56 protein-coding genes and 1 other RNA gene (2 of these 57 only partly in view) are annotated in these 55,636 nt (G+C 57.5%); 32 read left to right on the top strand and 25 right to left on the bottom strand.

Features of this window, described 5'->3' with window-relative positions:
• A protein-coding gene (gene coaD / locus ACR3EM_RS06155) for a pantetheine-phosphate adenylyltransferase (protein ID WP_480469920.1) crosses the window boundary here: on the top strand, positions 1-342 show its 3' portion. 150 nt of this gene lie to the left of the window's left edge; only the last 342 of its 492 coding nucleotides appear in the window; the start codon falls outside the window, past its left edge; the stop codon is at positions 340-342.
• On the opposite strand, the gene gap (ACR3EM_RS06150) is transcribed toward coaD, so the two are convergent.
• From gap (ACR3EM_RS06150) to gap (ACR3EM_RS06140), 3 genes are all read right to left on the bottom strand, one after another.
• Entirely contained in the window at positions 334-1,338 is a 1,005-nt protein-coding gene (gap, locus tag ACR3EM_RS06150; RefSeq protein WP_480469919.1) for a type I glyceraldehyde-3-phosphate dehydrogenase, read from the bottom strand. The genes coaD and gap (ACR3EM_RS06150) overlap by 9 nt on opposite strands.
• An 81-nt stretch (positions 1,339-1,419) precedes the next feature.
• On the bottom strand, positions 1,420-1,563 hold the full coding sequence (locus ACR3EM_RS06145; protein WP_480469918.1) for a hypothetical protein: 144 nt from the start codon (positions 1,561-1,563) through the stop codon (positions 1,420-1,422).
• Positions 1,564-1,636: 73 nt separating this feature from the next.
• The gene (gene gap / locus ACR3EM_RS06140) at positions 1,637-2,638 is read right to left on the bottom strand and encodes a type I glyceraldehyde-3-phosphate dehydrogenase (protein WP_480469917.1); all 1,002 of its coding nucleotides are present in this window, start codon (positions 2,636-2,638) and stop codon (positions 1,637-1,639) included.
• A 182-nt stretch (positions 2,639-2,820) separates the two neighbouring features.
• Here gap (ACR3EM_RS06140) and ACR3EM_RS06135 point away from each other — a divergent pair, with 182 nt between their 5' ends.
• Both ACR3EM_RS06135 and ACR3EM_RS06130 read left to right on the top strand, forming a co-directional pair.
• Entirely contained in the window at positions 2,821-3,792 is a 972-nt protein-coding gene (locus ACR3EM_RS06135) for a DUF808 domain-containing protein (RefSeq protein ID WP_480469916.1), read from the top strand.
• Positions 3,793-3,879: 87 nt separating this feature from the next.
• Positions 3,880-4,680 carry a thioesterase family protein gene (locus ACR3EM_RS06130; protein WP_480469915.1) on the top strand — a complete coding sequence of 267 codons (801 nt, stop codon included), beginning with the start codon at positions 3,880-3,882 and terminating at the stop codon, positions 4,678-4,680.
• A gap of 50 nt (positions 4,681-4,730) precedes the next feature.
• Here the strand turns inward: ACR3EM_RS06130 and tkt are convergent, their stop codons facing one another.
• Positions 4,731-6,752, bottom strand: a complete 2,022-nt coding sequence (gene tkt, locus ACR3EM_RS06125; protein WP_480469914.1) for a transketolase — start codon at positions 6,750-6,752, stop codon at positions 4,731-4,733.
• A 235-nt stretch (positions 6,753-6,987) separates the two neighbouring features.
• Here tkt and ACR3EM_RS06120 point away from each other — a divergent pair, with 235 nt between their 5' ends.
• The 3 genes from ACR3EM_RS06120 to ACR3EM_RS06110 are packed head-to-tail and all read left to right on the top strand — an operon-like array spanning position 6,988 to position 8,563.
• Positions 6,988-7,821, top strand: coding sequence for a hypothetical protein (locus tag ACR3EM_RS06120; RefSeq protein ID WP_480469913.1), 834 nt, complete (start codon positions 6,988-6,990; stop codon positions 7,819-7,821).
• The gene (locus tag ACR3EM_RS06115) at positions 7,821-8,213 is read left to right on the top strand and encodes a cell division protein ZapA (RefSeq protein WP_480469912.1); all 393 of its coding nucleotides are present in this window, start codon (positions 7,821-7,823) and stop codon (positions 8,211-8,213) included. The genes ACR3EM_RS06120 and ACR3EM_RS06115 overlap by 1 nt, the downstream gene beginning before the upstream one ends.
• On the top strand, positions 8,210-8,563 hold the full coding sequence (locus ACR3EM_RS06110) for an MliC family protein (protein WP_480469911.1): 354 nt from the start codon (positions 8,210-8,212) through the stop codon (positions 8,561-8,563). Before ACR3EM_RS06115 ends, ACR3EM_RS06110 begins: the two co-directional genes overlap by 4 nt.
• 1 nt (position 8,564) lies before the next feature.
• Here ACR3EM_RS06110 and grxD read toward each other — a convergent pair whose 3' ends face one another.
• The 5 genes from grxD to ACR3EM_RS06085 all read right to left on the bottom strand — a co-directional run bounded on the left by grxD (position 8,565) and on the right by ACR3EM_RS06085 (position 15,264).
• Positions 8,565-8,927 carry a Grx4 family monothiol glutaredoxin gene (gene grxD / locus ACR3EM_RS06105; protein ID WP_480469910.1) on the bottom strand — a complete coding sequence of 121 codons (363 nt, stop codon included), beginning with the start codon at positions 8,925-8,927 and terminating at the stop codon, positions 8,565-8,567.
• Between the two features lie 182 nt (positions 8,928-9,109).
• Positions 9,110-9,346, bottom strand: coding sequence for a BolA/IbaG family iron-sulfur metabolism protein (locus ACR3EM_RS06100; RefSeq protein ID WP_039530494.1), 237 nt, complete (start codon positions 9,344-9,346; stop codon positions 9,110-9,112).
• 146 nt (positions 9,347-9,492) lie between these two features.
• A complete protein-coding gene (purL, locus tag ACR3EM_RS06095; RefSeq protein WP_480469909.1) occupies positions 9,493-11,652 on the bottom strand; it encodes a phosphoribosylformylglycinamidine synthase subunit PurL in 2,160 nt (719 codons plus the stop codon).
• Between the two features lie 188 nt (positions 11,653-11,840).
• Positions 11,841-14,087 carry a mechanosensitive ion channel family protein gene (locus ACR3EM_RS06090; protein ID WP_480469908.1) on the bottom strand — a complete coding sequence of 749 codons (2,247 nt, stop codon included), beginning with the start codon at positions 14,085-14,087 and terminating at the stop codon, positions 11,841-11,843.
• A gap of 268 nt (positions 14,088-14,355) precedes the next feature.
• A complete protein-coding gene (locus ACR3EM_RS06085; protein ID WP_480469907.1) occupies positions 14,356-15,264 on the bottom strand; it encodes a LysR family transcriptional regulator in 909 nt (302 codons plus the stop codon).
• 169 nt (positions 15,265-15,433) lie between these two features.
• Between ACR3EM_RS06085 and ACR3EM_RS06080 the strand changes: the two genes are divergently transcribed.
• The 10 genes from ACR3EM_RS06080 (at position 15,434) to ACR3EM_RS06035 (ending at position 26,870) form a co-directional block, all read left to right on the top strand.
• The gene (locus ACR3EM_RS06080; RefSeq protein ID WP_480469906.1) at positions 15,434-18,853 is read left to right on the top strand and encodes an indolepyruvate ferredoxin oxidoreductase family protein; all 3,420 of its coding nucleotides are present in this window, start codon (positions 15,434-15,436) and stop codon (positions 18,851-18,853) included.
• A gap of 78 nt (positions 18,854-18,931) precedes the next feature.
• A complete protein-coding gene (locus ACR3EM_RS06075; protein WP_480469905.1) occupies positions 18,932-19,810 on the top strand; it encodes a lysophospholipid acyltransferase family protein in 879 nt (292 codons plus the stop codon).
• A gap of 8 nt (positions 19,811-19,818) precedes the next feature.
• A complete protein-coding gene (locus ACR3EM_RS06070; RefSeq protein ID WP_480469904.1) occupies positions 19,819-20,628 on the top strand; it encodes a glutamate racemase in 810 nt (269 codons plus the stop codon).
• Positions 20,629-20,721: 93 nt separating this feature from the next.
• On the top strand, positions 20,722-21,750 hold the full coding sequence (gene argC / locus ACR3EM_RS06065) for an N-acetyl-gamma-glutamyl-phosphate reductase (protein ID WP_480469903.1): 1,029 nt from the start codon (positions 20,722-20,724) through the stop codon (positions 21,748-21,750).
• A 7-nt stretch (positions 21,751-21,757) separates the two neighbouring features.
• Positions 21,758-22,204: a cytochrome c maturation protein CcmE gene (gene ccmE, locus ACR3EM_RS06060; RefSeq protein ID WP_480469902.1), complete on the top strand. Its 447-nt coding sequence runs from the start codon at positions 21,758-21,760 to the stop codon at positions 22,202-22,204.
• Between the two features lie 150 nt (positions 22,205-22,354).
• Positions 22,355-22,966, top strand: a complete 612-nt coding sequence (locus tag ACR3EM_RS06055; RefSeq protein WP_480469901.1) for a holin-associated N-acetylmuramidase — start codon at positions 22,355-22,357, stop codon at positions 22,964-22,966.
• Complete coding sequence (locus tag ACR3EM_RS06050) at positions 22,957-23,523, top strand: holin family protein (RefSeq protein WP_480469900.1); 567 nt, start codon at positions 22,957-22,959, stop codon at positions 23,521-23,523. Before ACR3EM_RS06055 ends, ACR3EM_RS06050 begins: the two co-directional genes overlap by 10 nt.
• 74 nt (positions 23,524-23,597) lie before the next feature.
• Positions 23,598-25,562 carry a heme lyase CcmF/NrfE family subunit gene (locus tag ACR3EM_RS06045; protein WP_480469899.1) on the top strand — a complete coding sequence of 655 codons (1,965 nt, stop codon included), beginning with the start codon at positions 23,598-23,600 and terminating at the stop codon, positions 25,560-25,562.
• Positions 25,559-26,020: a cytochrome c-type biogenesis protein gene (locus ACR3EM_RS06040; RefSeq protein WP_480469898.1), complete on the top strand. Its 462-nt coding sequence runs from the start codon at positions 25,559-25,561 to the stop codon at positions 26,018-26,020. The genes ACR3EM_RS06045 and ACR3EM_RS06040 overlap by 4 nt, the downstream gene beginning before the upstream one ends.
• A 73-nt stretch (positions 26,021-26,093) precedes the next feature.
• Positions 26,094-26,870, top strand: a complete 777-nt coding sequence (locus ACR3EM_RS06035) for an enoyl-CoA hydratase-related protein (protein WP_480469897.1) — start codon at positions 26,094-26,096, stop codon at positions 26,868-26,870.
• Between the two features lie 8 nt (positions 26,871-26,878).
• Here the strand turns inward: ACR3EM_RS06035 and bmt are convergent, their stop codons facing one another.
• Positions 26,879-27,892: a betaine--homocysteine S-methyltransferase gene (bmt, locus tag ACR3EM_RS06030; protein WP_480469896.1), complete on the bottom strand. Its 1,014-nt coding sequence runs from the start codon at positions 27,890-27,892 to the stop codon at positions 26,879-26,881.
• Positions 27,893-28,016: 124 nt separating this feature from the next.
• Complete coding sequence (locus ACR3EM_RS06025; protein WP_480469895.1) at positions 28,017-28,337, bottom strand: DUF1476 domain-containing protein; 321 nt, start codon at positions 28,335-28,337, stop codon at positions 28,017-28,019.
• Positions 28,338-28,523: 186 nt separating this feature from the next.
• On the opposite strand from ACR3EM_RS06025, the gene purC reads away from it, so the two are divergent.
• The 7 genes from purC to ACR3EM_RS05990 all read left to right on the top strand — a co-directional run bounded on the left by purC (position 28,524) and on the right by ACR3EM_RS05990 (position 37,786).
• The gene (purC, locus tag ACR3EM_RS06020) at positions 28,524-29,279 is read left to right on the top strand and encodes a phosphoribosylaminoimidazolesuccinocarboxamide synthase (RefSeq protein WP_480469894.1); all 756 of its coding nucleotides are present in this window, start codon (positions 28,524-28,526) and stop codon (positions 29,277-29,279) included.
• 99 nt (positions 29,280-29,378) lie between these two features.
• Positions 29,379-29,609 carry a phosphoribosylformylglycinamidine synthase subunit PurS gene (purS, locus tag ACR3EM_RS06015; RefSeq protein WP_170374301.1) on the top strand — a complete coding sequence of 77 codons (231 nt, stop codon included), beginning with the start codon at positions 29,379-29,381 and terminating at the stop codon, positions 29,607-29,609.
• Between the two features lie 4 nt (positions 29,610-29,613).
• Positions 29,614-30,657, top strand: a complete 1,044-nt coding sequence (locus tag ACR3EM_RS06010) for a zinc-dependent alcohol dehydrogenase family protein (RefSeq protein WP_480469893.1) — start codon at positions 29,614-29,616, stop codon at positions 30,655-30,657.
• Positions 30,658-30,668: 11 nt separating this feature from the next.
• Positions 30,669-31,337 (top strand): phosphoribosylformylglycinamidine synthase subunit PurQ, encoded by a 669-nt coding sequence (gene purQ / locus ACR3EM_RS06005; RefSeq protein ID WP_480469892.1) that lies wholly within the window; start codon positions 30,669-30,671, stop codon positions 31,335-31,337.
• A gap of 36 nt (positions 31,338-31,373) precedes the next feature.
• On the top strand, positions 31,374-33,152 hold the full coding sequence (locus ACR3EM_RS06000; RefSeq protein WP_480469891.1) for a sensor histidine kinase: 1,779 nt from the start codon (positions 31,374-31,376) through the stop codon (positions 33,150-33,152).
• An 11-nt stretch (positions 33,153-33,163) separates the two neighbouring features.
• Positions 33,164-34,498, top strand: coding sequence for a sigma-54-dependent transcriptional regulator (locus tag ACR3EM_RS05995; protein ID WP_480469890.1), 1,335 nt, complete (start codon positions 33,164-33,166; stop codon positions 34,496-34,498).
• Positions 34,499-35,005: 507 nt separating this feature from the next.
• Positions 35,006-37,786, top strand: coding sequence for an Rne/Rng family ribonuclease (locus ACR3EM_RS05990; protein ID WP_480471898.1), 2,781 nt, complete (start codon positions 35,006-35,008; stop codon positions 37,784-37,786).
• Positions 37,787-37,826: 40 nt separating this feature from the next.
• On the opposite strand, the gene ACR3EM_RS05985 is transcribed toward ACR3EM_RS05990, so the two are convergent.
• Positions 37,827-38,060, bottom strand: coding sequence for a sulfurtransferase TusA family protein (locus tag ACR3EM_RS05985; RefSeq protein ID WP_480469889.1), 234 nt, complete (start codon positions 38,058-38,060; stop codon positions 37,827-37,829).
• Between the two features lie 105 nt (positions 38,061-38,165).
• On the opposite strand from ACR3EM_RS05985, the gene ACR3EM_RS05980 reads away from it, so the two are divergent.
• The 4 genes from ACR3EM_RS05980 (at position 38,166) to ACR3EM_RS05965 (ending at position 42,521) form a co-directional block, all read left to right on the top strand.
• Positions 38,166-38,918 carry a cytochrome c biogenesis CcdA family protein gene (locus tag ACR3EM_RS05980; protein ID WP_480469888.1) on the top strand — a complete coding sequence of 251 codons (753 nt, stop codon included), beginning with the start codon at positions 38,166-38,168 and terminating at the stop codon, positions 38,916-38,918.
• A gap of 88 nt (positions 38,919-39,006) precedes the next feature.
• Positions 39,007-40,221 carry a hypothetical protein gene (locus ACR3EM_RS05975; RefSeq protein WP_480469887.1) on the top strand — a complete coding sequence of 405 codons (1,215 nt, stop codon included), beginning with the start codon at positions 39,007-39,009 and terminating at the stop codon, positions 40,219-40,221.
• Positions 40,218-41,567 (top strand): cytochrome P450, encoded by a 1,350-nt coding sequence (locus ACR3EM_RS05970; protein WP_480469886.1) that lies wholly within the window; start codon positions 40,218-40,220, stop codon positions 41,565-41,567. Before ACR3EM_RS05975 ends, ACR3EM_RS05970 begins: the two co-directional genes overlap by 4 nt.
• A gap of 72 nt (positions 41,568-41,639) precedes the next feature.
• Positions 41,640-42,521: a fructose bisphosphate aldolase gene (locus ACR3EM_RS05965; protein WP_480469885.1), complete on the top strand. Its 882-nt coding sequence runs from the start codon at positions 41,640-41,642 to the stop codon at positions 42,519-42,521.
• Between the two features lie 3 nt (positions 42,522-42,524).
• Here ACR3EM_RS05965 and ACR3EM_RS05960 read toward each other — a convergent pair whose 3' ends face one another.
• From ACR3EM_RS05960 to fumC, 4 genes are read right to left on the bottom strand one after another with little or no spacing between them, the layout of a single operon-like run.
• On the bottom strand, positions 42,525-43,127 hold the full coding sequence (locus ACR3EM_RS05960; protein WP_480469884.1) for a DNA-3-methyladenine glycosylase I: 603 nt from the start codon (positions 43,125-43,127) through the stop codon (positions 42,525-42,527).
• Between the two features lie 60 nt (positions 43,128-43,187).
• On the bottom strand, positions 43,188-43,409 hold the full coding sequence (locus ACR3EM_RS05955) for a ribbon-helix-helix domain-containing protein (protein WP_480469883.1): 222 nt from the start codon (positions 43,407-43,409) through the stop codon (positions 43,188-43,190).
• Positions 43,406-43,582 carry a DUF4169 family protein gene (locus ACR3EM_RS05950; protein WP_480469882.1) on the bottom strand — a complete coding sequence of 59 codons (177 nt, stop codon included), beginning with the start codon at positions 43,580-43,582 and terminating at the stop codon, positions 43,406-43,408. The genes ACR3EM_RS05955 and ACR3EM_RS05950 overlap by 4 nt, the downstream gene beginning before the upstream one ends.
• Positions 43,582-44,976: a class II fumarate hydratase gene (fumC, locus tag ACR3EM_RS05945; protein WP_480469881.1), complete on the bottom strand. Its 1,395-nt coding sequence runs from the start codon at positions 44,974-44,976 to the stop codon at positions 43,582-43,584. The genes ACR3EM_RS05950 and fumC overlap by 1 nt, the downstream gene beginning before the upstream one ends.
• A 207-nt stretch (positions 44,977-45,183) precedes the next feature.
• Here fumC and ACR3EM_RS05940 point away from each other — a divergent pair, with 207 nt between their 5' ends.
• The gene (locus tag ACR3EM_RS05940) at positions 45,184-45,747 is read left to right on the top strand and encodes a hypothetical protein (RefSeq protein ID WP_480469880.1); all 564 of its coding nucleotides are present in this window, start codon (positions 45,184-45,186) and stop codon (positions 45,745-45,747) included.
• Positions 45,748-45,776: 29 nt separating this feature from the next.
• Here the strand turns inward: ACR3EM_RS05940 and ACR3EM_RS05935 are convergent, their stop codons facing one another.
• From ACR3EM_RS05935 to ACR3EM_RS05895, 9 genes are all read right to left on the bottom strand, one after another.
• Positions 45,777-46,244 (bottom strand): SspB family protein, encoded by a 468-nt coding sequence (locus ACR3EM_RS05935; protein ID WP_480469879.1) that lies wholly within the window; start codon positions 46,242-46,244, stop codon positions 45,777-45,779.
• Between the two features lie 77 nt (positions 46,245-46,321).
• Complete coding sequence (gene chrA, locus ACR3EM_RS05930) at positions 46,322-47,596, bottom strand: chromate efflux transporter (protein WP_480469878.1); 1,275 nt, start codon at positions 47,594-47,596, stop codon at positions 46,322-46,324.
• A 128-nt stretch (positions 47,597-47,724) separates the two neighbouring features.
• Positions 47,725-48,156: an ester cyclase gene (locus tag ACR3EM_RS05925; RefSeq protein WP_480469877.1), complete on the bottom strand. Its 432-nt coding sequence runs from the start codon at positions 48,154-48,156 to the stop codon at positions 47,725-47,727.
• Positions 48,157-48,254: 98 nt separating this feature from the next.
• Positions 48,255-48,602, bottom strand: a transfer-messenger RNA (tmRNA) gene (gene ssrA, locus ACR3EM_RS05920).
• 36 nt (positions 48,603-48,638) lie between these two features.
• A complete protein-coding gene (locus ACR3EM_RS05915; RefSeq protein ID WP_480469876.1) occupies positions 48,639-49,001 on the bottom strand; it encodes a DUF4345 family protein in 363 nt (120 codons plus the stop codon).
• Between the two features lie 14 nt (positions 49,002-49,015).
• Positions 49,016-49,666 carry a TenA family protein gene (locus tag ACR3EM_RS05910; protein ID WP_480469875.1) on the bottom strand — a complete coding sequence of 217 codons (651 nt, stop codon included), beginning with the start codon at positions 49,664-49,666 and terminating at the stop codon, positions 49,016-49,018.
• Positions 49,667-49,747: 81 nt separating this feature from the next.
• Entirely contained in the window at positions 49,748-50,398 is a 651-nt protein-coding gene (locus ACR3EM_RS05905; protein ID WP_480469874.1) for a hypothetical protein, read from the bottom strand.
• A 13-nt stretch (positions 50,399-50,411) separates the two neighbouring features.
• The gene (locus ACR3EM_RS05900) at positions 50,412-51,812 is read right to left on the bottom strand and encodes a selenium-binding protein SBP56-related protein (RefSeq protein ID WP_480469873.1); all 1,401 of its coding nucleotides are present in this window, start codon (positions 51,810-51,812) and stop codon (positions 50,412-50,414) included.
• Between the two features lie 101 nt (positions 51,813-51,913).
• A complete protein-coding gene (locus ACR3EM_RS05895; RefSeq protein WP_480469872.1) occupies positions 51,914-52,645 on the bottom strand; it encodes a FadR/GntR family transcriptional regulator in 732 nt (243 codons plus the stop codon).
• 89 nt (positions 52,646-52,734) lie between these two features.
• On the opposite strand from ACR3EM_RS05895, the gene ACR3EM_RS05890 reads away from it, so the two are divergent.
• The 4 genes from ACR3EM_RS05890 to acuI all read left to right on the top strand — a co-directional run.
• Positions 52,735-53,526, top strand: coding sequence for a DUF2182 domain-containing protein (locus tag ACR3EM_RS05890; protein ID WP_480469871.1), 792 nt, complete (start codon positions 52,735-52,737; stop codon positions 53,524-53,526).
• Between the two features lie 4 nt (positions 53,527-53,530).
• A complete protein-coding gene (locus tag ACR3EM_RS05885) occupies positions 53,531-54,235 on the top strand; it encodes a DUF1326 domain-containing protein (protein WP_480469870.1) in 705 nt (234 codons plus the stop codon).
• A 64-nt stretch (positions 54,236-54,299) separates the two neighbouring features.
• Complete coding sequence (locus tag ACR3EM_RS05880; RefSeq protein ID WP_480469869.1) at positions 54,300-55,403, top strand: dimethylsulfoniopropionate demethylase; 1,104 nt, start codon at positions 54,300-54,302, stop codon at positions 55,401-55,403.
• Positions 55,404-55,505: 102 nt separating this feature from the next.
• Positions 55,506-55,636, top strand: the start of a protein-coding gene (acuI, locus tag ACR3EM_RS05875) for an acryloyl-CoA reductase (protein ID WP_480469868.1). Its footprint extends 865 nt past the window's final position; only the first 131 of its 996 coding nucleotides appear in the window; the start codon lies at positions 55,506-55,508; the stop codon falls past the right edge of the window.

The following is a 55,636-nucleotide window of genomic DNA, read 5'->3' as shown; positions in this document are numbered from 1 at the left end:
GTGGCGATGATTGAGGCTGAATGCGCGCATCTCACCGAACAGACCGGCACCGAGATCGTGGCGCATCCTTTCGAAAACCTGCTGATTGACTGTGCCCGCGATGTAGGGGCACAGATCATTGTGCGTGGTCTGCGGGCGGTTGCGGATTTTGAGTATGAATTCCAGATGGTTGGAATGAACCGTGCGCTGGACAACTCGATTGAGACGGTCTTTTTGATGGCCGAAGCGCGGCATCAGGCGATTGCCTCGAAACTGGTGAAGGAAATCGCCCGGCTGGACGGAGACGTGTCGAAATTCGTCACGCCCCGTGTAAATGCTGCTCTGCGAGAGCGCTTAGGATAAAGCGCCCATCGCTGTGGCGGTGTCCAGCATCCGGTTCGAGAAACCCCATTCATTGTCATACCAGGCGAGTACGCGAACCAAAGTTCCGTCGGTTACTTTTGTTTCCGCCAGGGATACAGTTGAGCTGTGAGAGTCGTGATTGAAGTCGATTGAGATCAGTGGGCGTGTCTCGGCGGCCAATACACCAGGAATCTTCGCCGCGGCTTCGACGAACAGGGCGTTGACCTCATCCTCGGTGGTTGGCCGGGAAACCTCGGCCACGAGATCGACGACCGAGACATTTGGCGTCGGCACACGGATGGCTTGCCCGGTCAGCTTTCCGGCCAATTGAGGCAGGACCAACCCGACGGCCGATGCTGCACCGGTCGTGGTTGGGATCATCGACAGAGCTGCCGCGCGAGACAGGTAGGGATCCTTGCCTGCAGTATCATGCACCGGCTGGCTGGCCGTATAGGCATGGACGGTGGTCATGTTGCCATGCTTGATGCCCAGTCCCGCATCCAAAGCCGCTGCGACGGGTGACAGGCAGTTGGTGGTGCAAGAAGCGTTGGAGACAACAATGTCGTCGGCAGTCAGCTCGTGATCGTTGACGCCGAACACCACGGTCTTCACCCCGCCATCGCCACGGGCAGGGGCCGAGATCAGAACTTTCTTCGATCCGTTTTTTAGGTGCCGCTCAGCCGCCTCGCGGGTGCGGAAGACGCCTGTGCACTCCAAAACGACATCCACATCCGACCAGTCCAGTGCTTCGGGGTCGCGTTCACTGGTCAGCCGGATGGGGCCAGCGCCCACGTCCAGACCAGCGTCGCTGAGAGTGACCGGGTTGGGATAGCGGCCATGAACGCTGTCGAATTCAAACAGATGCGCGTTCATTTCCGGTTTTGCCAGATCGTTGATCGCGACGATTTCGACATCAGTACGGCCCGATTCCATCACCGCGCGCAGAACTCCGCGTCCGATCCGTCCAAATCCGTTGATTGCCAGCTTGAGTGTCATGATGCGCTCCGTCCGAATGTCGTCCAAGAATGGTTAGCGCTAACAATGACAGATTGCGCCGAAAGTCAAGCAAAACCTCTGTCAGCGCCAAAAGGCGAGCCAATCGAGGAAGTCATAAAGCTTCTTGCCGAGAAAGAGCATGTGCTCGGTTCCGAACAAAGCCACATCCAACATCAGGCCGCCAAGAATGAGAACTCCGAGCCAGATGGCGATTTGATTGGTCATGGGTTTGCCCCGAACGAAAATGCCCGCCCAGATAACCTGAGCGGGCATAAGGGTACAAGCGATGTGCGAAGGGTCAGTTAAGGCGGCCCATCGCAACGGCAACGTCTGCCATACGAACCGAGAAGCCCCATTCGTTGTCATACCACGCCAACACACGCACCATGCGGTTGTCGACCACGCGGGTCTGATCCGGTGCAAAGATCGAGCTTTCTTCGGTGTGGTTGAAATCGGTCGAGACCAGCGGCGCGGGCTCATAGCCCAGAACGCGCTGCATCGGGCCTTTGGCGGCTTCTTCGACGATGGCGTTCACCTCTTCAACGGTGACGTCGCGCGACGCGCGGAACGACAGGTCAACGGCCGAAACATTCGGGGTGGGCACGCGGATGGCCGAGCCATCCAGACGACCTTTCAGATTGGGCAGAACCTCACCAAGTGCTGCCGCAGCACCGGTCGAGGTCGGGATCATCGACATGGCTGCCGCGCGAGCACGATAGAGGTCACTGTGGCGACGGTCGAGTGTCGGCTGGTCGCCGGTATAGGCGTGGATGGTGGTCATGATGCCATGCTCGATGCCAACGCCTTCGTCCAGAACCTTGGCAAGCGGAGCAAGGCAGTTCGTGGTGCAGGAGCCGTTCGAGACCATGTTGTCATTCGCGGTCAGCGTGTTGTGGTTCACACCGAACACGATGGTTTTGTCGACATTCTTGCCAGGGGCCGACAGCAGAACTTTGCCCGCGCCACGATCGAGGTGGGTCTTGGCCTTTACGCCGTCGTTGAATTTGCCGGTGCATTCCAAGACGACATCACAGCCTTCCCAATCCAGCTCATTCATGTCGTAGGTGGAAAACATCTCCATCGGGCCGCGGCCCAGATCCATGGTGTTGCCTTCGATCGAGACCTCACGCGGAAAACGTCCGTGGACGCTGTCGTATTTCAGCAGATGCGCCGAGGTTTCCAGCGGGCCGGTGGCGTTGACTTTGATCACTTCGATGTCGTTGCGCGCCGATGCGGCGATGTGCGACAGGGTACAGCGGCCAATGCGGCCAAAACCATTGATACCGACCTTGATGGTCATTCGACGTCTCCAAAATGCGCTTGTGTTGCTGCGCATATAGCCGCGAATGTGGAATCCCAAAAGGGCAAAATTGGCATATTTTTAAGGTGTTAGCGCAAACCTGACCCGGTTGCGCTAACGCTTGCGCTAGCCGTTGGATCAGGTAGGGTCCAATCCGAGCGGACGATTGGAAAGGAAGCGCGATGAGTGGTCTTTTGGCCCTGTTGGATGACGTGGCAGGCATTGCAAAGGTCGCGGCAACCTCGGTTGACGATGTGGTTGCTGCTGCCGGCAAGGCGGGGGCCAAGACCGCTGGTGTAATCATCGACGACGCCGCAGTGACGCCCAAATACGTTCAGGGTTTTGCTCCGGCGCGGGAACTTCCGATCATCTGGCGGATCGCGCGGGGTTCGATCTTCAACAAGATCATTCTGTTGCTGCCCGTTGCGCTGCTGCTGGCAAACTTTGCCCCATGGCTGATAACGCCGCTGCTCATGATAGGGGGGTCTTATCTGTGCTTTGAGGGGGCTGAGAAGATTTTTCATGTCCTGTTCCCGCATGGGAGCAAGGTGATCGAAGAGGACATGAAAAACCCCGATCCCGGTCATCTGGAAGAGCAAAAGGTGAAGGGTGCGATCAAGACCGACTTCATCCTGTCTGCTGAAATCATGACCATCGCTTTGGCGGCCATTGAGGCTCCGAACGTCTGGATGCAAGCCGCGACGCTGGCCGTTGTGGGTATAGGCGTGACCGTCGCGGTCTACGGCTCGGTCGCACTGATCGTGAAGATGGATGATGTCGGTTTGTATCTGGCGCAAAACGCACCGACGCCGATTGGGCGCGGAACGGGCAGGGGTCTGGTCAAGGCGATGCCCGTTGTCATGAAGGTTTTGTCAATCGTCGGAACCGCTGCGATGCTGTGGGTCGGCGGGTCGATCATGATCCACGGCATGGAGGTTTTGGGCTTTGGCTGGCTGGGTCATCTCATTTACGACTGGGCCTATGCAGCGAGTCATATTGTGTCTGAGCAATGGGCCGGCGCGGTAAAGTGGATCGCCAAGGCGACAATGGATGGTGTGTTCGGTCTGGCCTATGGGCTGGCTCTGATACCCCTGGCAACCAAGTTTCTGTCCCCGGCGATCAGCGCGTTTTCGGGCTCGGCGAAAAGACATTGAAACCAAGATCATGTGACGTGAGGTTTCGTCTGGCGTGCCCGCAAGGGCAGAGTATGGTCCAGCCGTAACTCATCAAATGTGAAATCCATGACAAAACTCAGCCTCTCCCAGGTTCTTGGCAGTTCAGAACGCATTGACGGGGATTTGCAGTTTCCTGTTCCGCCAAATTGGATGCAGGGTCGCACGACATATGGCGGGTTCTCTTCTGCCTTGTTGCTGGCTGCAGCGAGACATGCGGTCGACGATCTGCCACCTTTGCGCTCGGCCCTGATCAATTTCACCGCGCCCATAGGATCACCTCCGCTGATCGAAACCGAGGTGCTTCGCAAAGGGCGGAATGTCACGACGATCAGTGCACGGGCGAGGATTGAGGGTAAAACAGCCGCGTTGGGGACATTCACTTTCGGGCAGGCGCAGGACAGCCATGTGGCGTTTGCGCTTCCGGCGAAAGCAGAGACGCTACCAGAGGCGACCGATCACTATTTTCCACCGAATCTGCCAAGGCTTCCCATCGCGTTTCTAGAAAATTTTGATGTTCGATTGATCGAAGGCGCACGGCCATTCGCTGGGGCTGAACATGGCTATGTAAAAGTCTGGGCGCGCCATAGTGATGCCGAGATGCGGAGCCGGATCGAGGGTTTGATCGCGATCGCTGACCTGCTGCCACCCGCCATTTTTCCGACGTTGAAAAAACCGGGCAACAACTCGTCAATGAACTGGATATTCAATGTGTTGTCCGAAGACATTCAAACCCGTGATGGCTGGTGGCTGATGGAACATAAGCTGACAGCCGGACATGACGGCTACAGCTCTCAGGTCATGCGGATGTGGAACACCGAGGGCGATCTGGTCGTTGATGGCATGCAGTCGGTGATCATCTTCGTTTAACAAAAAAGGCCCCGGTGTTGACCAGGGCCTTGTGCTTACGCTCTGTAGAACTAGCCCAGCAATTCTTTGACCTTGGCAACTGCGGCCTCGGCGGTGATGCCGAAATGCTTGTACAACTCGCCGGCAGGGGCTGATGCACCAAAGCTGGACATGCCGATGAAACCGGCCTTGGCCTCACGTCCGCGCTCGCCTAGCAGCCAGCGGTCCCAGCCTCCGGCACGGACGGCGGCCTCGATGCCCACGCGCACTGCGCCCGCAGGCAGAACGCGTTTGCGATAGGCTTCGTCCTGCTCAGCGAACAATTCCATGCAGGGCATGGATACAACGCGGGTACCGATGCCTTCGGCTTCGAGCGTCGCTTTGGCTTCCATCGCCAGCGATACCTCCGAGCCAGTGGCGATCAGTATGGCCTGACGTTTGCTTTCGGCCTCGGCCAGAACATAGGCGCCTTGTGCGGTCAGGTTCTTGCCTTTGTGCTGTGTCCGCACGGTCGGCACGCCTTGACGGGTCAGCGACAGGACCGAAGGGCTGTCCTTGAAGGTCAGCGCCAGTTCCCAGGCCTCAGCCGTTTCCACCGTATCAGCGGGGCGGAACACATAGGTGTTTGGCGTCGCGCGCGAGATGGCAAGATGCTCGACCGGCTGGTGAGTCGGGCCATCTTCGCCAAGACCGATCGAGTCATGGGTCATCACGAAGACCGACGGGACTTTCATCAACGCTGCTAGGCGCATCGAGGGACGGGCATAGTCGGTGAAGGCCATGAACGTGCCGCCATAGGGACGAATGCCGCCATGTAGTGCCATGCCGTTCATCGCCGCGGCCATGCCGTGTTCACGAATACCATAGTGGATGTAGCGACCCTTGCGGTTTTCCGGCAGGAACACACCCATATCCGCAGACTTGGTGTTGTTCGAGCCAGTCAGGTCAGCCGAGCCGCCAATGGTTTCGGTCATGATCGGGTTAACGACGTTCAGAACCTTTTCCGACGAGGCACGGGTCGCCAGTTTAGGCTGGTCTTCCGACATCTGTTTCTTGAACGCGCGAATTGCGCCCGCCAGCTTCTTGGGGGCTTCGAACAAGTAGGCGCGGTTGAACTCGGCTTGCTTGCGCTCGGAGATCTGAGCAAAACGCTCTTCCCAGGCTGCTCGCTCAGCAGCACCGCGTGCGCCGATGGCTTCCCATGCAGATTTGACATTTGCCGGAACCTCAAACGCGTCGTGCGGCCAGCCGTAGCCGTCTTTCGCGGCTTGCAACTGATCCTGATCCGTCAGCGCACCGTGGCCTTTCGAAGTGTCCTGCGCTGCGTGACCCAGAGCGATATGGCTTTCGCACGCAATCATGGTCGGTTTGTTCGACTTCTTGGCCTGAACGATAGCGGCGTCGATGGCCTTTGGGTCATGGCCGTCGATCTCGATGACATGCCAGCCCGAGGCCGCAAAGCGGCGCACCTGATCGGTGCGGTCGGCCATATCGACGGTGCCGTCGATGGTGATGTTGTTGTTGTCCCAGAACACGATCAGTTTGCTGAGTTCGTGACGACCGGCCAGAGTGATGGCCTCTTGGCTGACGCCCTCCATCAGGCAGCCATCGCCAGCGATGACATAGGTATAGTGATCGACGACTTTCTTGCCATAATGCGCGCGCTGAATCTCTTCTGCCATCGCGAAGCCAACAGCATTCGAAATACCCTGACCCAGCGGGCCCGTTGTGGTCTCGATCCCGTCGATCAGGAAGTTTTCGGGGTGGCCGGCGGTTTTTGCACCCAGCTGGCGGAAGTTCTTGATCTCGTCCAGCGTCACATCGGCATGGCCGGTGAGATAGAGCAGCGAATAAACCAGCATCGAGCCGTGACCTGCAGACAGGATAAAGCGGTCGCGGTCAGGCCAGTTCGGGGCGGATGCGTCGAATTTCAGGTGCTTTTCAAACAGCACCGTTGCGACGTCGGCCATGCCCATCGGCATGCCGGAATGGCCGGAATTGGCGGCGGCGACGGCGTCAAGGGTCAGGGTGCGGATGGCCGCAGCTTTGTCCCAGTGTTCGGGGTTTGCAGTGCGCAGCGCAGTCAGGTCCACGGGCGTTATTCCTTTGGGTTACGGGCAGATGGGGCGCTGAATATCATCCGCCTGTCAAAGTGCAAGCAGAACCCGATATTACCTTTGTGTGGCGCTTCAAGTGTGCTGCGCAAGTGCTTGAAACCAAACAGTGGGTATTTTCTGTCACATTCCGTTAGACTAGGGGTTAGAGCCGCCACCCTTGATTCGGGCAGGCGCGCGACAGAGAGAACCTTGGTAAAGAGGTGACAGGGGCATGAGCCAGATCGAAGAACTACAACGCCGTATCATAACTGCGATGGAGCGGATCGGCAGCGGTGTCGAGTCGTTGCAAAATATTACTCCGACAGGGGGTGATGACGCAGCGATACGCGCCGCACTAGAAGAAGAGCGTTTGGCGAATGCGCAATTGGAAGAGCGGATCAAAACGCTCAAGGAACGCCATGCGCAGGAAATCGACGCAATGCGCGCTCAACCGCCCCAGAGCGACGAAACGGAAACGCTGCGCGTACAATTGGCCGAAGCCACATCCAAGCTGGCCACGGTTGAGGCCGCACGGGCCGAGTTGGCAGATGCAAAGGCTGCGCTTGAGAACAGCGACGAGGTTGCAACTCTGAAGGCAGAAATTGAAACGCTGAGTAGCTATCAAGGAGCGGCTGAAGAGGCCGAGTCTCTGCGCGCGGAAGTGGAGCAACTGACGCCGATTGCGGATCGTGCTGAAGAGATGGAAGCGGAACTCAGCCAGTTGCGTGCTGAGCTTGTTGACAGCGAACGCCTGACCGAACTCAACGCTGAGCTTGAGATGCTACGCGCGGAACGCGCCAGTCATGGTGCGGCAATGTCCCGGTTGGATGATGACCTTCAACGACTGCGCGGCGCGAACGAGCAATTGCGTACAGTTGTCGATGAACTCCGGGCCGCCGCCGAAGAAGGTGTGGCTGATGCGGAAATGCTGAACCGCGCGACGGCGGCAGAGCTTGAAGCAACCCGCGCTGCCCGGGCGTCTGACGCTGCTGAAGCGCATGCGGTGCTCGCACGACTTGAGCCGTTGTTATCCCACGCCAAACTGGCTGAAGGAGAGGTGGAATAATGCCCGAAGTAACCATTCATATCGGTGGCCGCGGCTTTGACGTTTCTTGCCAGGACGGGGAAGAAGCGTTTCTGCAGGCCGCAGCCAAGTTGTTGGACGATGAGGCGCAGGTGCTGTCGGATCAGATCGGGCGCATGCCTGAATCGCGTATGTTGCTGATGGCTGGCCTGATGTTGGCTGACAAGGCCGCAGCTCAGGACGATCGCGTGAAACTGGCCGAAGCGAAACTGGCCGAGGTTGAGGCAGAGCTCAACCGCCTGCGCAATATGCCTCAGCCTCAACCAGAGCGGATCGAAGTTGCGGTGGTACCGCCTTCGGTGACGGATACTCTGGCGGAAATGGCCGCGCGGGCGGAAGCTTTGGCGGCTGTTATTGAAGAGAAAACAGTATGATACGCCTGAAGTGCGTTTCTCTTTGCGCCTGTGCGCTATCGCTTTGGGCTCCAGCGGCGTTGGCAGAGATCGACATACTCACGGTGACGTTCTCATGTGAGAACGCCACGCAGGTACCAGTGGCCTACTTCAACGCTGCGGACGGAACAGGTGCCGCCGCAATGGTCATCGATGGCCAGTTGATAGCGATGCAGCAAACCGAAAGTGGGTCAGGCATACGCTATGAATCTGCCGGTGCGGACGGAACTTACACGTTGCGGTCCAAAGGGTGGGAAGCCACGATCAGCCATCAGGCCGAAGGCAGCACAGCCCCCGAACTGGTCTTGTTCAGGGACTGTAGCAGCCGATAAATCAGGCGTTTGCTTCGCGGATCTTGTCGGCGGCATCTTTGTTGTAGCCGACACCGTTTTCATCGAACAAAGTGTCCAGCTCGCCCGATAGCGTCATCTCGGTGATGATGTCGCAACCGCCGACAAATTCGCCTTTGACGTAGAGTTGAGGCACGGTCGGCCAGTCCGAATAGTCCTTGATGCCCTGACGTACCGCTTCATCTGCCAGAACGTTCACATCGGCATATTCGACGCCCATATAGTTCAGCACGCCCGCCACACGCGAGGAAAACCCGCACTGGGGCATTTCTTTGGTGCCTTTCATGTACAGCACCACGTCGTTGGCTTTGACAGTTTCGTCGATTTGGGATTTCACGTCGGTCATTTCGCGTTTCCTTGTCAATGGCGCCTAGTCGCGCCCATTCATACGTTCTAATCGTTCGTTCTCGGCCTGTACCTTGTTCACAAGGTCAACATTCGTTGCTTCCATGCCTAACGGAGGCTTACCTTCGGTCTTCGGTACTCTCCAACGAACTATGGCCGACAGAAGATCCCAAAACGTGGTTTTCATTCCGGTACTTTAGTGGTCAGCGCCAATGCGTGCAGCTCTCCATCTGGGCCGTCCATCTTGCCTTTCAAGGCCGCATAGACCGCGCGCTGCTGCTGGACGCGGTTCTTACCTCGAAAGCTTTCGTCCACGACCATGGCGGACATGTGTACGCCATCGCTGCCACCAACCTGGATTTCCGCATTGGGAAAGCTTTCGCGTAGCAGAGTTTCAATCTCGTGGGCGCTCATCGGCATGTAGGTTCACTCCTGAAGGTCTTTCCCAAGATGTAGAGCGATGCACCGGAGCGTGCAAGATGGGAGCGGTGCGGTAAAACAGCAAATCCTGCACGTAGGGCTACGTACAGGATTTGCTGATATGAACCTGTCGAAGGGTGCGCCGATCAGGCGACGGCCTCGGCAAAGCTGCTGCGGAAGGTATCGGTCAGCTCGGCCAGCGAAGCTTCGGAATTGCCGATCTTCACGCAGTCACCGGTGAAACGACCGACCGAAACCAGTGGAACACCGGCCTGACCGGCCGCAATCATCAGGGCCTCGGCCTGATCGAAGTTGCAAGCCACCAGATAGCGCGCCTGGTCTTCGCCAAACAGGAATTCGGTCGCGGCATCGTCGAGGCAGACGCCAACACCTGCAGCTTCGGCCAGTTCAAAGGCCGCCAAGGCAAGGCCGCCATCGCCCAAGTCGGTGCAAGCCTTGATCATCTGACGATTGGCTCGGATGAAGTCTCCGTTACGCTTTTCCGCGTCCAGATCAACCTGCGGTGCGTCACCGTCTTCGCGATTGAACACTTCGGCCAGCAGTGCGGATTGACCCAGATGACCTTTGGTTTCGCCGATCACCAGCGCCACATGACCCTCGCGGACTTCATTGCCGATGATGTCGTCTGAATGTGCCAGCAAGCCAACTGCGCCGATGGTCGGTGTAGGCAGGATCGCCTGACCGTCGGTTTCGTTATAAAGCGAGACATTGCCAGACACGATGGGCATGTCCAGCGCACCAACGGCAGCACCGATACCTTGAATCGCGCCGACGAACTGCCCCATGATCTCGGGCTTTTCGGGATTGCCGAAGTTCAGGTTGTCTGTGGTAGCCAGCGGTTTGGCACCAACAGCGGTCAGGTTGCGATAGGCCTCAGCCACCGCCTGCTTGCCGCCCTCAACCGGGTTGGCGCGGACATAGCGCGGAGTCACGTCGCTGGTGAAAGCCAGCACCTTGTCTGTGCCATGCACGCGGACCATTCCCGCGCCCAGACCCGGAGTGCGGGTGCTGTCGGCCATGACCATGGTGTCATATTGCTCATAGACCCATTGCTTGCCCGCGTAGTTGGGCGAAGCGAGCAGGGCGCGCAGGCCATCAATCGGGTCAATCTGAGGAACCTCGGCCAGCTCCTCAGCTGCGGGTGTGGGCTCCCATGGACGGTCATATTCTGGTGCGGTCGAGGACAGTTTGGACAGCACGAGATCGGCTTTGACTTCGCCATTGTGCATGATCAAGAAACGGTCCTCGGCGATCGTTTCGCCGACGATTGCAAAATCAAGGTCCCATTTCTCGAATACAGCGCGGGCCTCGGCCTCGAGCTCGGGCTTCAGCACCATCAGCATGCGTTCCTGAGATTCCGACAGCATCATCTCATATGCTGTCATGTTCTCTTCGCGCTGGGGTACGTTTTCCAGATCGAGACGCACGCCAAGGCCACCTTTGTCACCCATCTCAACGGCCGAACAGGTCAGGCCCGCAGCACCCATGTCCTGGATCGAGATCACGGCGCCGGTCTGCATCAGTTCCAGCGTGGCCTCCATCAGACGTTTTTCGGTGAAGGGGTCGCCGACCTGAACCGTGGGGCGTTTTTCCTCGATGGTATCGTCAAACTCGGCCGAGGCCATGGTCGCACCGCCCACGCCGTCACGGCCGGTTTTAGCGCCCAGATACACCACGGGCATGCCGACGCCGGATGCGGCCGAGTAGAAGATCTTATCGCTGTCGGCCAAACCAGCGGCAAACGCGTTCACCAGGCAGTTGCCATTGTATGCGGGGTGGAAGCGAACCTCGCCACCGACACAAGGTACGCCAAAGCAGTTGCCATAACCGCCGATACCTTCAACCACGCCATTCACCAATTGACGGGTCTTGTGGTGGGCGGGTTCGCCAAAGGACAGCGCATTCATCGATGCAATCGGGCGCGCGCCCATGGTGAAGACATCACGCAGGATACCACCCACGCCAGTCGCCGCGCCTTGATACGGTTCGATGTAGGAGGGGTGGTTGTGGCTTTCCATCTTGAACACCACGGCTTGGCCATCGCCGATATCGACCACGCCCGCATTCTCACCCGGGCCGCAGATCACCTGAGGGCCAGAGGTCGGCAGGGTGCGCAGCCACTTCTTGGACGATTTGTAGGAGCAGTGCTCGTTCCACATGGCCGAGAAAATGCCAAGCTCGGTGAAGGTCGGCTCGCGCCCGATGATCTCGAGGATCATGTCATATTCCTCGGGCTTGAGCCCGTGTGCGGCGATCAGATCGGGTGTGATTGCGGGCTCTTGCATCTTCTGTCCTGTGTCCAAGTGGGCCGAGATTGCGCGCCTTTTAGGGCAATGGGCCGCTTGAGGAAAGGGCCAAACCCGCGCAGGGGCATCAGAGAATGAAAAACGGAACCGACCATAAGACCGGTTCCGCGGTGAGTGTCCAAGTCATTTGCTTCAGCCAATGCCTGAGATTGGATGAAGCAAAGACATCAGGCCGGGTTTTGTCCTTTGTTGACCGTATCGGCCGCCGCAGCACCTACCGCTGCCTTTTGTTCTTCGCTCAGGTTCTCGGCCTCTTCCAGTCCGGGAATGGCGACGCGCACCTCGCGGCGGGCAAAGTCGATGCCGTTGGCGTTGAATTCAGCCTTCACGCGGTTGAAGATTTCCTTACGAAGCGTGAACTGCTTGCCCGGCTTGGCCATGAACTTGCCGCGGATGATCATGCCAACATCATCGAAGTCGAACACACCCTGAGATTTGAACGGCTGCAGAAAGCCATCCTTGTGAACCTCGTCTTGCATCATCTCGGCACCGATCTTCTTGAAGATTTTCTTTACCTTGTTGGGATCAGTGTCGAAGGGCACGGTGAATTTCAGCTTCATGATCACCCAGTCACGGCTGAAATTGGTCAGCTTCTGAATCTCGCCATAAGGGATCGTATGAACCGGGCCGCGATGGTGACGCAGTTGCATCGAACGGATTGAGATTTTCTCAACCGTACCCATAGTACCACCCACATCGACATATTCGCCGACCCGGAAGGCATCGTCGATCAGGAAGAAGATGCCGCCGACGATATCGGCAACCAGTTTCTGCGCACCAAAGCCGATGGCCAGACCCAGAACACCTGCGCCGGCCAGAAGCGGAGTAATGTTGATACCCAGCGCACCAAGGGCCAAAAGCCCGAAGATAACAGCAATCGTAACCTGCGCAGTGATCCGCAGCAGCGGCAGAACTGTGGCCAAGCGTGACCCGCCCGCACCGCCGCCTTCACCGCCGGCTTCTTCGTCTAGGGCTTCGGCTGCGGTCTGTTCCTTGGCCAGACGGCGATTGATCCACAACGAGACGACCTCGTTCATGATGTAGCCTATGGCGATGATCAGCAGGAACTCGATGATAGTTCCGCCCACCTCAGCGCTGACCCCGGCCGAGGCGACATGGCGCAGGTCCAATTGCCATGCGTTTGCAATCATGAAGACCACAAATAGCCCTGCAACCACGCGACCGATGCGGATATAGCTGCGCTTGGCCGACCGATACGCACGCTCGGCCAGCGGCCCTTCACCGGACATTGGCGGCTGCAGGTGACGGACCAATCCGCGTATCAGGGTATCAAGCGCCGGTGCGATCAGCAGCCAGAACATGGTGTTGAAATGCGCCCCGTTGACCAGCACGCGCATCACCGCAGGATCGCGTTGGGCAATCAGAAACTCAACCAGCAGCCAGATCACCACCGAGACGCCAATGGCGAAATAGGGGTAATAACGCGCGACCTCCTCGTCGAACCTGGTGTGGTCCGGGTCGGTGCCCAACATCATTTGGGACAACCCCTCGCGTGCAGTCCAGGCGATGACGCCGATATAGATATGGATCGCAGCGTTCAGCCAGAAGCCGATGCGGGTATCGTCACCGGTGACGCCATTAAGCGCGTTGAACCGGATGACGAACAGAGTGAAGCCGATCAGGATCAGCAGGCCGATTAGGTTGCGATGCAGGTATTTGGCCCAATGATCGTCAATATTGACCAGCCGGAATTGCGGTTTCTCAGGGGCCAGCACAAAGCGCGACGCGGCAGCCCCAAGGCGTGGCACCCAGATCAGATAGAACACAAACGGCGCGGCATAGGTGATCTGTTCAGTGGTCAACAGACCACGCCCGATGGCACGAATGACCACGTAGAACACGATCAGCCCGGCGATCTCGCGGCAGAAGCGGCGGAACAGGTATCGCACAGCGCCCCATAGGTCGGCTTCATCGGCGACCTCGGTCGCCTCGTGCCAGCGCCGGGTCAGGAAGATGAACAGTTTCTCGGCTATGAACCCTGCAATCAGCACCGATAGGACCAGCCCCATAAGCACAAAGACCCCAGTTGTCCCGAACGTATCCGAGAAATTGCTGAACGCGGTAATCTGTGCGGTCACGATATTGGGTAGCGTGGTCAGAACATGTGTCCAGGATGAAACCATTTCAGCCCAGATTTCGCTAATTTCCGTCAGCGGGTCGTCGACACTCGCTTTCTCTGCGGCCTGTTTTTCAGCAACCGCATCAAGGCGTTCCAATAGAATCGCGCGCACCTGATCGTCGGACATGCGTGCGACCAGGTCGTCTACCTGTTCGGGGGTAAGATCTTCAGGGATGGTGACCGTTGCCGTGGCGCCGGTATCTTGTGCATAAAGCGGAACCGCAAGAAACAATGCGGATACAATCGCCAGCACCAGGCGGAATGGATGGAACATAGATTTGCCCTCGAACACGAAATTTCTATCGTTTTCGGGATCATATGCTTATGCGTGCATTTTTCCCAGAAGTTTCGCAGACTTGATGCCGGGTATGACCAAAAAAAAGGCCGAGCACTAAGCTCGGCCGTAGTCCAACAGGGAGGTATGAAGATGATGAGCGTTACAGCATCACCGCCTTCGATTGCTCATTTAGGGATCACTTTATGAACGATCAAGGATTATTGGGGTCTTTAGACGTCATGCCCGCTATGCTTTTGGTGCATAGCTAAAGTTTGCCCAACTGCCGAAGCTGCTTGCGATGGGCGATGATCTCATCCTGAACGAAGTCACGAAATGCCGCTATCCGTTTGGAATGACGCAATTCTTCGGGGTAGGCGAGGTAAACGGGCACGTCCGCGCTTTCGATATCGGACAGGACCGGTACCAGATCAGGAAAGTCATCGGTCACATAATCGGGAAGTACGCCGATCCCGAGATCGTGTATCACCCCCTGAAGAACTCCGAAGTAGTTGTTTACCGTCATCAGCGAGGCAGGGTTGTAAGTCATCAGATGACGTACCATCGCCGCACTTGCTCCGACTTGGGGGGCCGAGGGTGTTTGGCAGATCAGCCGATGCTTTGAGATCTCCTCAAGCGTTCCGGGCGCGCCACCGTGGGTCTCAAGATAGGTCGGAGTTGCATAAAGCAGCATCTGAACGGTCATCAGCCGCTTTCTGACCAGATCGGCCTGGCTGGGCTCTTTCATGCGGATGGCGACATCCGCCTCGCGCATGGGCAGGTCCAGCACGCGTTCTTCCAGCATCAGGTCAATGTTCAGATCAGGATATTGCTCGTAGAGCTTCGGCAGGCGCGGGGCCAGCCAAAGAGTCCCGAAGCCAAAGGTGGTGGTCACACGCAGGACGCCGAAAACCTCATCCTCGCTGTCGCGAATGCGCGCCGCAGCCGCATCAAGGCGCTTGGACATGGTCGAGGTTGCATCAAAAAGCAGCTCACCCTGTTCCGTTAGAATCAGTCCGCGTGCGTGGCGGTGAAAAAGGGTCGCATCCAGCGATTCTTCGAGCGCCCGAATCTGACGGCTCACTGCAGATTGAGACAAATTAAGCTTGTCTCCTGCATGCGTGAGGCTGCCTGCATCCGCAACCGCATGAAATATTCTGAGCTTATCCCAATCCATCGCCGCAACTTTCGTTATCTTTGGGAAGCCCTATATGAAACACGTAACAAATTCCACAATCAAACCCGGAAATCGTTATGGAATAGGGTAAAATTACTATACAGGTCAGTAATTGTGACCTAAAATACACAAGAATGAAGCACACTAATCCGACGAGGGGAGACGTCTGATGAGTCAGCCAAAGATTTCGCTCAACGACCGCTTTGATCTGTCCAAAAGCCCGGTCCTACTGAACGGTACACAGGCGCTTGTGCGGCTTATGCTGATGCAAAAGGCGCGTGATACGCAGGCGGGATTGAACACGGCGGGTCTGGTCACCGGCTATCGGGGGTCACCTCTTGGCGCGGTTGATCTACAGATGTCCCGCGCAGAGAAGCAGCTGGCCGAAAGCGATGTCACATTTCAGTTCGGTTTGAACGAGGATCTGGCAGCAACTGCGTTGTGGGGTAGCCAGCAGGCGGGATTGCGTGGCGACGGGAAATTCGATGGTGTTTTTGGCCTCTGGTACGGGAAGGGCCCCGGCGTCGACCGATCCGGTGACGTGATGCGCCATGCCAATATGGCGGGCACGGCCAAGCATGGCGGTGTTTTGATGGCGATGGGCGATGACCACACGGGCGAAAGTTCGACCGTGTTGCATCAATCGGAATGGTCGCTGGTGGATATGTATATGCCCGTGGTCAGTCCCGCAGGTGTGCAAGAGATACTGGATTACGGCATCTACGGCTTCGCGCTCAGCCGGTTCGCAGGGGTTTGGGTCGGGCTGAAGACCATGAAGGACACGATTGAGGTGACCTCGGTCGTCGATGGCCGCCCGGATCGGATGCAACTGGTTACTCCTCAGTTCGATATGCCCGAAGGTGGTTTGAACATTCGGCTAGGCGACACGCCGCATCTTCAGGAAACGCGTGTGATCGACCACAAGCGCTTTGCGGCTGAGGTGTTCTCGCATGCCAACAAGCTGGACAAGCGTGTCTGGGGTAAGCCCGGCGCCAAGATCGGGTTTGTGGCGGCAGGCAAGAACTGGCTGGACTTGGCTCATGCGATGTCGCTGCTGAACATCAACGCGGAAGAAGCCGAGCGTCTGGGCATTACCACCTATAAGATCGGCCAGACATTCCCCTTGGATATGAAGGGTTTCCACGATTGGGCTGAAGGGCTGGACCTGATCGTGATCGTCGAGGAGAAACGCAAGCTGATCGAGGTGCAGGTCAAAGAGGCGATCTTCGATGACCGGCGCGGACGCCGTGTTTACGGCTGGTACAAGGGCGGGGCCGGCACGCTACATCGTGAAGAGCTTTTCCCGACACGTGGGGCGCTTGACCCGATCATGATCGCCGAGAAACTTGGCGAGATCCTGATCGAAGAAGGGCGCGACACGGATGGCGTGCGCGCCGGTCTGGAAGCACTTTCCGAGGCACGACGGGCTGATAACGCTCAGGAGATTGCTGCGCGTTTGCCATACTTCTGTTCAGGATGTCCGCATAACAGTTCGACCAAACTGCCAGAGGGTAGCCGGGCTTATGCAGGGATCGGTTGTCACTACATGGTGCAGTGGATGGATCGCGAAACCACCGGTTTCACGCAGATGGGCGGAGAAGGGGCGAATTGGATCGGCGAAGCTCCGTTTTCGACCACCGAACACGTGTTCCAGAACCTCGGAGACGGGACCTATAACCACTCGGGCGTGCAGGCGATCCGTGCGGCGCTGGCGGCTGGTACGAACATCACCTTCAAGATTCTCTATAACGACGCGGTTGCAATGACCGGTGGGCAAGAGAACGAAGGCGGGCTGAGCGCCGAACGTATCGTGGCCGAGGTCAAGGCGATGGGCGTCAGCAATGTGGCCGTTGTCTATGACGAAAAGGAAGATGTGAATTTCACCGCCTTACCCTCAGGCGTTGAGACCTTCGAGCGTGCCAAGTTGATGCAGGTTCAGGAAAAGTTCCGTGAAATAGAGGGGGTATCGGTTATTGTTTATGTCCAAACCTGCGCTGCCGAAAAGCGCAGGCGGCGTAAACGCGGCACGTTCCCGGATCCCGATAAGCGGGTGTTTATCAACACTGACATTTGTGAAGGTTGCGGAGACTGTGGTGTTCAGTCGAATTGCGTATCCATTGTTCCCAAAGAGACTGAACTTGGCCGCAAACGGGCGATTGATCAGTCAAGCTGCAACAAAGATTTCTCATGCCTGAACGGATTCTGCCCGTCGTTCGTGACCGTTGAAGGTGCGAAAATCCGGAAGGAAGCAACAACAGAGCTAGACCTGCCGGACCTGCCGGACCCTGTACTACCGCAGATCGATGGCACCCATAACGTGGTGATCACGGGTGTTGGCGGAACCGGCGTCGTCACGATTGGTGCGATTCTTGCACAGGCAGCGCAGATTGACGGTAAAGGCGCCGGAATGATGGAGATGGCAGGCCTCGCGCAGAAGGGCGGTGCCGTTCATATCCACTGTCGCCTGGCCAACCGACCCGAGGACATCAGCGCCATTCGTGTCGCCACGGGTGAAGCGGATGCGCTAATTGGTGGTGATCTGGTGGTTTCTGCAGGGGCTAAAACGCTGGGTCTTACGCAGACCGGTCGAACCGGGGCAGTGGTGAACAGTCATGAGATCATCACCGGCGACTTTACCCGTGATACCGAATTCACGATCCCCAGCGATCAGCTGCAGCTTGCCCTTCAGGCGCGACTGAAGGACGGAGTGGCCCTGTTTGATGCCACAGATCTGGCGCGCGCCGTGATGGGGGATTCGATTTATTCCAACATGATGATCTTCGGCGCGGCTTGGCAGCGTGGTTTGTTGCCGATCAGCCATCAGGCGATCGTCGAGGCGATTGAGCTGAATGGCGCAGCGGTTGAACGCAATAAACGGGCGTTTGAGGTCGGTCGCTGGGCGGTGACCCATCCCGAAGAGGCAGCCGGTATTTTGCGCCCGAATGTGGCGGAGCTGCCAAAGACACTCGATCAGGTGATTGATTTCCGCGCTGCGCATCTGACCGACTATCAGAGCAAGCGATTGGCGAAGCGCTATCGCAAACTGGTTGAAAGCGTCAATGATCAAAAAGTCCGTGAGGCAATAGCCAAGGGTTACCATAAACTCTTGTCGTACAAGGATGAATACGAGGTCGCACGGTTGCTGCTCGACAGTCGCCAGAAGGCGGAAGCCGAGTTTGACGGTGACTTCAAGATGACCTTCCACCTTGCGCCTCCGACTTTGGGAACGAAGGGTGAGAACGGGCGTCCGGCCAAGAAGGCGTTCGGTGAGTGGTTTCTGGGGCCGTTTAAGATACTCGCAAAGCTGAAAGGCCTGCGTGGCACGCCTCTGGATATCTTTGGGTACACGGCAGAGCGCAAAATGGAGCGCGCTTTGATCCGCCAGTATGAAAAAGACATGAAAGAGGTTCTGCCCAAACTGACGCCTGAGACCAATGATGCGATCGCTGCGCTTGCCGCTCTGCCGCTGGACATTCGTGGCTTTGGCCCGGTGCTGGTGGCAAACGAAGCCAAGGCCGCAAAACGACGCGAGGAATTGCTGGCTGTCATCCGCGATGGTGGGCCAGAACTGCAGGCTGCGGCAGAGTAAAGCTTCACAAGCCTGTCACGTAAGCTATGCAAAATGGCGATCCGGCCTTATCTAGGCGGCAGCAATCCGGAGTAGCCAATGCCTTCGCGCCATCACGTCGCCCGTGACATATCCTACGCCCACTCCGCAGAAACGCGGGGCGGGCGGATGATGATCAAGCTGATGGAGAACACAACCGGCCGCATGCGCCTGATCCGGCGCGCCGATGGGTACGAGCAAGAGGTCGCACAGGGGCGTGATTTCTGGTCCGTAATGGTGGATCGCTATGGTCTGACATTGGACGTGGTCGGTGGCGCGCTGTCGAACATTCCTCAGGATGGGCCGCTGATTCTAATTGCCAACCATCCCTATGGCATTTTGGATGGGCTGATGATGGGACATATCCTGTCCCAGGCGCGCGGAGATTTTCGCATTCTGGCAAATCGTGTTTTCCGTAAAGCCGAGGATATCAATCGCATCATCCTTCCGATCTCGTTCGATGAGACGAAAGAGGCGATGAAGCTGAACCTTGAGACCAGAAAGACCGCTTTGAACTATCTGAGCGAAGGTGGTGCCATTGGGATTTTCCCGGGTGGTACAGTCAGCACTGCGGTCAAGCCATTTGCCCATCCGATGGATCCTGGCTGGCGCGGATTTACCGCGCGGATGGTTGCCAAATCCAACGCGACTGTGGTGCCTCTGTTTTTTGACGGCCACACCTCGCGCCTGTTCCAGATCGCCAGTCATTTGCACAACACGTTGCGGATGGGTTTGCTGATCAAAGAGTTTAAGAAGCGCGTCGATACCCCGGTTCGTGTTGTTGTTGGTGAGCCTATCGGGCGCGACATTCTGGACCCACTGGGCAAGGATACGCGCAAGATGATGGATTTCCTGCGCAAAGCCACGTATGAGCTGTCTCCAGAGCCGCTGAAGTCTTATGACTATGGCTATGAATTCGAGGAACGGCATCGCGCCTGAAGGGGCAAATGGCAGTAGGTATCTTTGATTCCGGGTTGGGCGGTCTGACTGTCCTGAACGCCGCGCAGAAACGTCTGCCCGACGTGGATTTTCTGTATTATGCGGACAGCGCGCACGCGCCCTACGGTGTGCGCGATGCCGAGGATATCTATAACCTGACGCGAGACGCTGTGCAGAACCTGTGGGATAGCGGCTGCAATCTGGTGATTCTGGCCTGCAACACCGCGAGCGCTGCCGCTCTGCGTCGGATGCAAGAGGCGGGTGTCCCCGAGGGAAAGCGCGTGCTGGGTGTCTTCGTGCCTCTGATCGAGGCGCTGACGGAACGGCAATGGGGCGATAACTCTCCACCACGCGAGGTGCAGGTGCAGCATGTCGCGCTGTTTGCGACACCCGCGACCGTGTCCAGCCGCGCATTTCAGCGGGAACTGGCGTTCCGGGCGATTGGCGTGGACGTAGAGGCACAAGCCTGCGGCGGTGTCGTCGACGCCATTGAAGACGGTGACATGATCTTGGCCGAGGCTTTGGTGCGCAGCCATGTTGATGCCCTGAAGCGCAAGATGCCGGAACCGCAAGCAGCGATTCTGGGCTGTACACATTATCCGCTGATGGCAGAGACGTTTCAGCAGGCGCTTGGTCCGGATGTGAAGGTTTACAGTCAGGGTGACTTGGTTGCTGAGAGCCTGGCAGATTACCTGAAACGCCATCCAAATATGCTGGGTGAAGGTAAGTCTGGCTTCCTCACAACGGGCAAGCCGGGGGTGGTGACGGATCGTGCGACCCAGTTCCTCCGACGACAAATCACCTTTGCGGCCGCCTGACCAAGGTCAAGGACGGCACCTTTTCCATCTCGTATTTCGTTGACCGTCACAGCGGCGGTCACCCATGTGACACATGAATGAAAGAGGTCTGACATGACCCACAAAATCGCAATCCTGGGTGCTTCCGGCTATACCGGCGCAGAACTCGTACGGCTGATTGCCGGGCATCCGAATATGGAAATCAAAGCTCTGGCCGCCGAGCGCAAGGCAGGGCAGACCATGGCACAGGTGTTTCCACATTTACGCCATATGGATTTGCCGGTGCTCTGCAAAATTTCTGAGATCGATTTTTCGCAGATCGATCTGTGTTTCTGTGCCTTGCCGCATAAAACCAGTCAGGAAGTCATTCGGGACTTGCCCAATACTCTGAAAATCGTCGACCTTTCGGCGGATTTCCGGCTGCGGGATGGCGATGAATACCAGAAATGGTACGGCAACCCGCACGCCGCGCTGGGGCATCAAGAAGAAGCCGTCTATGGTCTCACCGAGTTTTACCGGGATGACATTCGCGCCGCGCGGCTGGTCGCCGGGACCGGATGCAACGCCGCGACCGGGCAATATGTGCTGCGGCCGCTGATCTCGGCGGGCGTGATTGATCTGGATGACATCATTCTGGACCTGAAATGCGCTGTCTCGGGTGCGGGTCGCGCTTTGAAAGAGAACCTGCTGCACGCAGAGCTAAGCGAAGGCGCGAACGCCTATGCGGTAGGTGGGACGCACCGGCATCTGGGTGAGTTCGATCAGGAGTTCTCGGAACTGGCGGGTCGTACCGTACATGTGCAGTTCACACCGCATCTGATCCCGGCCAACCGGGGCATTCTGGCCACCACATATGTGAAGGGCGATCCGCAGAGCGTTTATGAGACGCTTCAATCGGCCTATGAAGGCGAACCCTTCATTGAGATGTTGCCCTTCGGAGAAACACCTTCGACCCATCATGTTCGCGGTTCGAACTTCTGTCACATCGGGGTGGTCGGTGATCGGATCGAACGCCGCGCCATCGTGATTGCGGCACTGGATAACCTGACAAAAGGTAGCAGCGGGCAAGCCTTGCAGAACGCTAACCTGATGTTAGGTGAGGATGAAACCCTGGGGCTGATGATGGCCCCTCTGTTCCCGTGAGGACGGTATGAAAACGCTCAAGAAACGTCGTCGAATTCAGATCATTGTGCTAGCCGCGGTGGCCTTGGCCCTATCGACGGCGTTGATTGGCGTTGCCATGAAAGATGGCATTAACTTCTTCCGCTCTCCTAGTCAGGTGATCGCCGAGCCTCCACAACCGAACGAAGTGTTTCGCATCGGCGGTCTGGTCGAGGAAGGCTCGATCATTCGCGGGCAGGGTGAGACGGTGCGTTTCGTTGTGACCGATGGGGGCGAGAGCGTGCCCGTGGCTTTCACCGGTGTGCTGCCTGACTTGTTCTCTGAAAACCAAGGGATGGTGGGCACTGGAAGTTACGTCGATGGCGTCTTCGAAGCGACTGAAATTCTTGCGAAACATGATGAAACCTACATGCCGAAAGAGGTCGTAGACGCGCTGAAAGAGCAGGGTGTTTACAAAGAGAGCGGCGACAGCTGAACAGGCCATGGCGGCCTTCCTCCGACAGAGGTTTTTTAGAACAGAAGAAACAGGGTGTTGCGCGCAGAAAGCGGGCAACGCCCTTTGATTTGTCGAGGTGTTAATGCCTTTGCTTGACCGTTTGAGCCATCTGAGCAAAGGGGTGGTTCAATGCAGACGGTTCGGCAGATCGCTGAAGGTATCGTTACGCGCGAAGGTGGCTTTGTTGATGATCCGGATGATCCCGGCGGCGCGACGAAGTACGGTGTCACAATTCACACGATACGACGCTTGGGCCTGGACTTGACCGGTGATAGGGCAGTGAACCGCGCCGATGTGCGAGCGTTGACCCGAGTGCAGGCCGTTGAGATCTATCTGAAACACTATTTTTCGAGGCCCAAGATTGATCGGTTACCCGAGGTGTTATGGCCCACGGTATTCGACATGCATGTAAATGCGGGGGTGCAGGCGGTGACGATTCTGCAGAATCTGTTGCGCCGGATGGGATATGATCTTGCCATAGATGGGCTGGTCGGACCCCAGACTGCGCAGGCCTGCGAGAATGCGGCAGAGCCAAAACCAACCGTGCTGAGGGATGCCTATGGGATCGAACGTCGAAACTACTACTTGCGGCTGGCGGATCGAAAACCAGCATTGCGCAAATACGCCAGAACCAGGGCCGGTGGGAAAGGCGGATGGATCAGACGGGCTGAGGAGTTTTTGTCGCCCATCTATCACCTGAATGATGCAGAGTTTCAGCGGAGGGTTTCGGAATGGGATTGATTTCGGGGCTTTTGGGCCTGTTGTTCGGCAGTGGTCGAAATGTGGTTAGGGAAACGGCAGAAGTTTTTCGCGAAAACAGCGAAAGCGGGGCCGCGCGCGCGACGATGTTGCAAGCTTCGGCGATGACCCAGTTCGGAGCCGAGTTTCAGGCTCAGGGGAAAGGTTGTTTTGATCGGTTCATCGACGGTTTGAATCGCCTGCCGCGCCCGGCAATGGCATTGGGCACTTTGGGACTATTTGTCTCCGCAATGATCGATCCGGTTTGGTTTGCCCAGCGAATGCAGGGCATCGCACTTGTACCCGAGCCTCTCTGGTGGTTGTTGGGCGTTATCGTCACCTTCTATTTCGGGGCACGCCATCAGGTTAAAGCACAGGATTTCCAACGGGAAATCAGCAGCTCGATGCGTCTTCTGCCCGATGTTGTCGCCAACCTCGAAACGCTTGGTGCCTTGAAAAGCGATAGCTCCGACACCACAGATACAGCGATTGAGACGGAAGAGGTTAAGGCCGACTCCAACCCCGCGCTTAATGAATGGAGACGCTTGCGCAGAAGCTAAGGCGCGACATTGTGTACGGCGGTTGCGGGCGAATGTGAATGGCGCTTGGCGGGCCTTCGTACTATAAGTCCGCCATGATTACAGAGCTCGGACATTTCGCACTGATCCTCGCCTTTCTGGTTGCCATCGTTCAGACCTTGGTACCGCTTGTAGGCGCCGCAAAACGCTGGACCGGATGGATGGTATTTGCTGAGCCGGCAGCCATAACACAGTTCATTCTGACTGCGTTTTCGTTTGGCGCTCTGGTCTGGGCTTTTACGACGTCTGACTTCTCGTTACGGATCGTGGTTGAGAACAGCCATTCGGCGAAACCAATGCTCTACAAGGTCAGTGGAACCTGGGGTAACCACGAAGGATCGATGCTGCTGTGGGTGCTGATTGTCGCGCTGTTTGGTGCCATGGCTGCGGTCTTTGGCGGGGGGCTGCCACCAACGTTGAAAGCACGGGTGCTGGCTGTTCAAGCGGCGATCGGCGTAGCGTTTTATGCCTTCATTCTGTTCACCTCGAACCCCTTTGACCGGTTGCCTGTTCCGCCGTTTGACGGGCGTGATCTCAACCCACTCTTGCAAGATCCGGGTTTGGCCTTCCACCCGCCGTTCCTGTATCTGGGCTACGTTGGTCTCAGCATGGCGTTTAGCTTTGCTGTTGCTGCATTGATCGAAGGCCGGGTTGACGCGGCATGGGGGCGTTGGGTGCGTCCCTGGACTCTGGCTGCTTGGATCTTCCTGACCATCGGCATCGCGCTTGGGTCCTGGTGGGCCTATTACGAGCTTGGTTGGGGCGGGTTCTGGTTCTGGGATCCGGTTGAAAATGCCAGCTTCATGCCCTGGCTTCTTGCTGCCGCGCTGCTGCATTCGGCCATTGTGGTCGAAAAGCGCGAGGCGCTGAAAAGCTGGACCATCTTGCTGGCGATCATCGCCTTCGGCTTCTCGTTGATCGGTACCTTCATCGTACGCTCAGGTCTGCTGACTTCGGTCCACGCATTCGCCAACGACCCCGAGCGCGGCGTGTTCATCCTGTTCATCCTCGTGGTCTTCACAGGCGGTGCCCTGACCCTGTTTGCCGCACGCGCGCAAGCGATGGAGGCGAAGGGTGTCTTTGGTATGGTCAGCCGCGAAAGTGCGCTGGTTTTGAACAACATCCTGCTGGCAGTCAGCTGTTTCGTGGTGTTCTTTGGCACACTCTGGCCGATGGTGGCTGAGATGGCGTTTGATCGAAAGCTTTCGGTCGGTGCGCCGTTCTTCAACGCTGCATTCACGCCCTTTATGGTAGTGCTTGGGATAGTCCTTCCATTGGGTGCGATGATACCGTGGAAGCGCGGTCGCTTAGGCAAGGCGGCGTGGTCTCTGCGTTATGCTTTCGTCTTGGCCGTTGCACTGGCGATACTGGTTTGGGTTCTTCAGACCGGGCGTAGCGCGTTGGGGCCAGTGGGGCTGTTCCTCGGGGCGTGGATTACCTTTGGAGCCATTGTTGATCTGTGGAGCCGTACGGGGCGCAAGGGCAGCCTTGCTCGCTTGTTCCGCTTGCCGGGTGCCGATTGGGGCAAGGCCGTCGCTCATACGGGTCTGGGTGTCACCATGTTTGCCATCGCAGGTTTAACCGCTTGGGAGGTGGAAGATATCCGCGTTGCGCAACCTGGTGAGCCGTTCGAGGTTGGTCAGTTCACATTGACGCTGCAGGATGTACGACGCGTTGAGGGGCCGAATTATTTCTCGACCACCGCCGACGTTGCAGTTGAGTTGAATGGCCGTCCGATCACGATGCTACACCCCGAGAAACGCGACTATCCGGTGGCGCGTATGCCCACGACAGAGGCGGCGATTGACTATCGCTTCCTGCGCGATCTCTACGTAGTGATCGGAGACCAGCAAGCGGACGGAGGTTGGGTCATGCGCACCTATATCAAACCTCTGGCCAACTGGATCTGGGCTGGGTGCATTTTGATGTCTCTGGGCGGTTTGCTCAGCCTGTCGGACCGCCGCTTCCGAGTGGCGGCAGGCGCACGCAAGACGCCAGCAAGCGGAGTACCCGCAGAATGAAACGCCTCGTTCTGATCCTGATCCTGATGTTGATGGCTGGCCCGCTTATGGCCGTGCAACCGGATGAAATTCTGGACGATCCCGTGCTTGAAGAGCGCGCGCGGGAACTCAGCACCGGGCTGCGCTGTCTGGTGTGCCGGAATGAAAGCATCGACGAAAGCAACGCCGATCTTGCGCGCGACCTGCGTATTCTTCTGCGTGAGCGGTTGGTGGCCGGAGACACGGATCAGGAGGCGGTGGATTTCATTGTCGACCGCTATGGTGAATACGTACTGCTAAAGCCCACAATAACAGGGTCGAACCTTATGTTGTGGCTGGCTGGTCCCGTCATGTTGCTGATCGCAGCAGGCATGGGGTGGAGCTTCTTGCGCAAACGGGCGCATGCACAGGCTTCCGGCCCCGGTGATAAACTCAGCGAAGAAGAACAAGAGCGTCTGCGCCAAATTCTGAAAGACTGACGCGCGGTTCTTCTTTTCCTTCCCTCACATTTGCGTAAGGTTTTGCAAAACGCTGCGCTGGTGAGGTTTTTCGATGGAATACAAAGCAGTCCAATTGGAGATTGCAGATGATCTGGCGGTTCTGACACTGAACCGGCCGGACAAAATGAACGCACTGACCACTCAGATGCGGGCTGAAGTTACTTATGCCATGAAAGAGGCCGCACGGCAGGCGCGCGCTATCGTTCTGACTGGTGCGGGGCCTGCCTTCTGTTCCGGTCAGGATCTGGGAGACGCCTCAAGCACAGGTTCGATCGATCTGGAACGCGCTTTGCGGGATGAGTATGAGCCGATGCTTGAAGCAGTCTACGACTGTCCGGTTCCAACCATCGCCGCTGTCAACGGGCCGGCGGCAGGGGCAGGGGCCAATCTGGCACTGTGCGCGGATGTGGTGATCGCGACTGAGAGCGCTTATTTCCTGCAGGCCTTTGCCCGGATCGGTCTGTTGCCCGATGCCGGTGGCACGTGGTTCATGCCGCGCCAGATGGGGTTTGCCAAGGCGATGGGCGCGGCGTTGTTTGCTGACAAGATCAGCGCGCGACAAGCGGATGAGTGGGGTCTGATCTGGGAAGCCGTGGCGGATGATCAGTTTGATGCGCATTGGCGTAAAAGGGCTGCCTATCTGGCCAACGGCCCGACCGCAGGTTTCCGTGCGATCAAACAGGCAATTCGGGGCACCTACGACAACACTCTGCCGCAGCAACTGGCGGCTGAGGCGCATCTGCAAGGTGAATGCGGACGCACGCGCGACTTTGCCGAAGGAGTCGTTGCTTTCCTTGAAAAGCGCCCCGCGAAGTTCGAGGGACGCTGATCGTCACATTATGCCCGGCGACGACGACGAGTACGCCGTTCTGGCGCGGCGTCGTCCCCGGTGCCGTCCGAGGCAGAGGTGAACGGGCCGAGCGCCAGCGTGATCTCATCCAGAGTTGGGCGATTGCCACGCGGTCGCGTGTCCAGTGCTTTGCGCATCTCGCGCAGATGCGCAGGCATCGTACCGCAGCAGCCGCCGATAATGGTCGCGCCTGAATCACGGGCCATCGCAGCGTATTGCCCCATCAGCTCGGGTGTACCGTCATAGTGGATGTGCCCGTCCACATATTTCGGGATACCCGCATTTCCCTTGGAAATCAGGGGACGCTCGGTACCCTGCGCTGCAAATCCCAGGATGGTGCGCAGAATATCCGAAGCACCCGTTCCGCAATTGGCACCGAAGGCCAAAGGCGGATTAGGCAGAGTTTCAACCATTGTCGCCAGATCGGATGAGGTCACGCCCATCATCGTGCGACCGGCAGTGTCAAAGCTCATGGTGCCGCACCAGGGCATATCGGCCAGTGCGAAGGCCTCGGCTGCGGCGCGGAACTCTTCCGGCGCGCTAATGGTCTCAAGCCACAGCACATCGGCACCACCGGCTTTCAGTGCCTCGGCCTGTTCGTGGAACATCTCGACCGCTTCCGCATGGGTCAGGCTGCCAACGGGTTCCATGATCTCTCCGGTCGGGCCGACCGAACCCGCCACGATCACGGGGCGGCCTGCCTTGTCTGCGACCTCACGGCCAAGTTCCGCACCGATACGGTTCAACTCAGCCACGCGACCCTGAGCGTCATGCAATTTCAGCCGCGCCGCAGTGCCGCCGAATGTGTTGGTCAGGAATAGATCACTGCCTGCATCGATCGAATCCTGATACAGCGCGCGGATCTTGTCGGGCGCATCGACATTCCACAGCTCGGGCGCGTCGCCGGATTGCAGGCCCATGTTGAACAGGTTGGTGCCAGTCGCACCATCCGCAAGGATGACATCGACCGTTTCCAGAAGCTTGCTGAGCGCGTTTGTCATTTGGGAATTCCAAAAAATAGGGGCTTGAGCCCAAAAAATGTGAGACACCCCGTGTCTCACGACCGGGGCGTCAAATCAAACTCATAAAACTCATGAAGATCATGAGTATTGCATTTTCAGGCCATCAGTGTTCGGCTTCTGCCATCACCTGTTCTTTGGCTTCGACAAGAAGTTCTGCCATTTTCGAACGGATCTTGGCCTCGTCTGCGAGATCGCCAAGATAGCCCTTGACCGCCTCGACAACATCGTCTTCGCTGACATTCTGCAGATCGGCATGGACCAATACCTCGCCGTATTTCCGTGCCTGTTCAACGGTTTCGCCCTTCAGCGTCGACGCCCAAACCGCCATAAATCGATTGCGGCGCATACGTGCGATGAACTGCATCTTTTCGTCATGGGCGAATTTGCTTTCAAACGCGGCTTCACGTTCGTCGAATGTGGTCATTGGTTGGGGACCCCTTGGATTACGATTTCTTTCTGATGATATGACAATACGACACCCGGGGCGCAAGGTATTTGCGCTGCGTCAAAGGCCCTCGGGGTAGCGAACTTGCGAGAACGCGGGGCTTGCACTATGAGGGCGCCAACGTGAAGGGACTCATTCCCTTTCTTCAGCCTGGAAAGGTCGCTCATGGCGCGTCGCAAGAAGATTTACGAAGGTAAGGCAAAGATTCTGTATGAGGGCCCCGAGCCGGGCACCATCGTGCAGTACTTCAAGGACGACGCCACCGCGTTCAACGCCGAAAAGAAAGATGTCATCGACGGTAAGGGGGTTCTGAACAACCGCCTGAGCGAATTCTTCATGACCGGCCTGACACAGATCGGCATTCCGAACCACTTCATCCGCCGCCTCAACATGCGCGAGCAACTGGTCCGGAATTGCGAGATCGTTCCGCTGGAAGTGATCGTGCGCAATTATGCCGCTGGCTCTATGTCCAAACGTCTGGGCATTGCAGAAGGTACGCAGCTGCCGCGCCCGATCGTTGAATATTGCTATAAGGATGATGCTTTGGGTGATCCGCTGGTCACCGAAGAACACATTGCGGCCTTCGGTTGGGCCAGCCAGCAGGACATGGACGATATCCTCAGCCTCGCGCTGCGCGTGAATGATTTCATGAGCGGCGTGATGCTGGCCGTCGGTATCCGTCTGGTTGATTTCAAGATCGAGATCGGCCGGGTTTTTGAAGGCGACTATCAGCGCCTCATCGTCGCGGATGAGATCAGCCCCGATAGCTGCCGTTTGTGGGACATTGAAACCGGCCAGAAGCTGGACAAGGACGTGTTCCGGCGCGATCTGGGCAGCTTGACCGACGCCTATTCCGAGGTCGCACGCCGCCTTGGCGTTCTGCCGAAAAGCAATGTAACCAAGCCGACCCTGATCAACTGATCCTGCCCCTTGAGGCAGGGTTGTCCGACAGACCCAAGCGGGATATCCCGCACGCAACGAAACGGACCGGAGAGCGGTCCACGACTGGAGTTTTCGAACATGAAGGCACGTGTGCATGTGATGCTCAAGAACGGGGTTCTGGACCCGCAGGGCGAGGCTGTGCGTCACGCATTGGGTGCAATGGGTTTTGATCAGGTCGAAGGTGTGCGTCAGGGCAAGGTCATCGATCTGGAACTCGCCGAAGGTGCGACCGAGGCTGACGTGACCGAGATGTGCGAAAAGCTGTTGGCCAACACGGTCATCGAACGCTACGAGATCGAACTGGTCTAAGGGCATGCGGGCCGCGCGTCTGATCTCTTATCGACAGCCGCTTGAGGTGACGACGGTTCCTGACCCGGAACCGGCGGAGGATGGCGTTGTCGTGCGGGTTCTGGCTTGTGGCGTATGCCGCTCTGACTGGCACGCATGGTCCGGTTCGGACCCGGATGTTGTCCTGCCGATGATCCCAGGCCATGAGTACTGCGGCGAAGTTGTCGCGGTCGGCAGCCGGGTCAGCCGGTGGCGCGTCGGGGATCGGGTGATTGCACCTTTCATTCTGGCCTGCGGGCATTGTTCCGATTGTGCGCAGGGCCATCAGACGATCTGCTCCGATCAAGTTGTTCCGGGGTTCACCTGTGATGGTGCCTTCGCCGAATTCATTTCGGTTGCCCATGCAGATGCGAATCTGACCGCTCTGCCTGACACATTGGCTCCTGAGATTGCGGCGGCGCTGGGATGCCGGGTGACGACCGCGTGGCAGGCCTTGGTCGGTCGGGCGCAGATACAGGGCGGGGAATGGCTGGCCGTCTTCGGTGGCGGAGGGGTCGGTAACTCGCTGCTGCTGCTGGGCAAAGCGTTAGGCGCTCGCGTGATTGTGGTCGACATTGCAGACGACAAGCTGGCCTATGCAAAAAACCTTGGCGCAGACGCAGTGGTCAACGCGGCCACCTGTGACGCGCCACAAGCGGTCAAAGACCTGACGGGCGGTGGCGCACACGTTGCTATCGAGGCTCTGGGCATCGAGGTCACAACCGTATCCGCCATGCGTTCACTGCGCAAACTGGGCCGGATGGTGCAGATCGGTATGCCTGCTGGCGATCACACCACAATGGCTCTGCCGATGGATGTTCTCTATTCCGGTCAATTGTCCGTCTACGGAACACGCGGCATGCCCAGTTGGCGCTATCCGTCGCTTCTGTCGTTGATCGCAGGCGGAGGGGTCGACCTGAGCCCGCTGGTCACGCGTCAAATCACACTGAATCAAGCAAGCGCTGAGCTTGCCGCCTTTGACCATCCAACGCCTCCGGGTGTTGCCGTTATCACTGACTTTGTCTCTTAGGAGGGTCCGCCATGCGCGCAGCCGTCATCGTTTTCCCCGGGTCCAACTGTGACCGCGATCTTGCCGTTGCTTTCGAACAGGCCGGGTTCTCGGTTGATATGGTCTGGCACAAAGACGCCACACTGCCTGAGGGCGTCGATATTGTCGGCGTGCCGGGGGGCTTCTCGTATGGCGATTACCTGCGCTGTGGCGCGATTGCCGCGCAATCGCCGATCTGCAAGGCATTGGCCGCTCATACCGAACGGGGTGGCTATGCAGTAGGTATTTGCAACGGTTTTCAGGTCCTGACCGAAACCGGCATTCTGCCGGGCGCGCTGCTGCGGAACGCGGGTCTCAAATACATCTGCAAGACAATCGGTCTGAAAGTCGCAACCAGCAACAGTGCTTTCACCGAAGGCTACAATGCCGGGGATGTGATCGACATTCCGATTGCGCATCATGACGGCAATTATTTCGCTGATGATGAGACTCTGGCGGCGCTGAAAGATCAGGACCGCATCGCCTTTACATATGCCGACAATCCCAACGGTTCGCGTGACGATATCGCAGGCATTTTGTCAAACAACCGTCGCGTGTTGGGGATGATGCCGCATCCTGAAAGGGCGGCGGATTCAGGCCACGGAGGCACCGATGGGACGGCGCTCTTCCGCGCATTGGCAGGGGTGCTGGCACCAGCGTGACTTGAGGTGATCGGTCGGGACGCGTAGCGTCAAAGGATGAGTGCGGAAGATCAACCACACAGCGCTGGATTTTTGAATCGGCTGCGCGGGTCGCCTATGGGCTGGCGACTGCGCCTTGCCGTCTTCCTGTTGCTGATTGCGACCGTCGCCACGGTATGGATCACCAACAGCCTTCTGACCGACCGCTTTACGGAATCCACACGCAACCGCGCCGAACTGCGCCTGACGCTGTATTCCGGCAACCTGCTGAGTGAACTGCGGCGCAACTCGATTGTGCCGCAATTGCTTGCGCGGGACCCGACGCTGATCTCGGCGCTTCAATCCAGTGATTATACGTTGTCCAGCCAACGCCTGATCTCTTTTGTTGAAGAGATCGGGGCGGCCTCAATCTTTCTGCTGGATCGGGACGGGCTGACACGGGCGGCGACCGAGCGGAATCGGCTGGGCGAGGGACATCGCAGTTCTCCTTATTTCATTGACGCGATGCGCTCCAACGCCACCATATTTTCGGTGATTCCGCGCGAAGCAGGCGGTTACAGTTTTACCTATTCGCGCCGGATCGAGGCCAATTCCGAAATCCTTGGCGTGATCGTGGTTGAGGTAGACCTTCAAAAATTCGAACGCGCCTGGGCCGGGATTTCGGATGCGGTGATGGTTACGGACAGTACCGGAACAATTATTCTTTCGACGGAACCTCAATGGCGTGGTCTGGACGAAAGCACCGCTATCCTGCGGCAACCTCCGCAAAGTGCGATACAGCGCGCGATCCGAGCTACAACGGACTGGAATGCGTTGCCGCCCGACGCGTATCTGCAGGGCGAGGCGGTGATGCGGATGGAGACCCGTATTCCCTTCCGAGGATGGCAGATGATGTCGTTTACCACCTATTCCTCGATACGGGAGAAGGTGAATAGCGTTCTGGCGCTGGAAATCATGGCGTTTGCGATTCTTCTGGCGCTGGCTTTCTATGCGCTCAGCCGTAGGGCCACGTCACGCATGACTTTGTTCCAACGCGAGTCGGCGGAGCTTCGCGCATTGAACGTAAGGCTGCAGCGGGAAATTGCTGAGCGGGAACGCGTTGAAAAGACGCTGGAAGTTGCCGAGCAAACTCTTGCGCAAAGCTCGAAATTGGCGGCGCTCGGTGAGATGTCTGCGGCGGTCAGTCACGAGTTGAACCAGCCGCTGGCTGCGATGAAAACCTATCTTGCGGGCGCGCGTCTGTTGCTGCGTCGGAACCGGCCCGAAGAGGCGCTGGCCAGCTTTGGCCGCATCGACGGGCTGATCGAACGGATGGGGGCAATCACGCGCCAGCTCAAATCTTATGCGCGTAAGGGCGCGGATGCGTTTTCGCCTGTAAACCTTGGCGAAGCGCTGGCATCAAGCCTATCGATGATGGAACCGCAGCTGCGCCAGCGGCATGTTAAGATCACGCAGATTTTGCCCGAAGAACCTGTTATAGTGATGGGAGATCGGATGCGGATCGAACAGGTTATGGTCAATCTCTTGCGCAATGCGCTGGACGCCACCAAATCTGTGCAGGAACCGGATGTCGAGATCATCCTCGCCGCGGGCGACACGGCCATACTGACCGTGCGCGACAATGGTCACGGGATCGAGGATATCGAGAACCTGTTTGAACCGTTCTACACGACCAAGCGCCCAGGAGACGGCGTGGGTCTGGGGCTTGCCATCTCGTCCGGGATCGTGAACGACCATGGCGGACGGCTGACCGCGCGCAACGGCCAACAGGGCGGCGCGGTGTTTGAGATGCAATTGCCCAATCTGGGAAGCGACGGCCTTGAGGCCGCGGAATAAAGGAAATGACTATGGCACAGGCCATGAAAATCGCCATCGTGGATGATGAACAGGACATGCGCCAGTCGATCAGCCAATGGCTGGCTCTGTCGGGATATGACACCGAAACTTTCGCCAGCGCTGAGGATGCGCTCAAGGTGCTCGGGCCCGAATATCCGGGAATCGTGATCTCGGACATCAAGATGCCTGGGATGGATGGCATTCAATTGCTGAAAAAGCTGATGGGGGCGGACAGCACGCTGCCGGTGATCATGATCACAGGTCATGGCGACGTTCCTATGGCTGTTGAGGCGATGCGCGTCGGGGCGTTCGATTTCCTCGAAAAGCCCTTCAACCCTGACCGGATGTCTGAACTGGCCAAACGCGCCAGTAATGCGCGGCGTCTGACTTTGGACAACCGTGCCCTGCGGCGCGAGCTGTCGGGTGGTACGCAGATCATGAACAAGCTGATCGGGGCTAGCCCAGTCATGGAACGGCTGCGCGAGGATATTCTGGATTTGGGGCAGGCGGACGGCCATGTCCTGATTGATGGGGAAACCGGGACCGGCAAAACGTTGGTGGCCCACGCGCTGCACGCGGTTGGCAGCCGCGCTGGAAAGAAATTTGTGTTGGTCTCTTGTGCTGCGCTGGAAGAGGAAGCGTTGTCGAAACGCCTGTTCGGTCCGATGTTGCCCGAGGACACCCAATTGCCTGCCATCGAAGAGGCGCGTGGCGGTACGCTGGTCCTCGAAGATGTCGAAGCGCTGAGTGACACGCTGCAGGCGCGTTTGCTAAGTGTTATGAATGAGCAGGGGACGCCTGCAGAAACGCGGATCGTGGCGATTTCGAACCTGCAGGAAGCGGGCAAAACCTCCGAGGATGTTCTGCGACCGGACCTGTTCTATCGCCTTGCGGCGTTGCGCATCACGATGCCGCCCTTGCGTCAGCGCGGTGAAGACATTCTGACGTTGTTCACGCGTTTGAGCGAGCAGTTCGCCGAGGAATACGGCTGTGATTCACCTCAGGTCAGCGCTCAGGAGGCGGCACAGCTGTTGCAGGCACCGTGGCCGGGGAACGTGCGTCAGTTGATCAACATCGCGGAACGCGCTGTGCTGCAGTCACGACGCGGCTCGGGGACGATTGCTTCGCTGCTGATGTCCGATCATGAGGAAATGCAGCCGGTAATGACGACTGAGGGCAAGCCGCTGAAGGAATATGTCGAAGCCTTCGAACGGATGCTGATCGATAATACCATGCGGCGTCACAAGGGCTCAATCGCGTCGGTGATGGATGAGCTTTGCCTGCCGCGCCGGACGTTGAACGAGAAGATGGCCAAATACGGGCTGCAGCGTTCGGACTATTTGTAAGGGTCGTGAGGGGGCCAGCCCCCTCTTGAGCCTTCGGTTCAATTCACCCCCGAGATATTTATGGCCAGATGAAGGGATCCAGTGGCGCTTGAGGGCAGTGTCGTGCAGTTTGCCCATTGTCTTTTCCACAGGACTGCTTTTATTGTGAGCAGACGGGCCGGGCATTTGTGCCTGCAAGCCCCGTTATTTTGAGTTTCGCTGCTGAGCTGATGGTGAGGATCGATCCCGCGCGGCACGGCAGACCGATTGTGCCCTGGTTGGGGCAGATGAACGCCTGAGCCCGTAAATTCGGGCGAAAGGAATAAATGGGCGGGCCGCGTCGAGACGCGCCTGTCGGAGAAGAACCGCGATGACGCGCGCGCAACGATTGAGTATACGGGCAGGGGGCCAATGCGCCAGACCCTGCCGCGCGCCGTCCGATATCGCCCGTACAAGACACCTCCCCAAAAGCGCCTGTCCGCCTGGACGGGTCAGGACAACGCGTTTGGCGCGGTGCACCAAGGACACATGGCTAAGAAAATGCTTATCGATGCCACCCATGCGGAGGAAACCCGCGTTGTGGTGGTCGACGGAAACAAGGTTGAGGAATTTGACTTTGAATCCGAAAACAAACGCCAGCTTGCTGGCAACATCTATCTTGCAAAAGTAACTCGGGTCGAGCCGTCTCTGCAGGCGGCCTTTGTGGATTATGGCGGAAATCGTCATGGTTTCCTGGCCTTCTCGGAAATTCACCCGGACTATTATCAGATCCCCGTCGCTGACCGCGAGGCGCTGATGGAGGAAGAGCGCGCCTATGCTGAGGCCATGAAGGCGCGCGACGAGGCCGAAGAAGCAAAACCGAAAAAGCGCCGGTCGCGCTCGCGGTCCAAAGCTGCCGATGTGAAATCGGACGATCCGGTCGAGACGCTGGAGGTTTCCTCTGAGCCGACTGGCATGGAAACTATTGATCTGGATGACAGTGAAGAAGCCGATGTGCCTGAGGGGACATCGCCGATGGAGATTGTTGCCGAAACTCCGGTAGAAGAGCCCAGCGATAGTGTCGAGCCTGCGGCTGAGGAAGCGCCGGTAGAGGATGCCACATCAGAAGAGGCAGAACAGTCTGCTGAGGCCGTTGATGAGACCGCTGACGCGGAAGAAGAAGCTCCTGCCGAAGCAGAGGAAGTAGCCGGGGATGTCGCCTCGGAAGAGGTCGAGGCCGATTCTGATGTTGAAGAGGCAAAGGTTTCTGACGACGATCCGGATGCAGATGACGAGGCAGAAGGCAAAAGCACCGATGCAGCGTCGAAAGACGACTCAATCGAATCCGTAGCGGATGAAGATGATAGCGAAGACATTCGTCCTCCGCGCAAGCCGCGCCCGCGTCGTTACAAGATCCAGGAAGTGATCAAAGTGCGCCAGGTTCTGCTGGTGCAGGTCGTCAAGGAAGAGCGTGGCAATAAAGGTGCTGCGCTGACCACCTATTTGTCGCTGGCTGGCCGCTATTGTGTGCTGATGCCAAACACGGCACGTGGCGGCGGGATTAGCCGCAAGATCACCAACGCGGCAGATCGGAAGAAACTCAAGGATATTGCCGCTGAAATTGACGTACCGACCGGCGCGGGTCTTATCGTGCGTACGGCTGGGGCCAAGCGGACGAAATCCGAAATCAAGCGCGACTATGAATACCTGCAGCGCATGTGGGAGCAAATCCGCGAGCTGACGCTGCAATCCATCGCGCCTGCGAAGATTTATGAGGAAGGCGATCTGATCAAACGGTCGATCCGCGACCTGTACAACCGTGATATTGATGAGGTTCTGGTTGAAGGCGAGGGCGGTTACCGCATTGCCAAGGACTTCATGAAGATGATCATGCCGTCCCACGCCAAGAACGTGAAACGGTATGAGGACGCGCTGCCGCTCTTTGCACGCTACCAGGTGGAAAGCTATCTGGCGGGGATGTTCAACCCGACGGTCCAGCTGAAATCTGGCGGCTATATCGTGATCGGCGTAACCGAAGCGCTGGTGGCGATTGACGTGAACTCGGGTCGGGCGACCAAGGAAGGTTCGATCGAGGAAACCGCGCTCAAGACCAATCTTGAAGCTGCTGAAGAGGTTGCGCGTCAGCTGCGTCTGCGCGATTTGGCCGGTCTTATCGTCATCGATTTCATCGATATGGACGAACGCAAGAACAACGCGGCCGTCGAGAAGCGACTGAAAGACAAACTGAAGACTGATCGTGCACGCATTCAGGTGGGCCGGATTTCAGGCTTTGGCCTGCTTGAGATGAGCCGCCAGCGTCTGCGCCCCGGCATGATCGAGGCCACCACACAGCCGTGCCCGGCCTGTCATGGCACCGGCCTGATCCGTTCGGACGACAACATGGCGTTGTCGATCCTGCGCCAGATCGAAGAGGAAGGCACCCGCCGCCGTTCGCGTGAGGTTCTGGTGCGCTGCCCGGTCAGCATTGCGAACTTCCTGATGAACCAGAAGCGCGAACATATCGCGCAGATCGAGGCACGCTATGGCCTGTCGGTTCGGATCGAGGGCGACGTGCATCTGGTCAGCCCTGATTTCTCGATGGAGAAATTCAAGACCGCCAGCCGTGTGGTGCCTGAGGCGACGGCACCTGTAGTTTCGGTTGATGCCTCGCTGATGGACATGGTGGATGCCTCGGAAGAGGAAGAAGCCGTCGAAGAGACCGACGTACAGTCCGAAGAAGAAGCAAAACCCAAGCGCAAGCGGCGTCGGCGGCGTCGGAAGAAAAGCTCTGGCAATGCTGAGGCCGCAGAGGGTGGCGCCGAGACTTCGGACGACAACGCGGATGATGCTGTCGCGTCGGATGTTGCGAATGACGATGCAGCCGCTGAGGAAAAAGCAGTCGAAGAAGAGCCTGCTGTCGAAGCGGCGGAGAAGGCTGAGAAGCCTAAGAAGCGCCGTGCTCCGCGTCGTCGCAAGAAAGAGGTCGAAGCGGACGCTTCTGAGGAGGTTCAGCCTGCCGCAGAAGAGAGCACTTCCGAGCCTGAGCCGACCCAGGCAGAGGTTGCTGAAGTGGCAGCTGAGGAGCAGGATGCGGCAACTGAGAGCGCCGCAGTGGAGCCGGAACCAGAAGCCGTCGCAGACGACGTGTCGGAACCCGAAGCAGCCCCCGAGGCAGAAACAGCCGAGGTTGCTGAGCCTGAACCGGAAGTCGCGACCGAGGAAGCTCCTGCGGAAGAAACACCGGAACCTGTTCTTGAAACCGTTGCGGAAGAGCCCGAGCCAACCCCGGCCAAGCCGAAAAGGCGCGGTTGGTGGTCACTGGGGCAGTGATCGAAAGGGCGGGCCATCAGGTCCGCCTTTTTCTTTTTGATCAACCGGATTTTTGGATCAGATAAACCTGGTATCCATTCGTCGTGCCCTGCGAAACCAGCGTATGCCCGGCCTCACTGCAGAAATGCGGCACGTCGATGATGGCCGCCGGATCATCGGCAAGCACGCGCAGCAACCCTCCGGCGGGTAGGGATTTCAGCCGTTTTCGCGCTTTCAGTACGGGCAACGGGCACAACAGCCCCAACGCGTCGAGTGTTTCGGTCTCATCAGTCATGGGATTGAGATATTTCCAACGCGCGATGCTGTCCAGCGTGCAACCACGAGGATGTGACTGAATGGCCCCGTGACGAAATCGATCTGATACCATATGTGCTATTCCATGTTCGGAATAGATATCATCGACGCGGGGCTTCTGCCCGCCATGTTCATCGCCATGCTCGGCGGTTTGATCAGCTTTTTATCGCCCTGTGTGTTGCCGATTGTGCCACCATATCTGGCATATATGAGCGGCGTTTCGATCAACGAGATGAAGGACGAGGCGCGCGCACGCCGCAAGGCGACCCTGTCGGCACTGTTCTTTGTTTTGGGTCTTTCGACGGTTTTCCTGCTGCTTGGTTTTACTGCTTCTGCCTTCGGGGCGTTTGTTCTGCAAAATCAGGTGCTTTTCGCCAAGCTCTCAGGTGCGGTGGTCATCGTTTTCGGACTGCACTTTCTGAACGTCTTCCGTATCCCACTATTGGATCGTGAAGCGCGGGTTGAGACCGGGGATTCCGGTGGTTCGGTCTTCGGTGCCTATATTCTTGGCCTTGCCTTTGCGTTCGGCTGGACGCCCTGCATTGGGCCTCAGCTGGGTGCAATTCTATCGCTGGCTGCATCCGAAGCCTCGGTTGCGCGGGGCACCCTATTGCTGGGTGTTTATGCGGCGGGCTTGGGAATTCCTTTCCTGCTGGCGGCAATGTTCCTGAACCGCTCGATGGCTGTGATGAACCGGATCAAACCGCATATGGCGACTATTGAGAAGGTGATGGGCGGGCTACTGCTGTTCGTGGGTATTATGCTGATTACAGGTCTGTTCACCGAATTCAGCTGGTGGCTGCTGGAAACTTTCCCGGTTCTGGCCACGTTCGGTTAACCCTCTGGCGCTAAACGTGGATGTCGCGACGGCGGGTCTTACACCGCTTGCCGCTCTGCGCTAATCTGCGCGGCAGAGGGCCGGGTCAATGAGCAGTCAACAACCCCATCCAGAAGTGCGCAAACGCCGGGTGTTCTATATTCCCGGCTACGACCCGATTCATCCGCGCCGCTATCGTGAGCTTTACCGCACCGAAGGCCAGGCCCAGGCTGCGATTTCGGGATATGAAATCTCGATCCGCGGGCGAACCGGGAATGACCTTTATGGTTGGCAGATACATTCGGAACAGGAAGGGGCCACGGTCGCGGCGGTGGTCGATGTGCTGGTATGGACCGATATCGTGCGCCAGAGCATGGCGCGCTCAATCCCTGCGACCTATCTGCAGCTTGCTCGCACTGCTTGGATTTATATCTCGACGGGAACACTTTGGCGCTTGATGCAGTTGCGCAAAGGCCCGGTGATCGCAGCGCTTTATCCCGTCGGTATGCTGTTGTTGCAACTGATCGCCGCTCTGGGGTTTGCCTGGGGTCTGTCCGCTGCGCTGCATCCACTGATCGGGGGGTGGGGACTGTTGCCTGCGATTGGGGTCGCCTATGCGCTACTGCTCTGGTTTCGGAAGCTCGATAATCGGTTGTTTGCCTATTACCTGATGCATGACTACGCGCATTCAGCGCGCCTGCGGGGCTCGTATGCGCCAGAAATGAAACAACGGCTGAGGCAATTTTCCAACCTGATCTCAGACGCCCTTGAGGCCGATGTGGATGAGGTTCTGGTTGTAGGCCACAGTTCAGGAGCCCATCTGGGTATCTCGGTACTGGCAGAGCTGTTGCGGGGCCAGAAGATTCCAAGCGACGGTCCTGCATTATCTTTCCTGACATTGGGGCAGGTTGTACCGATGGTGTCCTTTCTGCCAGATGCCAGCGGGTTACGTTCGGACCTGCGTTATCTATCAGAGCACCCTGATCTGACATGGGTCGATGTCTCAGCTCCGGGGGATGGCTGCGCATTCGCGTTATGCGATCCGGTTGCCGTCAGTGGTGTCGCGACATCTCAGAAGCGCGGGCCTCTGGTGTTGTCAGCCGCCTTCACCCAGACCCTGTCCGCTGAACGCTGGAAGCAGTTACGATGGCGATTCTTCCGTCTGCATTTTCAATATCTCGGCGCATTCGATCGGCCCGGAGATTATGACTATTTCCGTATTACCGCAGGCCCCAGGACCTTGGCGAACCGGTTTAGGGACCGCACACCCTCACAATCACGTATCGAGAAACCAACCTCGAAATACACTTCGGTGCGCGCATGAGACCACCGAAGCCACAGGCGCGCCCCGACAAGGTATCTCTCTGGCAGTACATGCGCCTGTTCCGAAAGGATCTGTTGTCAGCTCAGCCACAAAGGCTCTACCGCGCTTGGATGGCCGAATTCAAAACGCCGTTCTTTCGGTCTTACATGATCAACCAGCCCGATCTGATCCGAACCGTGTTGAAAGACCGGCCAGACGATTTCCCCAAATCCGAGCGTATCAGCGAAGGGCTGCGTCCGTTGTTGGGGCAATCGGTTTTCCTGACCAATGGAGAAACATGGAAGCGTCAGCGGCGGATCATCGACCCGGCGTTCGAGGGCGGGCGGCTGAAAGACAGTTTTCCGGCCATGGTCGATGCGGCGCAGGCTTGTGTCGATAGATTGACCGCGCAGGCCGGTCAGGTGGTGGAATGCGAAGAGATCACCAGCCACGTTGCTGCCGATGTGATCTTTCGCACCCTGTTCTCGGTCCCGATTGAGCATGAGGTCGCAACGCAGGTTTTTGACAAGTTCCGCACCTATCAACGTGCGCAACCGCTGCTGAATCTGGCCGCGTTTATTCCGCTGCCACGTTGGATGCCTCGGTTTCATGTGCGCCGAACCCGGGAGACGGCGCGGGAAATCCGGACACTGATTGGTCGTCTGACAGCGGAACGTGCGAACGCGATCTCTGCGGGTAACGCTCCGGATGACCTCGCGACGAAGATCATGACGACGCCCGACCCGGAGACAGGCGCTTGTTTTGGCACCGAAGAAATGATCGATCAGGTGGCAATCTTCTTTCTTGCAGGGCACGAAACCAGTGCTTCGGCCTTGGCTTGGACGCTCTATCTCATGGCGCTTTATCCTGATTGGCAAGAGAAGGTCGCAAACGAGGCGCAGGCGGTCAATATCGACGATTTTGCCGTGATGTCGAAGCTGAGGCTCAGCCGAGACGCGTTTCGTGAAGCGCTGCGACTCTACCCGCCTGTACCCATGATGGTGCGTGAGACGACAGGCCCGGAACGCTTCCGCGACCGGGATATTGCGAAGGGCGCGCAGATCGTGATCAGCCCATGGCACCTGCACCGGCAGGAGCGCCTGTGGGACAACCCCGACGATTTCGATCCTGCTCGTTGGGCCACTGAAAATGGTCGAACATGCCTGCGAGAGGCTTATATCCCGTTTTCCGCCGGGCCACGGGTCTGCACAGGTGCGGGCTTTGCCATGATTGAAGGCCCACTGATCCTGTCGATTCTGCTACGGCGTTTTCGCTTCGAAACAATCGAGGGCAAAACGCCCATACCGGTCGCGCATCTGACGGTCCGCTCGAAAGACGGTATTTGGTTACGGCTGGTTGAGCGCTAACAAACTACCATCGTCCGACGGCTTGCTGTATGCGGAGGACAAATACGGAATCATATTGAACGGGAATGAGTTATGTCCAAGGCAGAACAGCGCGCACAGATGTCCGAAGGCGCAGGATTTATTGCAGCACTGGACCAAAGCGGGGGTTCGACACCTAAGGCGCTGGCGCTTTATGGCGTTGAGGCGTCGGACTACAGCTCAGACGAAGAAATGTTCGGTGAAATCCAGAAAATGCGTGCGCGCATCATTCTGGCCGATGACTTCACCAGTCAGAAGGTGATCGGTGCGATCCTGTTCGAACGGACTCTTGGTGAAGAAATTGATGGGAAGAAGGTCGCGGATTACCTTTGGTCGGCCAAGCAGATCGTGCCGTTCCTGAAGATCGACAAGGGTCTTGAAGATCAGGCCAATGGCGTTCAAATGATGAAACCGATCCCGGGTCTAGCCGAAACGCTTGCCAAGGCAGAAGGCGTATTCGGCACCAAAGAGCGTTCGGTCATTCATGAGGCCAACGCCGAAGGTATCGCCGCGGTTGTCGCGCAACAGTTCGAAGTGGCGCGTGTTGTGACAGATGCGGGCATGGTGCCGATTGTCGAGCCCGAGGTGAACATCCACTCGGAAACCAAAGCTGAGGCTGAGGATATTCTGAAAGCCGAGATCCTAAAAAACCTCGATCAACTGGCCGAGGGACAGGAGGTCATGCTGAAACTGACTATCCCGAGTCAGGTAAACCTCTATGATGCGCTGGCAGATCACCCGCGTGTTCTGCGCGTGGTCGCGTTGTCGGGCGGATATTCGACCGAACAAGCGTGTGATTTGCTGGATCAGAACGGCAAGATGATCGCCTCATTCTCCCGCGCGCTAACCGAAGGCCTGTCCAAGCAGCAGTCGGATGCAGAGTTCAATGCCGCGTTGGGCAGCAATATCGAAAAGATTTATCGCGCCTCGATCTGATCTTCAGACAGGTTTGGTGAAAGAGCGGCGCAACTGCGCCGCTTTTTTACGTCCGATGCACCCTTCGGCGTGGTCATTGACCAGACCCATGGCCTGCATGAAGGCAAAGACCGTGGTGGGGCCGACGAACTTCCACCCCCGTTTCTTCAGATCCTTCGACATTGCGATGGATTCCGGTGAGGTTGATGCCGTTTGCGGCGGCGGAGGCGTTTCGGCCTCATACCGCCAGACATAAGCGGCCAGAGAGCCCTCGGCCTTGATCAACTCTTGCGCGCGACGGGCGTTGTTGATCACCGCTTCGATCTTGCCACGGTGCCGTATGATGCCACTGTCTTGCAGAAGACGTTCAACATCTGCTTCAGAAAACGTAGCCATCTTGTTGAAATTAAAGTTACTAAAGGCTTTGCGAAAGTTCTCTCGCTTATTCAGGATCGTCCGCCAGCTTAGGCCTGACTGAAAACTCTCGAGGCACAGTTTCTCGAACAATCGCTGGTCATCCGCAACCGGATGGCCCCATTCTTCATCGTGATAGTTAAAGAACTCGGGCGCGGCCTGACACCAGGCGCAGCGCGGTTGGCCATCGGGTCCGGTAACAGTTTTGCTCATGACAATGTACCCTTTTTGTTCCTTCATAAGCTATACGCTCTGGAAAGTGTGTGACAAGCGTCAATCGCGGGTTCGATACCAATTAAGAACAAAAACCCGAATAGCCGAAGCGAGACCGGTTTCCGGATCACGCTCTACATCAATCTCGGCGGCCAGAGCGTTGATTGCCTGATCTTTTTCTTCGGCTATGTCACGGAATGCCCGCCAGAATTCATCCTCAAGGGATACTGATGTGCGATGACCTTTGAGGGTCAGCGAGCGTTTGACCGGGCGGCCGCTCATTCATCCAGCTCGTGATTGTCGAGGTCCCGCTTCAGCTTGTCCTGCTGCAGCTTCACCACCTCTTTCTCGGCCTTGGTTCGACCGAAAGCCACAGAGTTTTGGTCTGCACGGGCCTTCTTGTCGGCCCGCGCCTTTTCTTTTCGATACCGGTTCAGATTGACCGGCTTACCCATCAGTCTTTCGGGCCGATCATCTGTTCAGGACGCACGACTGCGTCAAACGTCGCTTCGTCCACAAAGCCCAGCGCAATCGCCTCTTCCTTGAGGGTGGTGCCGTTCTTGTGCGCGGTCTTGGCGACCGTAGTTGCGTTGTCGTAACCGATCGTCGGAGCCAGTGCAGTGACCAGCATCAGCGATTCCTTCATCAGCTTGTCAATGCGCGGCTCGTTGGCCTGAATGCCCAGCAACATCCGCTCGGTAAAGCTGTCAGTGGCATCACCCAGCAACTGGATCGATTGCAACAGATTATAGGACATCATCGGGTTGTAGACATTCAACTGGAAGTGACCCTGTGAGCCCGCGAATTTGATTGCAGCATCATTACCCATGACGTGGGCAGCCACCTGCGTCAGCGCCTCGGCTTGAGTCGGGTTGACCTTGCCCGGCATGATTGACGAACCCGGCTCGTTCTCGGGCAGGATTAGCTCACCCAGTCCCGAACGCGGGCCAGAACCCAATAGGCGGATGTCATTGGCGATCTTGTAGCAAGAACCAGCGATGGTCGCCAAAGCACCCGACAGGAAAACCATGGCGTCATGCGCCGCCAAAGCCTCGAATTTGTTCGGAGCGGTCACGAAGGGCAGGCCGGTGATTTCAGCCATATTGGCAGCGACGGCTTCGTCCCAGCCACCATGGGTGTTCAGACCGGTGCCAACGGCGGTGCCGCCCTGAGCAAGCTCATAGATGCCAGGCATCGCGGCCTCGACCCGAGCGATACCCTGACGGATCTGATGGGCATATGCTCCGAATTCCTGCTCCAGCGTCAGCGGCGTTGCATCTTGGGTGTGTGTGCGGCCAATCTTGATGATACCAGCGAACTCAGCGGCCTTTTTCTCAAGCGCCTCCACAAATTTGGTCAGGCCGGGCAGCAACACGTCGCGCACGCTGACAGCAGTGGCGATATGCATGGCGGTGGGGAAGGTGTCGTTCGACGACTGGCCCATGTTGCAGTGATCGTTCGGATGCACCGGGTCTTTCGAGCCGATCACGCCGCCCATAATTTCGATAGCGCGGTTCGCAATGACCTCATTCGAGTTCATGTTCGACTGGGTACCGGATCCGGTTTGCCAAACGACCAGCGGGAAGTTGTCGTCGAACTTGCCCTCGATCACCTCACCAGCGGCCTGAATGATTGCATCGGCGATATTGGCGTCCAGCTTGCCGATGGCCTTGTTTTCCATCGCGCAGGCTTTCTTGATCACGCCCAGCGCACGCACGATGGCGACGGGTTGCTTTTCCCAACCAATGGGAAAGTTCATGATCGAACGCTGCGTTTGAGCGCCCCAATACTTGTCAGCAGGAACCTCAAGCGGGCCAAAGCTGTCGGATTCGGTGCGGGTCTGAGACATCTGTCACTCCGTCTGGTATGCGGTTGTATGCCGTTTAGCCCGAGCGGTGTCGTGACGCAATCGGCCAGTTGCGCGCACCTTAAACATCGACTGTTCAAAGGTATAGATGAGGCACCCGCTCAAATAATTTCTGTTAGCGAAAACAGTGCCATTGTACACGGGCGGGCTAGAGTTAGAATGGAAAGAAGACTCGCGACGGAGGCAGCTATGCGCGTGACAGTTTTTGGATCGGCCCTATACGGGATCATATTCGCCCTCGTCGTGACGACTTTCCTGGCGCTGCTGGCGCCGCATGCTTTGGCTAACACCATCAAACCATTTGTCGGGGATTACGTCGGTTCAGCCGATGTGGTTGATTCTGATGGTAGGTCCATGCCCCGGGATATGAGCGTTTCGATTCAGGAAATACGGGGCGGTTTCAATATCAGCTGGACGACGACAACTTATAAGGAAGATGGGCGGGTCAAAGAGGGGAAATACTCGGTCGATTTCCAGACAACTGAACGTCCTGATGTGTATTCCGCTGCTATGAAGCGAAATGTGTTCGGTCACGAAGTGCCGCTGGACCCGATGAAGGGAGAGCCCTTTGTCTGGGGCCGGATCGAGGGTGATACGCTAACCGTATTCTCGTTGTTTATCGGAGAGACGGGCGATTACGAATTGCAACAGTTCGACCGCACCCTCGCCGAAGGTGGTTTGGATCTGTCATTTTCCAGGTTTCGGAACGGCGTGAAATCACGCTCGGTTGAGACTTTCCTGAAAAAAGAATGAACCCCGCACTAGGCGGGGTTTGAAGCAGCTTATTTGCGGAAGCTGTCCAACGAGACCACATCGGCATCATGATGTGGCTCGGGCTCTTCCACATCCACCTTCATCGGAGCTTCGGAAGGCTGGTAATCCGCCTCGTCCTCATCTTCGGGGCTTTCAAAACGCAGGCCGAACTCGACCGAAGGGTCCACGAAGGTCTTGATGGCAAGATATGGAATATACAGCGGTTCCGGCGCGTCACCAAAATTCAGAGTGATCGAAAACCCGTTTTCTCCGACCTCAAGATTCTCGAACCAGTGCTGCATGACAATTGTCATCTCGTCCGGATACCGTTCACGCAGCCAGTCAGCCAGTTCGACACCCTCTTGCCGCGTGTCGAACGTGATAAAGAAATGATGAGCACCGGGCAGGCCATGTTCAGACACGCCCGTCAGGACGGTCTTGATCAGGCCGCGCATGGCCGTGTGCATCAAATTCCCGTAGTCGATGTCTTGCGACATGATTGATCCTTCGAAAGTGGTTGGTCTCAGCATAAGGGATTTGGACGGAAACGAAAGGCCGTGCTGGGCTGCATTGATTACAAAAAGTGCAATCCGATTCCGGCCAGAACCATTAAGAACAATGTGGTGGCTAAACCGGATTTCAAACGGAAAATCAACACGCCAGCGGCCAAGGTAAGGATCAGAGCATCGAAATTCAGCGTGTTTGGGTAAGGCAAGGGAAGAGAAACCGGCCCCCAAGCCCACCCGACGATATTGCCGAATAACACGTTCAGACCGAACCACACGGACAGGTTGAGAATCACTCCGACAACCGCAGCCGTGATCCCATGCATCGCCGCTGCCAGGCGTGGGCGAGCGGAGATTCGCTCCAGATGTGGAGCCGCAAGGAATATCCATAAGAAACACGGTACAAAAGTCGCCCAGAGAGCGACCGCACCTGCCGCCAGCGCTAATGCCGCGCCCCCGGCAAGTTGACCGCTGAGCATGGCGACGAACTGTGTCACCAGTATCAAGGGCCCGGGGGTGGTTTCAGCCAGTCCCAGCGCATCGATCATCTGGTCTGTGCTGATCCATTGATATGTCTCGACCACAGTCTGGGTCATATACCCCAGAACCGCATAGGCGCCGCCGAACGTGACCACGGCAAGCTTGGCGAAGAACCAGCCAAGATCGCTGAGCAAATTCTGATCACTCAGTTCCAAAAGCACCAGCGGACCCAGCCACAAGGGCAGCCACATCATGCAGGTTCGGATCGGGTGGGAAGACGTGGGGCGCGGCCCGGTCGGAACCGGCGCAGTGTCCTTCGATGTAGCATATCCCCAGAGCGCTGCGCACAGGATAATCAAGGGGAAGGGCAGGTTGAAGACGAATATGCCCAGAAATCCGAGCGCGGCGATCACTTGGTGTTCACGATCTGTTAGCGCTTTGCGCGAGAGATTTCGCAGCGCTTTCAGAACAATGATAATGACCGTTGCTTTCACGCCCAAAAACCCGGCTTGCACCAGCGGAAGCGTGCCATACGCGGCATAAAGCGCGACCAAAACCGCGATTACCAAGGCACCGGGCAGGACGAAAAGGGTGCCGGCGACCAAACCTCCGGCAACGCCGCGCAGCCGCCAACCTGCATAGGTGGCGAGTTGCATCGCTTCGGGGCCCGGCAGCAGCATGCACAACGATAGCGCGCGCAGATAGGTCTGTTCGTCGAGCCACGCGCGCCGCTCGACAAGCTCTTGATGCATCAGGGAAATCTGCGCTGCAGGGCCGCCAAAGGACAAAAGGCCGATACGGCCGAACACTCGGACCAGTTCCAATATGGACGGAGCCAGTGCCTGTGACCCAGTGGCAGCCATCGCATGTCTCCTTCGTGGTTCGGATACATGCGAACTTGACCTGCCATCTGATGGGGTGTCCGCAAGCCAACCCCGCGTTTTCTGCTAGCGCGGAAACTCAGTTGCGGTCAAGCGTGCGGTGGCTTGCGTCAGGCCCAGTCTAGTCTTTGGCCTGTCATGCAGACGGGCAACGTGTCCTGAGGGAATTGCCCCAACTGCTCAAAGAGCGAAATGAAGTCAAACTGGTTGTAGGCTTCGACCATCTTATCACCCTTGAACCGCGCCATCACTTGCCCGGTCACTTCAAGCGGAGCGCCATTATCAGCTCGGAACGTGCGAACGTGAAGAATACCAGATACCCAATCGCCGTTTTCGATGATCTTTGGCAACTCTACCGAGATGTCGCCAAGAACATGTCGAAAGGCCATTACGAGATCCCTGAAATCACCCGCGCCAACCTGCATCTCGGGGATCAGCCCCTCGGCCAGTGTATCTGGGGCAAAGAATTGGTCGATAGCGTCGATGTTTCCCTTTTCCCAGACCTCAGAATACCACGCGCGCAACTTGTCTGATTTCGACATCTCGACCTCCTGTCATCCGACGAAAGGATGAAACAGAGAAGTGAATAAACTCTGAATCTCGGGTGAGTTCTGAGCAAGAAATAGACATAAGAGGAAAAAATGCAGGTTTCTGTTGCCAGGTACCTGCGAACCCCGCCTTACGCGGCTAGGCGCAAGGGCTTAAGTTTCGGTCTTGCTACTGCTTACGCAGCAACTGCAACCGGAGCACGATTGTCGTTTGCAATTGTACTAGTTTCGCCGATAACGGTGGCAGACAGCCGAGACAAAGCTAACCCCTTTAGACGTTCGTCGATCCTGTTTCGGCCCCATGATCCCCAAACGAAGGATTATTGGTGGAGCCGCCGGGTACCGCCCCCGGGTCCGATCCGCTTATTACGAGCGCGTTTATGTCCATAGTCCCGAAGGACATGTCTTATATAGGTGAGGATCAGGCCCGATGCAAACTCAGATTGAAGATTGCAGCGCACAATAAAGCCAATAACTTACGCCGTCTTGTTCATGTTTGCGAGGATCAACCAAAGGGCCAGAACCAGTTCGATTCCCCCGAATGTCAGCGCTTTGATCAGCGGAGGGTTGTCCAGTGCCACCGAGACGAACCGTCCCAGCGCAGCACCTGCATAAACCACGCCCAGCATCACATAAGCCATCGGATGGTTCAGCCACAGAACCGCGATGCCTGTAACCACAAACAAGCCTCCAACCGAGGCACGCATCTCGCTAAGGCCCATCGTACTGTTGGTAGGGGCCAGATCCAGCGCATTCGCGGTGAACGCAGGGGCCAGAAAGCCAAATGCGCCGAATCCGATCGTCAGAACTGCGGCAAGAATATTCAACGCCGAGACCATCTTATTCCCCTCTGTCAGGCCGCGTATGCGGCGTCAAAGAACTCCAGTTCAAGTTCGACGGCACGGTGGAACAGGCGTGTCACCTCAGTCTTCGCATCGGCATCCAGCGTGGGCCAGACCTTGTCCAACTGGTCGCGCAAATAGGCGACCACACCTTCGAACCCCTCGCCTGCATGTAGCGTAATCCATTCGCCAAACCAGAACGGCAGGTCCGGGGCTGGTGGGTTCACCGGGGTGGCCCAACTGAGGTAGACCCATTCGGCGACCACCAGAACCGCCAGCATGTTCTCATACCGGCCCGATGCGGTGGCTTCGGCCATCAGTTGTTGGAAGGCCAATGTCGCAGGCGCAGGCTGATCGATGGGCGCCGTATCCAGAGCCTCCATCGCGCGCAAGAAATAGGTGTTTTCTGGCCCGGTGATCACCGCAAGGAATTGCGCCGCGGGCACACTGTCTGCAAGGCTAGGTGCATGCGCAATCGCGCTGGCCAGAAGACGTACGAAACCATCGACGAACTGATAATCCTGTTGCAGATACCAGCGCATCTTGTCAGCGGGCAGGGTGCCCGCTGCGAGTTCGCGAGTGAAGGCATGAGTTGTGGCCGCCTGCCATTGCTCCAATCGACCTTGACGAAGGATTTCGGTTGGGCGTGCGCTGTTTTGCATCTCGATGCCTCCTGACTGTCTTGGTGGCAGACAAAACCGGTTTTTGTCCAAGATACAAGGCCTTACAGAAATGGGATTTGATCAGATCGCCGACCACAGTCCCAGACCACCGACCAGAATCAGGCTCAGCGCCCAGACCAGTTCCAGATTGAACCAACTGCGCGACAGGAATTGCAGGCCAAGCCAGCGATAGACGGCAAAGGCCAGAATGCCCCCGCCAAGTACCATCGCAGCGGTATGCAGCGCGGCAACGGCAAGCACCAGTATCCCGTTCGTGGTCATGATTTCAGACACTGCCCGATGGCCCGCATCCAGCTCATCCAGCCCGCAAAGGCCCAGATATATTGGCACCAACATCAGCGCAGCCCCGTGGGCCAGCGCCACCAGAAAGGACCAGAGCGCCAGCCTGCCGGGCGGGATGCGGGACAGCATGCGAGGATGGCGCCGGGTGATGGCGATATAAGCCCCCATCGCGATCACGATCAGGGCGGCGCCGATCCGGATTTCGCGTTGGTAATCAACCAGTACGGCCATCAATGCGAAGGGCAAAAGGACGCCCAGCATGGCCAGAAAATGTCCTCCGGCAAGCGCAGCAAGGGCGCGCCAGAGGGCGGATTGCCGTTGCTCCATCAGGGCGGACGATACGGCCAGAGGCCAACCCATCCCGGGGTTCAATCCGTGATAGGCACCACTGAGAACAACGGCCAGCCAAAGGCCAGCCGTTGATGTCATCAGAACCTCCAAGTCAGACTGAAGGGTAGCAGAAGCTGTCAGTCGAGCAGTCCCCACCCTCAAGACGAATCTGGTGGCTGCGATAGCCTTTTGGGAACTCGACCCAGAACTTGGGATCAAGCGTTAGGCCACCGTTTTCACCAACATCCGCCTTGACCATCGCCGCCCCTCCTTCTTCGGGATAGAACTGATCGTCCCAGGTGGAGTAGAGCGAATTCGTCCAGTAGACGCGCTTGCCATCACGACTGATCTCCACCATCTGCGGGCCGTAGCCGAAGGTCTGACCGTTGGGATGTTTCGTTTTCTTCACGATCCCGCCGATTTCAACCTTACCCGCAAGCGTAGGGTTCGTCGGGTCTGACACATCATATTGATGCATTTCTCCGGTGCCCCAACAGGCGACGTAGAGGTATTTGTCGTCGAGGCTGAGGTCGATATCCGTGACCAGAGGCGGCACGGCCGCAAAACCTTTCAGCAGTTCCGGCAAGTCATCCGGATCAGCGGGTTGCGGGTCGATGGTGATGGTTTTCTTGGCTTCAAACGTACCATCATCGTTGCGCCACCAAGTGAAAATTGCCCCCTGCAAGTTCGTTGTGTCCACAACAACGCCACAGAACCCGTGTTGCTTGACCGGGTCATGCGCAGGCCGGATTTCCAGCGCCATCTGATGGTTTTCGCCCAGATCAATGGTCTGGATGTTGGTGCGGTTTCTCAGATTCCAGAAGTGGATACTGTGGCCGTATTTGTTCGACAATAGATCCTCAGCCACCAACCCGTTCTCGAATTGCGGCGGCAGGCCCCATTCCGAGCTGACCATGTAGTCGCGCGGCAGGTTCCACCAGAAATCATAATGTTTGTCCTGCACGCCGCGTTCGATCTCGTACCGTCCGATGATCTCGAAACTCTCACAATCCATGATGAAAATACCCGGAGGGCCATCGGTTCCGTCTTCTCCACCGCCGCCAAGCGTGCTGACATAGATACCTTCGGGTCCGCAATGGATCGTGTGAGGCCGGGAATAGCCTGTTTTGGCAAAGACTTCCTCGGGCTCGATGATCTTGTGGATCTTGGCTTCCAGTGGGTTTTTTACATCGATGATGTAGATGCGGCTAGACCGGATGCCGGGAATGATCAGATAGCGGCGTTCCAGAAATGCATGGCCGCTGAGCGGTGACAGTGCTGATGAACAGGCGTTCCAGCCAAAGTGATGAAATTCATCCCCTTTTTCCGGCATGATCACCTGATGAACGATCTTGCCATAGTCATCCGATGTCGGATCGACATTCACCACGGCCAGCCCGTCAGGTTGCGAAAAATCGGGGCTGAGCATCAACGTGAAGGCCAACGTCTCGGTTGGGCCCTCCATTGCCAGTTTGGCCGATGGGTAAAAGGTTGGGTCCGGTCTTTGGTTCATAACTTCCTCCCGTAAGTCATTGATATTCAATTCATAGTGAGAGTTCCGGTCTTGTCGCCGGATGTCATGCTGCCTGCTCGGGGTCCTCGTTGGTTTCGTTCTTATGCGGGTTTGCGCCGCTGTTCGGCGACATCTTGCGCCAGTTGTCTCGTATAGCTTTCCAGTTTGATCAGCGCGGCATCCACGGTCGCCGCATCGCCTGCCTCCAGCCCATCGGCGATGTCGGTGTGCAGCGCGATGATCTCTTCGCGCGACCGAGCTGTAAAGGTAATCATGTTCATCAGGGGCTGCATTGCTTCGACAGCCCCAGCAAGTTGGTAGGACAAAACCGGATTGCCCGCGCCATCGACCAGCGCGCGGTGAAAGGCCACGTCAGAGGCGCAAAATGCCTCATCCGTCAAACCCGGTTGCGATTGCCGAAAGATTTCAGCCCGCATCGTGGCCAGTTGATCGGCTGTGCGACGCTGCGCCGAAAGCGAGGCACAGGCGCGTTCTAGCGCATAGCGGGCCTCGCAAGCGGTATCAAAGCTGACTGCGTTCATCGACAGTAGCAAGGTTGAGGTCGTAATCTGCTGAGAATAAGCATCCTCAAAGTTCAGCCTGTTCACGAATGCACCACCCGATGCCCCGCGTTGCGTGCGGATCAGAGACTGTGCGGCAAGCCGCTTCAATGCCTCACGAACAGTCGGGCGCGAGACCTGAAACTGATCAGCGAGCTCGGATTCGGAGGGCAACCGCTCATCCACAATCAACCGGCCAGAAACGATCGCGTCCCGGATTGCCTGGGCAATTTGGGCCGACAGATCAGCAGGGTTTCGCGGGTCGATTTTCATGGTGTTTATGCGGATTCGAGAATTTTCATTTGTCTGACATTTAAAAGTCTGACATTTGAAAAGCAAGAGAGTTGAGTCGGGAGGGGCAAGTGAGTCGCTCAGTTTTCCGCAGCGCGCTTTGGTTGGGCTTCTACATCACGATCCTTTGGGCGTGGTGGATGATGTTCAGCATGAGCCGCGATATGGATCTGGACTGGATCGGCAGACCGGGCCCGATGGGACAATCCATGGCCGCGATGGATCCGCGGATGGACATGTATATGCCCATGGCCGAGTTTGGCCCGCTGTTCTGGATGTGGGCCATCATGATGGCGGCGATGATGCTACCAACGCTTGTGCCCACCCTGCGCAGCTATGACGACCTGATCCGCAGTGCAAACGGAACGCGGGCAGGGTGGCTGGGCGTTCTGAGCGGTTACTTCATTGTTTGGGTCGGTTTCGCGGCCCTGATCACCGGTCTGCAGCTGGCTCTGCTGTTTGGTGGCGCGGTTGACATGCTGGGTATCGCCAAATCACCCTATTTGGCAGCTGGGCTGCTGATCGCGGTTGGCGCATTCCAGTTCACCCGCGTGAAAGAGGTCTGCCATGGGGTTTGCCACGCCCCGATGACCTATTTTCTTGGGCACTGGAAGACGGGTTTCACCGGCGGTCTGCGAATGGGCTTGGGGCTGGGCTCGTTCTGCGTCGGATGCTGTTGGGGGTTCATGGCGCTCGGCTTTGTTGGTGGGATTATGAGCCTGTTGTGGATGGGTCTCGCGACCCTGTTCATGGTGTTGGAGAAACTTCCTCAGATCGGGCACGCGGTAACGCGCCCCTTGGGGTTCGCGCTGATTGCGGGCGGTTTTGGACTGCTGGCGTATCACATTGCATACGGAGGATAAGCCGATGGCAAAAAACAGAAAACCGGAATCGGACAAACTGCCGATCAGTCAACGGATCGACAGCCGGATGCCAAATCCCAAGCGCCGCGAGATGAGCCCGACGGACTGGGCCATCAAAGGTGAGCTGATCCTGAACTGTTCCTGCGATGTGTTCTGCCCCTGCGTTGTATCGCTTGGGGCGCACCCTCCGACAGAAGGGCACTGCCATGCCTGGATGGGCATCATCATCGATGAAGGTCATTATGAGGGCGAAGACCTGTCAGGCCTGAATGTGGGCCTGCTGGTCGATATCCCGGGCCGTATGGGCGAAGGTCAGTGGAAGGTCGCGGCCTATGTCGACGAACGCGCCAGCGGCAAAGCCTATAACGGTCTTCTGCAGATCTTCAGCGGTCAGGCAGGTGGCACAACGGGTCTGTTCACTATGCTGGTCAGCGAGATCATCGGGGCAGAGCGTGCTCCGGTTGTGATCGAGCGTGACGGCACCAAGCGGCGCATTGTGATCGGGCGCAAGATTCAAGGCGAGATTGAGATGCTGGCAGGCAAGGACCCGGAGCATCCGGTGATGGTCTCGAACTCGAAATACTGGATGGGGCCAGATATCATCGTGGCGAAGGGCACCAAATCCAAGGTGCGCGACTATGGTCGTGTCTGGGATTTCGGTGGCAAATCCGCCGAAATTTGTCCGATTGACTGGCATGGACCCAAGTAAGTCACGCGGGCGTTTCAGCCCAAAGTGATTGGCATCAATGCTGGTGTTGCCTGAGGAGGCATGAATGGCTCAAATCTCACTTTCTCGCCGACTGCGTCGCACGCCCTTCTCTGAGGGTGTCGAGGCGGCGGGGGTCAAGGGATACACCGTCTATAATCGTATGTTACTGCCCACGGTTTTCGAAAGCGTCGAGGCAGACTACCGGCATCTCAAATCCCATGTGCAGGTCTGGGACGTCTCATGCGAACGCCAGGTCGAGCTGCGGGGGCCTGATGCAGCCCGTCTGATGCAGATGCTGACACCGCGCGATCTGCGCGGAATGCTGCCCGGTCAGTGTTTCTATGTGCCGATCGTGGATGAAACGGGCGGTATGCTGAATGATCCGGTTGCAGTAAAACTATCGGACGACCGGTGGTGGATCTCGATCGCCGACAGCGATTTGCTGCTTTGGGTGAAAGGATTAGCCAACGGCTATCGTCTGGATGTTCTGGTAGATGAGCCGGATGTCTCTCCGCTGGCGGTACAAGGACCGAAAGCCGATGATCTGATGGCACGGGTGTTCGGCGACCGCGTGCGCGACATTCGGTTCTTCAAATTCGATATGTTCCAGTTTGAAGGACGCGATCTGGCCGTTGCGCGGTCGGGCTATTCAAAACAAGGCGGGTTCGAGATTTACGTCGAGGGCGGAGATGTCGGCATGCCACTTTGGAATGCTCTGTTCGGCGCAGGTGAAGACCTGAACGTGCGCGCCGGTTGCCCGAACCTGATCGAACGGATTGAGGGCGGTTTGCTGTCTTACGGCAACGACATGACCGACGACAACACTCCGCATGAATGCGGTCTTGGCAAGTTCTGTAACACTCACACAGCTATCGGTTGCGTCGGGCGCGATGCTTTGCTGCGTGTCGCCAAAGAGGGTCCTGTGCAGCAGATCAGACCGATTGAGATTTCCGGGGATACTGTCCCGCCATGCGATCGGCCCTGGCCTGTCTACGGTGGCGGCAAGCCTGTTGGGCAAGTGACCTCGGCCGCGTGGTCGCCGGATTTTCAGGTCAATGTCTCGATTGGAATGCTGCGGTTGAGCCATTGGGATCCGGGCACCGCGCTGGAGGTAGAGACGCCCGACGGGCAGCGAAGCGCGGTCGTGAAGGACGGGTTCTGGATTTGATCGGGGAAGGGGGCTCTGCCCCCGTCGCTGCGCGACTCCCCCGGGGTATTTTGGGCCAGATGAAGAAGCGGATCTGGTCGTTTGAAACAGAAAGGATATCAGATGTTTAACGCATTGGTCATGGACAAGGATGAAGAGAGCGGTCTGGCGAGCGCGTCGGTCAAGCAGATCAACGTGGATGACTTGCCTGCGGGCGAGGTGACGGTTGCTGTCGACTATTCGACCGTGAATTA

Source organism: Ruegeria sp. AH3 (assembly GCF_056536265.1).
This window is presented reverse-complemented; position numbering and strand designations above follow the sequence as displayed.

Bases quoted from the DNA above. Each gene is read 5' to 3' on its own strand.
- gap (WP_480469919.1), bottom strand. From the start codon at position 1,338: ATGACACTCAAGCTGGCAATCAACGGATTTGGACGGATCGGACGCGGA.
- ACR3EM_RS06145 (WP_480469918.1), bottom strand. From the start codon at position 1,563: ATGACCAATCAAATCGCCATCTGGCTCGGAGTTCTCATTCTTGGCGGC.
- gap (WP_480469917.1), bottom strand. From the start codon at position 2,638: ATGACCATCAAGGTCGGTATCAATGGTTTTGGCCGCATTGGCCGCTGT.
- ACR3EM_RS06135 (WP_480469916.1), top strand. From the start codon at position 2,821: ATGAGTGGTCTTTTGGCCCTGTTGGATGACGTGGCAGGCATTGCAAAG.
- ACR3EM_RS06130 (WP_480469915.1), top strand. From the start codon at position 3,880: ATGACAAAACTCAGCCTCTCCCAGGTTCTTGGCAGTTCAGAACGCATT.
- ACR3EM_RS06120 (WP_480469913.1), top strand. From the start codon at position 6,988: ATGAGCCAGATCGAAGAACTACAACGCCGTATCATAACTGCGATGGAG.
- ACR3EM_RS06115 (WP_480469912.1), top strand. From the start codon at position 7,821: ATGCCCGAAGTAACCATTCATATCGGTGGCCGCGGCTTTGACGTTTCT.
- ACR3EM_RS06110 (WP_480469911.1), top strand. From the start codon at position 8,210: ATGATACGCCTGAAGTGCGTTTCTCTTTGCGCCTGTGCGCTATCGCTT.
- grxD (WP_480469910.1), bottom strand. From the start codon at position 8,927: ATGACCGACGTGAAATCCCAAATCGACGAAACTGTCAAAGCCAACGAC.
- ACR3EM_RS06100 (WP_039530494.1), bottom strand. From the start codon at position 9,346: ATGCCGATGAGCGCCCACGAGATTGAAACTCTGCTACGCGAAAGCTTT.
- purL (WP_480469909.1), bottom strand. From the start codon at position 11,652: ATGCAAGAGCCCGCAATCACACCCGATCTGATCGCCGCACACGGGCTC.
- ACR3EM_RS06090 (WP_480469908.1), bottom strand. From the start codon at position 14,087: ATGTTCCATCCATTCCGCCTGGTGCTGGCGATTGTATCCGCATTGTTT.
- ACR3EM_RS06085 (WP_480469907.1), bottom strand. From the start codon at position 15,264: ATGGATTGGGATAAGCTCAGAATATTTCATGCGGTTGCGGATGCAGGC.
- ACR3EM_RS06080 (WP_480469906.1), top strand. From the start codon at position 15,434: ATGAGTCAGCCAAAGATTTCGCTCAACGACCGCTTTGATCTGTCCAAA.
- ACR3EM_RS06075 (WP_480469905.1), top strand. From the start codon at position 18,932: ATGCCTTCGCGCCATCACGTCGCCCGTGACATATCCTACGCCCACTCC.
- ACR3EM_RS06070 (WP_480469904.1), top strand. From the start codon at position 19,819: ATGGCAGTAGGTATCTTTGATTCCGGGTTGGGCGGTCTGACTGTCCTG.
- argC (WP_480469903.1), top strand. From the start codon at position 20,722: ATGACCCACAAAATCGCAATCCTGGGTGCTTCCGGCTATACCGGCGCA.
- ccmE (WP_480469902.1), top strand. From the start codon at position 21,758: ATGAAAACGCTCAAGAAACGTCGTCGAATTCAGATCATTGTGCTAGCC.
- ACR3EM_RS06055 (WP_480469901.1), top strand. From the start codon at position 22,355: ATGCAGACGGTTCGGCAGATCGCTGAAGGTATCGTTACGCGCGAAGGT.
- ACR3EM_RS06050 (WP_480469900.1), top strand. From the start codon at position 22,957: ATGGGATTGATTTCGGGGCTTTTGGGCCTGTTGTTCGGCAGTGGTCGA.
- ACR3EM_RS06045 (WP_480469899.1), top strand. From the start codon at position 23,598: ATGATTACAGAGCTCGGACATTTCGCACTGATCCTCGCCTTTCTGGTT.
- ACR3EM_RS06040 (WP_480469898.1), top strand. From the start codon at position 25,559: ATGAAACGCCTCGTTCTGATCCTGATCCTGATGTTGATGGCTGGCCCG.
- ACR3EM_RS06035 (WP_480469897.1), top strand. From the start codon at position 26,094: ATGGAATACAAAGCAGTCCAATTGGAGATTGCAGATGATCTGGCGGTT.
- bmt (WP_480469896.1), bottom strand. From the start codon at position 27,892: ATGACAAACGCGCTCAGCAAGCTTCTGGAAACGGTCGATGTCATCCTT.
- ACR3EM_RS06025 (WP_480469895.1), bottom strand. From the start codon at position 28,337: ATGACCACATTCGACGAACGTGAAGCCGCGTTTGAAAGCAAATTCGCC.
- purC (WP_480469894.1), top strand. From the start codon at position 28,524: ATGGCGCGTCGCAAGAAGATTTACGAAGGTAAGGCAAAGATTCTGTAT.
- purS (WP_170374301.1), top strand. From the start codon at position 29,379: ATGAAGGCACGTGTGCATGTGATGCTCAAGAACGGGGTTCTGGACCCG.
- ACR3EM_RS06010 (WP_480469893.1), top strand. From the start codon at position 29,614: ATGCGGGCCGCGCGTCTGATCTCTTATCGACAGCCGCTTGAGGTGACG.
- purQ (WP_480469892.1), top strand. From the start codon at position 30,669: ATGCGCGCAGCCGTCATCGTTTTCCCCGGGTCCAACTGTGACCGCGAT.
- ACR3EM_RS06000 (WP_480469891.1), top strand. From the start codon at position 31,374: ATGAGTGCGGAAGATCAACCACACAGCGCTGGATTTTTGAATCGGCTG.
- ACR3EM_RS05995 (WP_480469890.1), top strand. From the start codon at position 33,164: ATGGCACAGGCCATGAAAATCGCCATCGTGGATGATGAACAGGACATG.
- ACR3EM_RS05990 (WP_480471898.1), top strand. From the start codon at position 35,006: ATGGCTAAGAAAATGCTTATCGATGCCACCCATGCGGAGGAAACCCGC.
- ACR3EM_RS05985 (WP_480469889.1), bottom strand. From the start codon at position 38,060: ATGACTGATGAGACCGAAACACTCGACGCGTTGGGGCTGTTGTGCCCG.
- ACR3EM_RS05980 (WP_480469888.1), top strand. From the start codon at position 38,166: ATGTTCGGAATAGATATCATCGACGCGGGGCTTCTGCCCGCCATGTTC.
- ACR3EM_RS05975 (WP_480469887.1), top strand. From the start codon at position 39,007: ATGAGCAGTCAACAACCCCATCCAGAAGTGCGCAAACGCCGGGTGTTC.
- ACR3EM_RS05970 (WP_480469886.1), top strand. From the start codon at position 40,218: ATGAGACCACCGAAGCCACAGGCGCGCCCCGACAAGGTATCTCTCTGG.
- ACR3EM_RS05965 (WP_480469885.1), top strand. From the start codon at position 41,640: ATGTCCAAGGCAGAACAGCGCGCACAGATGTCCGAAGGCGCAGGATTT.
- ACR3EM_RS05960 (WP_480469884.1), bottom strand. From the start codon at position 43,127: ATGAGCAAAACTGTTACCGGACCCGATGGCCAACCGCGCTGCGCCTGG.
- ACR3EM_RS05955 (WP_480469883.1), bottom strand. From the start codon at position 43,409: ATGAGCGGCCGCCCGGTCAAACGCTCGCTGACCCTCAAAGGTCATCGC.
- ACR3EM_RS05950 (WP_480469882.1), bottom strand. From the start codon at position 43,582: ATGGGTAAGCCGGTCAATCTGAACCGGTATCGAAAAGAAAAGGCGCGG.
- fumC (WP_480469881.1), bottom strand. From the start codon at position 44,976: ATGTCTCAGACCCGCACCGAATCCGACAGCTTTGGCCCGCTTGAGGTT.
- ACR3EM_RS05940 (WP_480469880.1), top strand. From the start codon at position 45,184: ATGCGCGTGACAGTTTTTGGATCGGCCCTATACGGGATCATATTCGCC.
- ACR3EM_RS05935 (WP_480469879.1), bottom strand. From the start codon at position 46,244: ATGTCGCAAGACATCGACTACGGGAATTTGATGCACACGGCCATGCGC.
- chrA (WP_480469878.1), bottom strand. From the start codon at position 47,596: ATGGCTGCCACTGGGTCACAGGCACTGGCTCCGTCCATATTGGAACTG.
- ACR3EM_RS05925 (WP_480469877.1), bottom strand. From the start codon at position 48,156: ATGTCGAAATCAGACAAGTTGCGCGCGTGGTATTCTGAGGTCTGGGAA.
- ACR3EM_RS05915 (WP_480469876.1), bottom strand. From the start codon at position 49,001: ATGGTCTCGGCGTTGAATATTCTTGCCGCAGTTCTGACGATCGGATTC.
- ACR3EM_RS05910 (WP_480469875.1), bottom strand. From the start codon at position 49,666: ATGCAAAACAGCGCACGCCCAACCGAAATCCTTCGTCAAGGTCGATTG.
- ACR3EM_RS05905 (WP_480469874.1), bottom strand. From the start codon at position 50,398: ATGACATCAACGGCTGGCCTTTGGCTGGCCGTTGTTCTCAGTGGTGCC.
- ACR3EM_RS05900 (WP_480469873.1), bottom strand. From the start codon at position 51,812: ATGAACCAAAGACCGGACCCAACCTTTTACCCATCGGCCAAACTGGCA.
- ACR3EM_RS05895 (WP_480469872.1), bottom strand. From the start codon at position 52,645: ATGAAAATCGACCCGCGAAACCCTGCTGATCTGTCGGCCCAAATTGCC.
- ACR3EM_RS05885 (WP_480469870.1), top strand. From the start codon at position 53,531: ATGGCAAAAAACAGAAAACCGGAATCGGACAAACTGCCGATCAGTCAA.
- ACR3EM_RS05880 (WP_480469869.1), top strand. From the start codon at position 54,300: ATGGCTCAAATCTCACTTTCTCGCCGACTGCGTCGCACGCCCTTCTCT.